This is a genomic window from Streptomyces sp. NPDC003034 (genome assembly GCF_053591375.1).
Genome location: NZ_JBSFTS010000002.1, coordinates 114,303 through 169,621 on the forward strand (window position 1 = coordinate 114,303; position 55,319 = coordinate 169,621).

General features: G+C 73.0%; 51 protein-coding genes, 3 tRNA genes, 3 pseudogenes and 1 riboswitch (2 of these 58 cut by a window edge). Of the genes and pseudogenes, 39 read left to right on the forward strand and 18 right to left on the reverse strand.

The features are described 5' to 3' along the window. A protein-coding gene (locus ACWDX7_RS02910) for a GroES family chaperonin (RefSeq protein WP_451488556.1) crosses the window boundary here: on the forward strand, positions 1–47 show its 3' portion. The gene continues 298 nt to the left of window position 1, outside the view; the window shows 47 of its 345 coding nt (coding positions 299–345); the start codon falls outside the window, past its left edge; the stop codon is at positions 45–47. Positions 48–109: 62 nt separating this feature from the next. Then, a riboswitch (guanidine-III (ykkC-III) riboswitch) is annotated at positions 110–183 on the forward strand. Between the two features lie 30 nt (positions 184–213). Then, positions 214–534 (forward strand): DMT family transporter, encoded by a 321-nt coding sequence (locus ACWDX7_RS02915; RefSeq protein ID WP_451488555.1) that lies wholly within the window; start codon positions 214–216, stop codon positions 532–534. Here ACWDX7_RS02915 and ACWDX7_RS02920 read toward each other — a convergent pair. After that, on the reverse strand, positions 479–3,019 hold the full coding sequence (locus ACWDX7_RS02920; protein ID WP_451488554.1) for a transglycosylase domain-containing protein: 2,541 nt from the start codon (positions 3,017–3,019) through the stop codon (positions 479–481). The two genes, ACWDX7_RS02915 and ACWDX7_RS02920, sit on opposite strands and share 56 nt — an antisense overlap. Before the next feature lie 220 nt (positions 3,020–3,239). Here ACWDX7_RS02920 and ACWDX7_RS02925 point away from each other — a divergent pair, with 220 nt between their 5' ends. The 5 genes from ACWDX7_RS02925 to ACWDX7_RS02945 all read left to right on the forward strand — a co-directional run bounded on the left by ACWDX7_RS02925 (position 3,240) and on the right by ACWDX7_RS02945 (position 8,554). Continuing rightward, positions 3,240–4,043, forward strand: coding sequence for an ABC transporter permease (locus ACWDX7_RS02925; protein ID WP_451488553.1), 804 nt, complete (start codon positions 3,240–3,242; stop codon positions 4,041–4,043). Further along, positions 4,036–4,950, forward strand: a complete 915-nt coding sequence (locus tag ACWDX7_RS02930) for an ABC transporter permease (RefSeq protein WP_451488552.1) — start codon at positions 4,036–4,038, stop codon at positions 4,948–4,950. The genes ACWDX7_RS02925 and ACWDX7_RS02930 overlap by 8 nt, the downstream gene beginning before the upstream one ends. A 3-nt stretch (positions 4,951–4,953) precedes the next feature. Continuing rightward, complete coding sequence (locus ACWDX7_RS02935; RefSeq protein WP_451488551.1) at positions 4,954–5,922, forward strand: ABC transporter ATP-binding protein; 969 nt, start codon at positions 4,954–4,956, stop codon at positions 5,920–5,922. Positions 5,923–6,076: 154 nt separating this feature from the next. Next, complete coding sequence (locus ACWDX7_RS02940; RefSeq protein ID WP_451488550.1) at positions 6,077–6,727, forward strand: DUF1707 SHOCT-like domain-containing protein; 651 nt, start codon at positions 6,077–6,079, stop codon at positions 6,725–6,727. A 612-nt stretch (positions 6,728–7,339) separates the two neighbouring features. Further along, entirely contained in the window at positions 7,340–8,554 is a 1,215-nt protein-coding gene (locus ACWDX7_RS02945) for a DUF445 domain-containing protein (protein ID WP_451488653.1), read from the forward strand. A gap of 41 nt (positions 8,555–8,595) precedes the next feature. On the opposite strand, the gene ACWDX7_RS02950 is transcribed toward ACWDX7_RS02945, so the two are convergent. Beyond that, positions 8,596–8,895: a hypothetical protein gene (locus ACWDX7_RS02950; RefSeq protein WP_451488549.1), complete on the reverse strand. Its 300-nt coding sequence runs from the start codon at positions 8,893–8,895 to the stop codon at positions 8,596–8,598. A gap of 45 nt (positions 8,896–8,940) precedes the next feature. After that, positions 8,941–9,117 carry a hypothetical protein gene (locus tag ACWDX7_RS02955; RefSeq protein ID WP_451488548.1) on the reverse strand — a complete coding sequence of 59 codons (177 nt, stop codon included), beginning with the start codon at positions 9,115–9,117 and terminating at the stop codon, positions 8,941–8,943. A gap of 165 nt (positions 9,118–9,282) precedes the next feature. Here ACWDX7_RS02955 and ACWDX7_RS02960 point away from each other — a divergent pair, with 165 nt between their 5' ends. The 3 genes from ACWDX7_RS02960 to ACWDX7_RS02970 all read left to right on the forward strand — a co-directional run bounded on the left by ACWDX7_RS02960 (position 9,283) and on the right by ACWDX7_RS02970 (position 12,105). Continuing rightward, a complete protein-coding gene (locus ACWDX7_RS02960) occupies positions 9,283–9,819 on the forward strand; it encodes a GNAT family N-acetyltransferase (protein WP_451488547.1) in 537 nt (178 codons plus the stop codon). 130 nt (positions 9,820–9,949) lie between these two features. Then, positions 9,950–11,071, forward strand: coding sequence for a hypothetical protein (locus ACWDX7_RS02965; RefSeq protein WP_451488546.1), 1,122 nt, complete (start codon positions 9,950–9,952; stop codon positions 11,069–11,071). Positions 11,072–11,121: 50 nt separating this feature from the next. Continuing rightward, the gene (locus ACWDX7_RS02970; RefSeq protein WP_451488545.1) at positions 11,122–12,105 is read left to right on the forward strand and encodes a YDG/SRA domain-containing protein; all 984 of its coding nucleotides are present in this window, start codon (positions 11,122–11,124) and stop codon (positions 12,103–12,105) included. A gap of 36 nt (positions 12,106–12,141) precedes the next feature. On the opposite strand, the gene ACWDX7_RS02975 is transcribed toward ACWDX7_RS02970, so the two are convergent. Further along, a complete protein-coding gene (locus ACWDX7_RS02975; protein WP_451488544.1) occupies positions 12,142–13,149 on the reverse strand; it encodes an SEC-C metal-binding domain-containing protein in 1,008 nt (335 codons plus the stop codon). Positions 13,150–13,205: 56 nt separating this feature from the next. Between ACWDX7_RS02975 and ACWDX7_RS02980 the strand changes: the two genes are divergently transcribed. From ACWDX7_RS02980 to ACWDX7_RS02995, 4 genes are all read left to right on the forward strand, one after another. Beyond that, positions 13,206–14,045 (forward strand): class E sortase, encoded by an 840-nt coding sequence (locus tag ACWDX7_RS02980; RefSeq protein WP_451488543.1) that lies wholly within the window; start codon positions 13,206–13,208, stop codon positions 14,043–14,045. 253 nt (positions 14,046–14,298) lie between these two features. Further along, the gene (locus ACWDX7_RS02985; protein ID WP_451488652.1) at positions 14,299–14,577 is read left to right on the forward strand and encodes a DUF6412 domain-containing protein; all 279 of its coding nucleotides are present in this window, start codon (positions 14,299–14,301) and stop codon (positions 14,575–14,577) included. Positions 14,578–14,747: 170 nt separating this feature from the next. Further along, positions 14,748–15,488, forward strand: a complete 741-nt coding sequence (locus ACWDX7_RS02990) for a hypothetical protein (RefSeq protein ID WP_451488542.1) — start codon at positions 14,748–14,750, stop codon at positions 15,486–15,488. A gap of 122 nt (positions 15,489–15,610) precedes the next feature. Continuing rightward, positions 15,611–16,468, forward strand: a complete 858-nt coding sequence (locus ACWDX7_RS02995) for a fumarylacetoacetate hydrolase family protein (RefSeq protein WP_451488541.1) — start codon at positions 15,611–15,613, stop codon at positions 16,466–16,468. Between the two features lie 128 nt (positions 16,469–16,596). Here ACWDX7_RS02995 and ACWDX7_RS03000 read toward each other — a convergent pair whose 3' ends face one another. Further along, positions 16,597–17,784, reverse strand: coding sequence for a Gfo/Idh/MocA family protein (locus ACWDX7_RS03000; protein WP_451488540.1), 1,188 nt, complete (start codon positions 17,782–17,784; stop codon positions 16,597–16,599). A gap of 56 nt (positions 17,785–17,840) precedes the next feature. Here ACWDX7_RS03000 and ACWDX7_RS03005 point away from each other — a divergent pair, with 56 nt between their 5' ends. From ACWDX7_RS03005 to ACWDX7_RS03045, 9 genes and pseudogenes are all read left to right on the forward strand, one after another. Further along, the gene (locus ACWDX7_RS03005) at positions 17,841–19,367 is read left to right on the forward strand and encodes an ROK family protein (protein ID WP_451488539.1); all 1,527 of its coding nucleotides are present in this window, start codon (positions 17,841–17,843) and stop codon (positions 19,365–19,367) included. A gap of 377 nt (positions 19,368–19,744) precedes the next feature. Continuing rightward, a pseudogene (locus ACWDX7_RS03010) lies at positions 19,745–20,016 on the forward strand (helix-turn-helix domain-containing protein); the annotation flags it as partial. A gap of 448 nt (positions 20,017–20,464) precedes the next feature. Next, complete coding sequence (locus tag ACWDX7_RS03015; protein ID WP_451488538.1) at positions 20,465–21,229, forward strand: hypothetical protein; 765 nt, start codon at positions 20,465–20,467, stop codon at positions 21,227–21,229. A gap of 143 nt (positions 21,230–21,372) precedes the next feature. After that, positions 21,373–21,983 (forward strand): annotated as a pseudogene (locus ACWDX7_RS03020) (FAD-dependent oxidoreductase); the annotation flags it as partial. A 3-nt stretch (positions 21,984–21,986) separates the two neighbouring features. Further along, positions 21,987–22,115 (forward strand): annotated as a pseudogene (locus tag ACWDX7_RS03025) (2-aminoethylphosphonate ABC transporter substrate-binding protein); the annotation flags it as partial. 190 nt (positions 22,116–22,305) lie between these two features. Then, positions 22,306–23,862, forward strand: a complete 1,557-nt coding sequence (locus ACWDX7_RS03030) for an alkaline phosphatase family protein (RefSeq protein WP_451488537.1) — start codon at positions 22,306–22,308, stop codon at positions 23,860–23,862. Between the two features lie 117 nt (positions 23,863–23,979). Beyond that, positions 23,980–24,759: an HAD-IIA family hydrolase gene (locus ACWDX7_RS03035; protein ID WP_451488536.1), complete on the forward strand. Its 780-nt coding sequence runs from the start codon at positions 23,980–23,982 to the stop codon at positions 24,757–24,759. A gap of 229 nt (positions 24,760–24,988) precedes the next feature. Continuing rightward, entirely contained in the window at positions 24,989–25,672 is a 684-nt protein-coding gene (locus ACWDX7_RS03040) for a hypothetical protein (protein WP_451488535.1), read from the forward strand. Continuing rightward, positions 25,669–26,331: a class F sortase gene (locus ACWDX7_RS03045; protein ID WP_451488534.1), complete on the forward strand. Its 663-nt coding sequence runs from the start codon at positions 25,669–25,671 to the stop codon at positions 26,329–26,331. The genes ACWDX7_RS03040 and ACWDX7_RS03045 overlap by 4 nt, the downstream gene beginning before the upstream one ends. Before the next feature lie 65 nt (positions 26,332–26,396). Here ACWDX7_RS03045 and ACWDX7_RS03050 read toward each other — a convergent pair. After that, a tRNA-Lys gene (locus ACWDX7_RS03050) sits at positions 26,397–26,470 on the reverse strand. Positions 26,471–26,691: 221 nt separating this feature from the next. On the opposite strand from ACWDX7_RS03050, the gene ACWDX7_RS03055 reads away from it, so the two are divergent. The 4 genes from ACWDX7_RS03055 (at position 26,692) to ACWDX7_RS03070 (ending at position 30,962) form a co-directional block, all read left to right on the forward strand. Further along, complete coding sequence (locus ACWDX7_RS03055) at positions 26,692–28,020, forward strand: peptidoglycan-binding protein (RefSeq protein ID WP_451488651.1); 1,329 nt, start codon at positions 26,692–26,694, stop codon at positions 28,018–28,020. A gap of 11 nt (positions 28,021–28,031) precedes the next feature. Next, positions 28,032–29,951, forward strand: a complete 1,920-nt coding sequence (locus tag ACWDX7_RS03060) for an SPFH domain-containing protein (protein ID WP_451488533.1) — start codon at positions 28,032–28,034, stop codon at positions 29,949–29,951. Positions 29,952–30,155: 204 nt separating this feature from the next. Continuing rightward, on the forward strand, positions 30,156–30,749 hold the full coding sequence (locus tag ACWDX7_RS03065; protein WP_451488532.1) for a lytic polysaccharide monooxygenase auxiliary activity family 9 protein: 594 nt from the start codon (positions 30,156–30,158) through the stop codon (positions 30,747–30,749). A gap of 139 nt (positions 30,750–30,888) precedes the next feature. Continuing rightward, positions 30,889–30,962 (forward strand) — tRNA-Lys (locus ACWDX7_RS03070). An 86-nt stretch (positions 30,963–31,048) separates the two neighbouring features. On the opposite strand, the gene ACWDX7_RS03075 is transcribed toward ACWDX7_RS03070, so the two are convergent. After that, a complete protein-coding gene (locus tag ACWDX7_RS03075; protein ID WP_451488531.1) occupies positions 31,049–31,807 on the reverse strand; it encodes an IclR family transcriptional regulator in 759 nt (252 codons plus the stop codon). Positions 31,808–32,057: 250 nt separating this feature from the next. On the opposite strand from ACWDX7_RS03075, the gene ACWDX7_RS03080 reads away from it, so the two are divergent. Continuing rightward, positions 32,058–33,170 carry an LLM class flavin-dependent oxidoreductase gene (locus tag ACWDX7_RS03080; RefSeq protein ID WP_451488530.1) on the forward strand — a complete coding sequence of 371 codons (1,113 nt, stop codon included), beginning with the start codon at positions 32,058–32,060 and terminating at the stop codon, positions 33,168–33,170. Positions 33,171–33,435: 265 nt separating this feature from the next. After that, positions 33,436–35,130 (forward strand): glycosyl hydrolase family 18 protein, encoded by a 1,695-nt coding sequence (locus tag ACWDX7_RS03085; protein WP_451488529.1) that lies wholly within the window; start codon positions 33,436–33,438, stop codon positions 35,128–35,130. Positions 35,131–35,171: 41 nt separating this feature from the next. On the opposite strand, the gene ACWDX7_RS03090 is transcribed toward ACWDX7_RS03085, so the two are convergent. Then, a complete protein-coding gene (locus ACWDX7_RS03090) occupies positions 35,172–37,052 on the reverse strand; it encodes a putative bifunctional diguanylate cyclase/phosphodiesterase (protein ID WP_451488528.1) in 1,881 nt (626 codons plus the stop codon). Positions 37,053–37,409: 357 nt separating this feature from the next. Between ACWDX7_RS03090 and ACWDX7_RS03095 the strand changes: the two genes are divergently transcribed. Further along, a complete protein-coding gene (locus tag ACWDX7_RS03095) occupies positions 37,410–38,645 on the forward strand; it encodes a M6 family metalloprotease domain-containing protein (RefSeq protein WP_451488527.1) in 1,236 nt (411 codons plus the stop codon). Between the two features lie 65 nt (positions 38,646–38,710). On the opposite strand, the gene ACWDX7_RS03100 is transcribed toward ACWDX7_RS03095, so the two are convergent. From ACWDX7_RS03100 to ACWDX7_RS03125, 6 genes are all read right to left on the reverse strand, one after another. Next, positions 38,711–38,784: transfer RNA gene (locus tag ACWDX7_RS03100), tRNA-Lys, on the reverse strand. Beyond that, complete coding sequence (locus ACWDX7_RS03105) at positions 38,775–39,386, reverse strand: bifunctional DNA primase/polymerase (protein WP_451488526.1); 612 nt, start codon at positions 39,384–39,386, stop codon at positions 38,775–38,777. Before ACWDX7_RS03105 ends, ACWDX7_RS03100 begins: the two co-directional genes overlap by 10 nt. A gap of 208 nt (positions 39,387–39,594) precedes the next feature. Next, the gene (locus tag ACWDX7_RS03110) at positions 39,595–39,942 is read right to left on the reverse strand and encodes a hypothetical protein (RefSeq protein ID WP_451488525.1); all 348 of its coding nucleotides are present in this window, start codon (positions 39,940–39,942) and stop codon (positions 39,595–39,597) included. Between the two features lie 424 nt (positions 39,943–40,366). Beyond that, positions 40,367–41,707: an AAA domain-containing protein gene (locus tag ACWDX7_RS03115; RefSeq protein WP_451488524.1), complete on the reverse strand. Its 1,341-nt coding sequence runs from the start codon at positions 41,705–41,707 to the stop codon at positions 40,367–40,369. Further along, entirely contained in the window at positions 41,704–43,284 is a 1,581-nt protein-coding gene (locus ACWDX7_RS03120) for a hypothetical protein (RefSeq protein ID WP_451488523.1), read from the reverse strand. The genes ACWDX7_RS03115 and ACWDX7_RS03120 overlap by 4 nt, the downstream gene beginning before the upstream one ends. Beyond that, positions 43,272–44,501, reverse strand: coding sequence for a hypothetical protein (locus ACWDX7_RS03125; RefSeq protein ID WP_451488522.1), 1,230 nt, complete (start codon positions 44,499–44,501; stop codon positions 43,272–43,274). The genes ACWDX7_RS03120 and ACWDX7_RS03125 overlap by 13 nt, the downstream gene beginning before the upstream one ends. A gap of 170 nt (positions 44,502–44,671) precedes the next feature. Between ACWDX7_RS03125 and ACWDX7_RS03130 the strand changes: the two genes are divergently transcribed. Further along, a complete protein-coding gene (locus ACWDX7_RS03130; RefSeq protein WP_451488521.1) occupies positions 44,672–45,268 on the forward strand; it encodes a histidine phosphatase family protein in 597 nt (198 codons plus the stop codon). A 99-nt stretch (positions 45,269–45,367) separates the two neighbouring features. Further along, on the forward strand, positions 45,368–45,709 hold the full coding sequence (locus ACWDX7_RS03135) for a VOC family protein (RefSeq protein ID WP_451488520.1): 342 nt from the start codon (positions 45,368–45,370) through the stop codon (positions 45,707–45,709). 39 nt (positions 45,710–45,748) lie between these two features. On the opposite strand, the gene ACWDX7_RS03140 is transcribed toward ACWDX7_RS03135, so the two are convergent. Beyond that, complete coding sequence (locus ACWDX7_RS03140) at positions 45,749–47,068, reverse strand: tetratricopeptide repeat protein (RefSeq protein ID WP_451488519.1); 1,320 nt, start codon at positions 47,066–47,068, stop codon at positions 45,749–45,751. Positions 47,069–47,348: 280 nt separating this feature from the next. Between ACWDX7_RS03140 and ACWDX7_RS03145 the strand changes: the two genes are divergently transcribed. Together ACWDX7_RS03145 and ACWDX7_RS03150 are read left to right on the forward strand one after the other, a co-directional pair. Then, positions 47,349–47,786, forward strand: coding sequence for a hypothetical protein (locus ACWDX7_RS03145; protein WP_451488518.1), 438 nt, complete (start codon positions 47,349–47,351; stop codon positions 47,784–47,786). A gap of 17 nt (positions 47,787–47,803) precedes the next feature. After that, complete coding sequence (locus ACWDX7_RS03150; protein WP_451488517.1) at positions 47,804–48,706, forward strand: spermidine synthase; 903 nt, start codon at positions 47,804–47,806, stop codon at positions 48,704–48,706. 211 nt (positions 48,707–48,917) lie between these two features. On the opposite strand, the gene ACWDX7_RS03155 is transcribed toward ACWDX7_RS03150, so the two are convergent. Then, positions 48,918–49,484, reverse strand: coding sequence for a hypothetical protein (locus ACWDX7_RS03155; RefSeq protein ID WP_451488516.1), 567 nt, complete (start codon positions 49,482–49,484; stop codon positions 48,918–48,920). A gap of 78 nt (positions 49,485–49,562) precedes the next feature. On the opposite strand from ACWDX7_RS03155, the gene ACWDX7_RS03160 reads away from it, so the two are divergent. From ACWDX7_RS03160 to ACWDX7_RS03175, 4 genes are all read left to right on the forward strand, one after another. Further along, the gene (locus ACWDX7_RS03160; protein WP_451488515.1) at positions 49,563–50,249 is read left to right on the forward strand and encodes a response regulator transcription factor; all 687 of its coding nucleotides are present in this window, start codon (positions 49,563–49,565) and stop codon (positions 50,247–50,249) included. After that, entirely contained in the window at positions 50,246–51,652 is a 1,407-nt protein-coding gene (locus ACWDX7_RS03165) for a sensor histidine kinase (protein ID WP_451488514.1), read from the forward strand. The genes ACWDX7_RS03160 and ACWDX7_RS03165 overlap by 4 nt, the downstream gene beginning before the upstream one ends. A gap of 180 nt (positions 51,653–51,832) precedes the next feature. Then, positions 51,833–51,997 (forward strand): DUF5993 family protein, encoded by a 165-nt coding sequence (locus tag ACWDX7_RS03170; RefSeq protein ID WP_451488513.1) that lies wholly within the window; start codon positions 51,833–51,835, stop codon positions 51,995–51,997. A gap of 12 nt (positions 51,998–52,009) precedes the next feature. Beyond that, a complete protein-coding gene (locus tag ACWDX7_RS03175; RefSeq protein ID WP_451488512.1) occupies positions 52,010–52,651 on the forward strand; it encodes a disulfide bond formation protein B in 642 nt (213 codons plus the stop codon). 561 nt (positions 52,652–53,212) lie between these two features. Here ACWDX7_RS03175 and ACWDX7_RS03180 read toward each other — a convergent pair. Further along, the gene (locus tag ACWDX7_RS03180; protein WP_451488511.1) at positions 53,213–53,971 is read right to left on the reverse strand and encodes an MFS transporter; all 759 of its coding nucleotides are present in this window, start codon (positions 53,969–53,971) and stop codon (positions 53,213–53,215) included. A 581-nt stretch (positions 53,972–54,552) separates the two neighbouring features. Continuing rightward, positions 54,553–55,053, reverse strand: coding sequence for a MarR family winged helix-turn-helix transcriptional regulator (locus ACWDX7_RS03185; protein WP_451488510.1), 501 nt, complete (start codon positions 55,051–55,053; stop codon positions 54,553–54,555). 118 nt (positions 55,054–55,171) lie between these two features. On the opposite strand from ACWDX7_RS03185, the gene ACWDX7_RS03190 reads away from it, so the two are divergent. Further along, positions 55,172–55,319, forward strand: the 5' portion of a protein-coding gene (locus tag ACWDX7_RS03190; protein ID WP_451488509.1) for an SDR family oxidoreductase. It continues 413 nt past the right edge of the window; only the first 148 of its 561 coding nucleotides appear in the window; its start codon is at positions 55,172–55,174; its stop codon lies off the right edge, out of view.

Sequence of the window (55,319 nt, forward strand, 5' to 3'; positions counted from 1 at the left end):
CGGAGCGGCTGGAGGGGTCGAAGGACTCCACGGGGCTCTACCTCTGAGGGCGGGGTCTGTGCCCGCGCGGTGGTGAGGAGGGCTGGTGGCCGAGGTCACCAGCCCTCCTCGCTGCCCTTTGCTACGGTGGACGGGTACCCCGACGAGACGCGCCGTACCGGGTTGAGGACAAGACGACGCACCCCTTATCGCTCTCGTCCGGAGGTGCCTGTCATGGCTTGGGTTCTGCTGCTTGTCGCCGGTCTGCTCGAAGTGGGCTGGTCGATCGGCATGAAATTCACCGAGGGCTTCACGCGGCTCTGGCCCAGCGTGTTCACGGGCGCCGGGATCGTCGCGAGCATGGTGCTGCTGTCCTACGCCGCGAAGTCGCTGCCGATCGGTACGGCGTACGGGGTGTGGGTGGGCATCGGCGCGGCCGGGGCGGCGGTGCTGGGTATGGCGGTGCTGGGTGAGCCCGTGACCGCCGCCCGGATCTTCTTCATCTGTCTGCTGCTGGTCGCCGTGGTGGGGTTGAAGGTGACCTCCGGTCACTGAGCGCCGCTGACGTCCCGGGCCGGCGGTTGGCGGCCGGTGGCCGGCTATTCGAGGAACGCGGACGGCGGGCGCTGGCCTTCGCAACGCCGCCGTCCGTGCCCTGGGTGCCCTGAGTCCCTTGGTTGCCCGCCGTGGTGCCGCCCTCGTCGCCCTGGGTGGCGCCGCCCTGGGTCTGCCCGCCGTTCGTCTGCCCTCCTTGGGTCTGCCCGCCCTGCGTCTGGCCGCCGTTCGTCTGCCCGCCCTGCGTCTGGCCCTCCGTCGGAGGGTTCGGCGGGCTCGGCGGGTTGGGCCGCGTCGGCGGGTTCGGCCGTCCCGGGTTCGTCGGCGGGCGGTCGCCTCCGGGTGGCTCCTGTTCGGGGTCGGACGGTACGGGCGGCGGGTTCGGGGGCGGGGCCGCGCCGGGCTGGAGTTCCAGTTCGAAGTCGACGGGGTCGGTGCCCTCCAGGGCCGTCTTCGTGTAGGCGGCCCAGATGCGGGCCGGGTAGCCGCCCCCGCCGATGCGGGTTTCGCCGAGGGCGTTGTACAGCGACTGGAGGCGGCCGGTGTCCGGGTCCTGGCCCATCATCGCGACCACCGTGACCAGGGTGGGGGTGTATGCGGCGAACCAGGCCGAGCGGTCGAGTTCGCCGGTGCCGGTCTTGCCGGCCGCCGGGTGGCCGGCGGCGAGGGCCGCCGTACCGGTGCCGTTGTCGACGACGCTGACCAGCATGGAGGTGGTGGTGTCGGCGGCTTCGCGGCTGACGGCCTGGGTCGGGCCCCGCTCGGGCAGGCCGATGGTGTCGCCGTCCTTGGTGATCTCCTCGATGAAGGTGTACGGGGTGTGGCGGCCGTGGTCCGCGAGGGTCGCGTACGCCTGCGTCATGTCGAGGACGCTGGCCTGCAGGGTGCCCAGGGCCATGGCGGGCCCGGCGTCGAAATTCGGAGTGTTCTCCGGGATGCCGAGGGCGACGGCGGTCCGCTTGACCTCGTCGGTGCCGACGTCGACGGCCATCTGTGCGAAGACGGCGTTGACGGAGAGGTCGGTGGCGGTGTTGACGGTGATGTTCCCGTACGACATCTGCCCCTGGTTCTCGGGGGCGTAGGGGACCCGGGTGCCGATGACGCGGCGTCTGTTGTCGCCGTTGTAGAGCGTGTACGGGGTGATCCGGCGGCCGTCCTGGGTGCGTGCGCCGTTCTCGACGGCGGCCGCGAAGACGAACGGCTTGAAGGTGGAGGCGACCTGGTAGTCGTGGCGGGTGGCGTTGTTGACGTACTGCTGGGTGTAGTCGATGCCGCCGTACAGGGCGACGACCTTGCCGGTGGCGGGGTCGAGGGAGGCCCCGCCGGCCCGTACGAACCGGTCGGCCGGGCGCTTCGCGGGGTTCAGCTTGGAGACCATCTGTGCCTGGACGGCCTCCACGAGGGCGTTCTGGCGGCGCCTGTCGATGGTGGTGGTGATGCGGTAGCCGCCCTCGGCGAGGGTTTTGTCGTCGAGGATCCCGCGTTCGGTGATGTAGTCCTTGACCGCCTCCACGAGGTAGCCGCGCTGCCCGGACAGTCCGGCGGCCGGGCGGACCTGGCCGGGCTCGGGGAACCGGGTGGCGGCGCGTTCGGCGGCCGGCATCCAGCGCTTCTTGACCATGCCGTCGAGGACGTAGTTCCAGCGGGCGAGGGCGCGGGGCCGGGCGCGGGGGTGGGAGACGACGTCGAAGGCGCTGGGGGAGTTGAGGAGGGTGGCGAGGTAGGCGCCTTCGGCGGTGGTGAGCGTGCCGACGTCCTTGCCGTAGTAGGCCTGGGAGGCGGCCTGGACGCCGTAGGCGTTGCGGCCGAAGTAGCTGGTGTTGAGGTACCCCTCCAGGATGTAGTCCTTCGACTTCTCCCGACCGAGTTTGATCGCGATGAAGAATTCCTTGACCTTGCGTTTGATCGTCTGTTCCTGGCCCAGGTAGTAGTTCTTGACGTACTGCTGGGTGATGGTGGAACCGGACTGGGTGCCCTTGCCCGTCGCGGTGTTCCAGGCGGCGCGGACCATCGCCTTGGGGTCCACCGCCCGTTCGGAGTAGAAGTCGCGGTCCTCGGCCGCCAGTACGGCTTCCTGGACGGTGCGCGGGATCTGCGAGAGCGGGACGTTCACGCGGTTGACCTCGCCGTCGCGGGCGAGGGGGGAACCGTCGGAGTAGAGGTAGAGGTTGGACTGGGCGGTGGCGGCGGCGTTGGCCGGCGGGATGTCGACCAGCAGGTAGCCGGCGACGAGGGCGCCGCCGAGCAGCAGGGCGAGGAAGAGGACGCCGCCCAGGACCATGCGCCAGGTGGGGAGGAGGCGGCGCCAGCCGGTCCGCGCGCGGCCGGCCCTCTTCCCCGGCTTCCCGGCCCTGTCCACCTTCCCGCTCCTGCCGGCTTTCCCGGGCCTGCCGCCGGGCCCTACCGGCCCCTGCTGCGGCGGCGGTTCGCGCGGGGTGTCCGGGTCGCGAGGGATCCAGCCGGGTGGTGGTGACTGGTCGCTCATCTCCGGGACTCCTCGGCGCCGTGCGGAATATCCACTTCTGTACCCCATGGTGTCTACCGGAGAGCCGGTGATTCCACTCCGGACGGGCGTAAATCGGTCGCGTGGATCGCCCCTCCGCACTAAGCTCGCGCGCTTTGGCCGACGTAGGGACGACGTGGGAACGACATCGGGACGACGTGGGAAACGGAGGGATACGGTGCGTCAGGGAGCGGGTGGGACGGTGCGTCTCTACCTGGAGGTCGCGGCCGGCGGATTCCGGCGGTACGCCACCTACGGGACGGCGACGGCGGCCGGGGTGTTCACCAACACCGTGTTCGGTTTCATCGTCGCGTACACGTACATAGCCCTGTGGGACGAGCGGCCCGGGCTCGGCGGCTACGACCAGGCGCAGGCGCTGACCTTCGTATGGGTGAGCCAGTCGGTGCTCGCCGCCAACGCGCTCATCGGCGGCGGTTTCCAGGAGGAGATCCAGGAGCGGATCCGTACGGGCGACATCGCCGTCGACCTGTACCGGCCGGCCGACCTCCAGATGTGGTGGCTGGCGGCGGACATGGGCCGCGCCGGCTTCCAGCTGCTGGGGCGCGGGCTGGTTCCGATGGCGGCGGGGGCGCTGGCCTTCCAGCTCGCGCTGCCCACACAGGCGCTGCGCTGGCTGCTGTTCCTGGTCTCGCTGACGCTCGGGCTGGTGGTGGGTTTCGCGGTGCGCTACCTGCTCGGGCTGGCGGCCTTCTGGCTGATGGACGGGGCCGGGATCAACCTGATGGCCACCGTCGTCGGCATCTTCTTCTCCGGGATGCTGCTGCCGCTGACGGTGTTCCCGGGCGCCTTCGGGGAGTTCGTCCGGGTCCTGCCGTGGGCGGCGATGCTCCAGGTGCCGGTGGACGTGCTGCTGGGCAGGCATCCGGGGGCCGGGGGCGTGGCCGGGGCGCTGGGGTTCCAGGCCGCGTGGGCGGCCGTACTGCTGGGAGCGGGGCGGCTGCTGCAGTCGGCCGCGACGCGCAAGGTGGTGGTCCAGGGTGGCTGAGCTGGTGCTGGAACGGGACCCGGTGGCCTTGGACGTACCGCGGCGCAACCGCGCCGTGGAGGGGCTGCGGGGCTACGGGCTGATCGTGGCGATGTGGATCCGGTCGACGATGACGTACCGGACGTCGTTCTTCCTGTCCACCTTCGGGAACGCGGCGATCACGCTCCTCGACTTCGTCGCGATCTTCATCATGTTCTCGCACGTGGACGTCCTCGGCGGTTTCACGCTGCCCGAGATCGCGCTGCTGTACGGGTCCTGCTCGGCCTCCCTCGGCCTGGCGGACATGCTGCTGGGGAACACGGACCGGATCGGCGCCCGGATCCGCGACGGGTCGCTCGACACCATGCTGGTGCGGCCGGTCCCGCTGCTCGCGCAGGTCGCGGCGGACCGCTTCGCCCTGCGCCGGCTCGGGCGGGTCGCGCAGGGGCTGGCGGTGCTCGGCTGGGCGATGTGGGAGCTGGGTCCGGGGGGCGCGGGGGCGGCGGGCGCTCCGGGTGCTCCGGGTGCTCTGGTGGTGGACTGGACGGTCGGGAAGCTGCTGCTGGTGCCCGTGATGGTGGCGGCCGGCGCGGCGATCTTCGCGGCGGTGATGGTGGCCGGCGCCGCGTTCCAGTTCCTCGCGGGGGACGCGGCGGAGGTGCAGAACTCCTTCACGTACGGAGGCTGCACAATGCTCCAGTACCCGCCGACCGTGTTCGCGAAGGACCTGCTGCGCGGAGTGACCTTCATCGTCCCGCTGGGCTTCGTCAACTGGCTGCCAGCCCTGCACATCCTGGGGCGGCCCGACCCGCTGGGGCTGCCGGGGTGGGTGGCGTACATCAGCCCGCTGGTGGCCTTCGCGCTGTTCCTGCCCGCGTCGCTGGTGTGGCGCGCGGGAGTCCGTTCGTACCGAAGCACGGGGAGCTGAAGGATGGCAGAAGCACTGATCACCCTGGACGGGGTCGAGAAGGTCTTCGACGTACGGCGCCGAGTGAGCCTGATGCGCCGCGAGAAGCGCCAGGTCAGGGCCGTGGACGGGATCAGTTTCGAGGTCGCGCGGGGCGAGGTGGTCGGCTACATCGGGCCCAACGGCGCGGGGAAGTCCACGACGATCAAGATGCTGACGGGCATCCTGACGCCGAGCGGCGGCCGCTTGCGCGTAGCGGGCATCGACCCGGCACGGGAGCGGCTGCGGCTGGCCCACCGGATCGGGGTGGTGTTCGGGCAGCGCACGACGCTGTGGTGGGACCTGCCGCTGAAGGACTCGTACGGGCTGATGCGGCGGATGTACCGGATCCCGGCGGCGCGGTTCAAGGAGAACCTGGAGCGCTGCGTGGACCGGCTGGACCTGGCGGAGCTGCTCGACGTACCGGTGCGGCAGCTGTCGCTGGGGCAGCGGATGCGCGGGGACATCGCGGCGGCGCTGCTGCACGATCCGGACGTGCTGTACCTGGACGAGCCGACGATCGGGCTGGACGTGGTGAGCAAGGCGAAGGTACGGGGCTTCCTGCGGCAGCTGAACGAGGAGCTCGGTACGACGGTGCTGCTGACGACGCACGATCTCCAGGACATCGAGCAGCTGTGCGAGCGGGTGATGGTGATCGACCACGGGCGGCTGATGTATGACGGGGCGCTGGCCGGGCTGCACTCGGCGGGGTCGGTGGGGCAGAGCGAGCGGACGCTGGTGGTCGACCTGGAGCGGGAGCTCGCGCCGATCAGTGTGGCGGGGGCGCGGGTGGTGAAGGTGGACGGGCCGCGGCAGTGGCTGGCGTTCCCGGCGGGGGCTTCGGCGGCGCCGCTGGTGGCGGCGGTGGCGGCGGAGTATCCGCTGGTGGACCTGTCGGTGCGGGAGCCGGACATCGAGGACGTGATCGCGCGGATGTATGCGGGGCGGGGGTGAGGGATGTCGATGAGTGAGCGCCCGGCCCGGGCCGGGCGCTCCGGGCCGGGGCTTCCGGGCCGGGCGCGCCCTGGGTTGTGTCAGGGATAAATCCGGGGAGCGCGTCAGGGCCAAGCCGTATTACTCCCGCGCCGCTCTGCATAGGCTGGTGTTCATGACTGACGAGCGGCCGGAGAAGCCGTTGCCGGAGTTGAGGGCGTCGGATGCCGACCGGGAACGGGTGGTGGAGCGTCTGCGGGACGCCGTCGCCGAGGGTCGGCTCGACATGGACGAGTTCCAGGAGCGGCTGGAGGCGGCGTACAAGTCCCGTACGTACGCGGAGCTGGAACCGCTCACGAGGGACCTGCCGGCGGCCTCCGCTCCCATGCCGGCGGCTGCCGGGCCGGGTGCGGGGTCGGCGTGGCCGGCGCGGATCGGCGGCGCGGCGCCCTCGAAGACGGCTGTCGCCGTCATGTCGGGGTTCCAGCGCAAGGGGCGGTGGACGGTACCGGCCCGTTTCGACGCGGTGGCGTTCTGGGGCGGCGGGGAGCTCGACCTGCGCGATGCGGACTTCGCCCAGCGGGAGGTCGTGATCAACTGCGTCGCGATCATGGGCGGCATCGAGATCACGGTGCCGCCGGGGGTGGAGGTCGACGTACGGGGCTTCGGCTTCATGGGCGCCTTCGACCAGCGCGACAGCACGGGGCCGCGCCAGCCGGGCGCGCCGCGGGTGGTCGTGACGGGCTTCGCCTTCTGGGGAGGCGTCGAAGTCAAGGTCAAGCCCCCGCACCTCCCGGACGCCGGCCCCCGGCGCAAGGAGCTGTAGCGCCCGGGGTGCCCGGCCGGGCCACCGGTTCTCCGGGTTGACCGACGGCTGCTCCCGATGGGGCGCGGGGCGCGGGGCCCTGGGGCGCGGGGCCCGGGACTCAGGGTCTGCGGCCTGGGGTCTCGGGGGCCCTTGCTCTGCGCGCGAGCGAAGCCGAGCCGGGGCCCGGGGTGTCCCGGGCGGAGGGCCGGGGCCCCGGCCGTCCCGGCGGAGGGCCGGGCCCCGGTCGTCCCGGCGGAGGGACGGGCCCCGGCGTCCCGGCGCAGGCGGAGGCCCGGGCGCGGGTTGTACGGCGCGGGCTCGGGGTAGGCGGGCGGAGCCCGCGCCTCACCGACCCCGGGCAGGCCGGACCGCACCCCCTCGCGGGAGCGAAATGGCGTGGCGGGAACTCTTCACACCGCCCGGGAGTCGGATGCTATGCAGACAAAACCGGCGCCAGGGGGAAGGCAGGAGCACGTGGACAACCGCATCGCAGCCGGAGGAGCCGCCCCGCCGGCGCCCCCACCGCCGTCACCGGCACGCTCTTCGCCGCCCGCACCCCCGGTGCCGCCCGCCCGGGGCGCCTTCGTGTTCAGCGTCGCCGACGAGGAGCGCCGGCGCGGCGTACGCCGTATGAAGACGACCGCGACGAGCCTGCTGGTGCTGGTCGCGCTGGTCTACGTACTGGCCGAGTACGCGCAGCACGCCTGGGGCGCCGGCGCCTGGGCCGGGTACGTGGCGGCCGCCGCCGAGGCCGGGATGGTGGGCGCGCTCGCGGACTGGTTCGCCGTCACCGCGCTCTTCCGGCGGCCGCTCGGTCTGCCCATCCCGCACACCGCGATCATCCCGACCAAGAAGGACCAGCTCGGCGTCTCCCTCGGGGAGTTCGTCGGTGAGAACTTCCTCTCCTCCGACGTGGTCAAGGCCCGGCTGCACGCGCTCGGCATCGGCGGCCGGCTCGGGTCCTGGCTGGCCGAGCCGGCGCACGCCGACCGGGTCACGGCGGAGCTGGCCGCCGCGCTGCGCGGAGCCCTGACCGTACTGCGTGATTCCGATGTGCAGGCCGTCGTAGGGGAGGCCATCACCCGGCGCGCCGAGACGGCCGAGATCGCGCCGGCCATGGGCAAGACGCTGGAGAAGGTCGTCGCGGACGGCGGGCATCACCGGGCCGTCGACCTCCTGTGCACGCGGGCGCACCACTGGCTGGTCACGCACGGGGACTCGGTGATGGACGCGGTCCAGGGCGGGGCGCCCGGCTGGACCCCGCGGTTCGTGGACCGCAAGATTGGCGACCGCGTGTACAAGGAGCTGCTCCGCTTCGTCACGGAGATGCGGGACATGCCGGAGCACCCGGCGCGCGGGGCGGTGGACCGATTCCTGACGGACTTCGCGGCCGACCTCCAGTCGGATACGGACACCCGCGCGCGCGTGGAGCGGCTCAAGTCCGAGATCCTGGCGCGTGACGAGGTCCAGGACGTGATCGCCTCCGCCTGGGCCGCCATCCGCTCGATGATCATCTCGGCGGCGGAGGACGAGCAGAGCGAACTGCGCCTGCGCGTCCGTGCCTCGCTCCTCGCGCTGGGCGCGCGGCTGGCCACCGACGGCCGCTTGCAGCGGAAGGTGGAGGGCTGGACCGAGGGCGCGGTGGTGTATGTGGTCACCACCTACCGGACGGAGATCACCTCGCTGATCACCGAGACCGTGGCGGGCTGGGACGCCGAGCACACCTCCCGGAAGATCGAGGCCCACATCGGCCGCGACCTGCAGTTCATCCGGATCAACGGCACGGTGGTGGGCGCCCTGGCCGGCCTGCTGATCTACACGGTGTCCCGGGGCTTCGGCGCGTAGCCGCCCCTGGGCTGTTCGGGCCCCTTCGGGCTTCCGCCCGGTCAGCCGCGGTCGGCGACAGCCCAGGAGACGGCGGCAACGACCGCGGCGGACCCGAATACGGCCGGCCAGGCTCCGACTCTCTTGGCCAGCGGGTGCGCGCCGGCGAACCCGGCGAGGTACAGCGTCCCGAGCCCGGCCGCCGCGGGGGTGCCGCACCGGCGGTGCCATTGCCGCCCGGCCGCGAGACCCGCGGCGCCGAGTACGACCCCGCCCAGCGGCCGCTTCCCGGTCCACCGGGCGAGGGCGTACCCGCCGATCAGACCGGTCGCCGCGAGGGCGGAACTGGGTACGCGTGCCATGTCGAACTCCCTGGATCGTCTGGGCCGATGAGCCGTGCCACGAGGCTAACGCGACCGCCCGGCCACCCGGTGGGCACCCACGGCCCCGAGGACGAGCACGGCGCCGCCGATCACGGCATCGGGCACGGCGTCCTGCACGGCGCGGGGCAGGAGCGCCACCACGCCCAGGACCAGAAGAAAGGCGACCGCGCAGGTGCCCGCGGCCCGAAGGAGTCTGTCCACGCCTGCTCAACGCGGGCGCGGGGCTTCCCGACACGCGGGGCGGGGAGGGGATTTGTCGCATACTCGCCGGAACCGTGCGATGGGTGTGCCGGGAACGCGGAGCCCATAAATTCGCTCTCAACCCAAAAGGGAGAATCCACACCCAGCATCAGGAGCCAGGACATCGTGATCTGTTACGGACAGGCCGTCCTCGACCTTGCGGACGAACTGGTCGACGCCTACGCCGACGTCTTCTCCGGTCCGCCATGGAACGAGGGTGAAGAAACCATTCGCCAGTTCGCGAGCCGTCTGCAGGCCGACGCCCGGCGCCGCGGATTCCGTACCGCCTTCGCCCAGTCGGCAACCGGCATCGACGGTTTCGCCACGGGCTGGGTCACGCCGGCCACCTTCCCCAGGAACCGTGCGTACGCCCAGGTCGCGGCGCAGCTCGGTCCCGGCCGGGTGAAGGAGCTCCTGACCGGCGCCCTGGAGATAGACGAGCTGGCCGTACGCTCGTACGCGCGCGGCCGCGGCACCGCCCGGGACCTGCTCACCGAGATCACCGCAGACGCCCCCGACCGGCGCGCCTGGCTGCTGACCTCCCGCCATGCCACCGGGACGGTGGCCACGTACCGCCGCCTGGGCTGGCACGAGGTCACCGCCCGGCCCGGCACCGAGACGGGCGTGATCGTCTTCCTGTCCCCGGACCACCCGAACCGCTAGGACCGGGTTTGCCCGTACCGTCCCTGCTGGCCTGCTGCTGGCCTGCGGGGACGCGCGCGCTGCGCCGTCCGGCAGCTGCGGTGTGACTCGCCCGGGGGTAGGCCGCCCCGAGGACGGGCATACCCGCAGCATGATCACGACCAAGCAGACGACATCGGCAACGGCAGCGACAACGGGAACGGAGGCAGGAGCACGAGCAGGAGCAGAAGCAGGAACGGAAGCGGCAACGGCAGCGTCAGGGGCATCGACCGCGACCCCAACCCCAACCCCGACCCCGGCCGCGAAGGTCGCTCGCAGGCAACTCAACCTCGCCACGCGCCACCAGCTCACCACGGCCGGCGTCCCCGGCGGCACGATCACCTCCCGCAGCCGGCCCGGCGGCCCCTGGCAGCGGTTACTGCCCCGTGTCTACCTCCTGCAAACCGGACCTCCCGACCCTCGGCAACTGGCACTCTCCGCCGTCCTGTACGCCGCCGAGCCCACCGCCGACCCCCTGTCCGGCGCGACGGCAGCCCTCACCGGCGCCGCCGCTCTCGCCCTCCTCGGCATCCGTGACGCCGCCCCGACACCAACCGACGTCCTGATCCGCGCTCCGTGCAGGCTCGCCGGCACCGCCGCGGTCCGTCCGCTCCCGACTTCGCGCTGGCCGCGGACCATCACCGTCTGCGGCGTCCCGAGCACCCGCCCCGTCCGGGCGGCCGCGGACTTCGCCTCCCGCGCGGGGCACCCGGACCGGATCCGCTCGGTCCTCGCCTCCGTCGTCCAGGCCGGCTGGTGCCATCCGCAGGACCTGCACGCCGAACTCGGTGCCTCCCGCCTCCTCAGCCGTCCCGCGGTTCGCGCCGCCGCCGGGGAACTGGTCGCGGGAGTCCGCTCGATCGCCGAAGCACGGGCCCGCGACACCCTGGCGGCGACGGACCTGCCGGCCCCCCTGTGGAACGTCCGCCTCTACACCCCGGCCGGCACCTTCTTGGCCAGCCCCGACGCCTACTGGCCCGACGAGGGCGTCGCCCTGGAAGTCGACTCGGCGGAGTACCACTACACCCGCGACGCCTGGCACGCCACCCTCCGCCGCCGGCTGCGCCTGGAGGCCCACGGCATCCTGGTGGTCAGCGCCACCCCGTCGATGATCCGCGACACCCCCACCGAGGTCATCTCAGCCCTCCGCACCCTCCTCACCCTGACCAACTCCCGCCCCACCCCACCCACGGCCCTGGCCCGCGGCCACCAACAGCTCCTGCTTCCGCTGTAGTTGGTGCCAAAAAATGACCAACCCTGATCGGAAATAGCTATGCTGATGAGATGACGGCTGAGCGAGTTGTTGGGCATATTGACGGAGTCGAGATTGGTTCTGTGCTTCCAGGGCGCAGGGAAGTCTTCGATGCGCGGCTCCATGGCAATCTGCAGCGGGGAATATCCAGGCTCAGGGATTCCGATGGTGCCTTCGTGTCCGATGCGATCGTCCTCAACGGCGGATATCTCGATGATGACGATTCATGGCACCAGATTCTTTACACGGGTGCTTCCCCCGGCGTAGATCGGGATCCGCAGACGAAGCGCCTTAAGGCGAATCAGCGCTGGGACTATGATGACAATGCTGCACTGAAGCTCAGCTATGATCGCGGGCATCCCGTTCGGATTCTCCGTGGGTACAAGGGGGATGATCGTTATTCGCCTAGTGAGGGCTATCGATACGACGGCCTCTACCGCATCACTGAGGCGCGGACAGCCATTTCCGGCACGCCGGGCCCCGCGGGTCAGCCCATCGAGATATGCCAGTTCATTCTTGAACGTTGTCCGCAGCCGGAGCAGGAACTCACCACCGTCGAAAGTGCCGCGGTAGAAATATTCGGCTTCAGTGACGAGGAGAAGTTCCCGCAGACGCGGACGGCGCAGGTCCAGCGCATGATCCGCGATACGGCGGCTGCTCGCCGCATAAAGGATCTGTACGGCGGGCAGTGCCAGACCTGCGGAATCCAACTGGTCGGTGCCAACTCCAGGCCTTACAGCCAGGGTGCCCACCTCAAGCCGCTGGCTGAGCCTCACAAAGGGCCGGATGTTGAGCGCAACATTTTGTGCCTCTGCCCCAACTGTCATGTCCGATTGGATATAGGGGCCATCTCCATCGCGGAGGACTGGAGCGTGATCGAGAGAGTTCCTCACGCCGCGTCGCGCACGACCTTGCCCCGGCTCTTGATGAAGAAGAGCCACGGCCTGCACCAGGACTACGCCAAGTATCAGCGTGACTGGTGGGACGATTTTCGGCGAAACCGCACGGGAGATTAGGACCCATCTGACTTCCGCCGCCCCCTCCCCCTCTTACTAGGGAGCCTGGGTGGCCCCGTGGCATTCCGCGTAGGGCTTGCCTGAGGTGCACCAGCAGGGGGAGGTGGGGGAAGGGGGCCAGGGGGTGGCTTTGCCGCGGGCCGCCAGGGTGGTCGCGTATTCCGCCAGGAGGCTGGGGGAGGCCGGGGAGGTCTTTTCGGATGCGGCGAAGGCCTCGTAGGAGGGGACGCTCGCCGTGACGATGCCGAGGTTCGTGGTGCCCGAGGCGGCCAGGGCGCGGAGGGAGGCCTCGACGCGGGACAGGTGGGTCTCGTGGGAGGGGTACTCCGGGCTGAGGGTGGGGTAGCTGGTGAGGAGCTCGGCCAGTTCGCGCTCGGGCCAGTGGAGGATGGCCACCGGGAAGGGGCGCGAGAGAGCGGCTCGGCGGTCGCCCAGTTCGGCGCGGAGGCGGGCGATCTCGGCGCGCAGCTCGTTCGGATCGTCCGAGCCCAGGGCCCAGATGCGCTTCGGGTCGTGGAGCTCGTCGAGGGGGATCGGGCCGATGTGGCGGGTGTCGGCGACCATGTCCCAGTCGTCGTGCGGGCGCCCGAGGAGGCGCCGGACGCGGTGGCGGCCGGTGAGGAGCGCGGTCGTGGCCGGGGTGAGGGGGGCGTCCTCCGCGATGAGGAGGTGCGCGGCCTCGCTGAAGCAGTCGTGCGCGGCTTCCAACTCGTCGTGCGTTTCCAGCGTTTCCGCGATGACCTCCCAGGGCGCCGGGTCCTTGGGGGCCGCGGCGCGGATGCCCGAGATGAGGGCGCGCGCCTCGGGCTCGTGGCCGTACTCCCAGAGGTTGGCCGCCTGGAGCGCCTTGATCAGCTGGGGGTTCGCCGGGGAGCCGGCGAGGAGTTGGTCGTACAGCGCGCTGGCGCGGTCCCGGGCGTCGCCCAGTTCCAGGTGGGCCGCAGCCTGGAGGAGCAAGGGCTCCTGGTCCTCGGGGTAACGGGTCGCCGTGCGGATGAGGCGCTCGGCTTCGGCGATGTGCTCGGCAGGCGTGTCAGGGCGCATGGATCACACCGTACTGCCGCTGGTCAGTTGACGGGGGAGGTCTTAAGGTGCGGCCCGTGCGAGATCACATACCGGTGGTGGTGCAGGGGAACGGCCGGCGGGTACGGCGCGCCGGTCTCGCGGGAGTGCTGTGGGTCTGCGCCGAGGTGATCACCACGGTGGGTGTGGTGGTGGCGTTGCTGGTGGTGCACCAAGTGTGGTGGACCAACCGGCAGGCCGTGGCCGCCGCGCAGGAGGAGGTCCGGGCTCTGGAGGGCGAGTGGGGTTCTGCCCCCGCCGTCGTGCCGTCCGGTGAAGCCGCCTCCGGTACATCGCCCGGCCCTTCAGCCGGCCCTTCCCCGGGCCCTCCTTCCGAGGCTCCTTCCGGTGACGGTGACGGTGCCGGGGGGAGTTCCTCTCCGGCATCCCCGCCAGCCCCGTCCCGGTCTCCGGCCTCCGCCGCCAAGCCGCCGGCGCGGGAGCAGGCGTACGCCGTGCTGCGGATCCCGCGTCTCGGGCTCGCGGTGCCCGTCGCGCAGGGGATCGACAAGCGGACGGTACTGGACAAGGGCTACGCCGGGCAGTACCCCGGGACCGCGCAGCCCGGCGCGCAGGGGAACTTCGCGCTCGCCGGGCACCGGAACACGCACGGGGAGCCGTTCCGGTACATCAACCGGCTACGGGCCGGGGACGAGTTGCTGGTCGACGTACGGGGGCGCAGGTACACCTACGTGGTCGGGGAGGTGCTCGGCGAGACGAGCGAGCGCGATACCGGGGTGATCGCGCCCGTGCCGCGAAGCGTCGTGAAGCCGCAGTACGGGTACAGCGAGCCCGGCGCGTACATCACGCTCACCACCTGCACCCCCGAGTACAGCTCCAAGTACCGGCTGGTGGTGTGGGGGACGCTCAAGTCGTAGGTCTGACATCTGACTTTGGCCAAGGGAACCAGTCCGGTTGTCGGTGGGGCGGGCTAGGATCGATCGCGAGTACCTGATTTCGTACGGGAGTTCGTGCGCGGGAGGAGAGGGGGCGGTCTGCATGGCTCGGCAACGACGTGGCGGTGGTTCGCCGTTCTCGGTTGTCCCCTCGCGGCTGTCCTCGCGGCCGCTCTTCCCACCGTCCGCGCCCTTCCCGCCGTTCGCACGGGCCGCGAAGGCGCTGGCCGTGCTGATGCCCTTGGCGTTCGTGCTGCTCGGTTCCGTCCTGGGACTGTTCCTCGGGGAGAGCGGGCTGGCGGCCGTGGTGGTGGCCCTCGCGGCTACCGTCGCCGTGGGCGCGGAGGCTTTCGCGGCCGCCGCACGTCTCGTACGGCCGGTGCCGCCTCACCGAATACGCACCGCGATCCGTGATCGCGAGCAGCGCACGGCATTCCTGCCGCAGCGCGACCCCGATGCCTCGGGCCGTTCCAGGCCGAGGGCGCCCGGCCGTCTCGTCCCGACGGCCGCGTAGGGGCGCGCAGTACGCAGCCTTCCGCACAGGCTTTCGGGCATCGCCCTGGACGGCGATACGCCCGGGACCGCCTGCGCTGCTGCTGACCGATCACTTTTGTCGCCCCTCGCGGCTCGTCACGCCGAAATGCCTCTCTTTCGACGTTCGAAGAGACCCCCCGGAGGGCCCGCGTGTCCGTTTTCATCCAGCTTGTTGTGGAGTTGAGCCGGCTCCTGGAGCCAGTACTGGCCCAGTCCGCGACCGCTGCCGCGATCGTGCTGTTCACCTTGCTCGTACGGGTCGCCCTGTACCCGCTGAGCCGTGCGGGCTTCCGCGGGGCGACCCCGCTGGCGCAAGGTCTGCCGCTGCTGTTGCAGCTGCCGGTGTTCTTCGTGTTGTACCAGGCGTTCTCCTCGGCCGAGGTCGGCGGGAAAGCCAATGAGCTGCTGGGGCAGCGGCTGTTCGCCGCACCGCTCGGGGCCGGGTGGAGCGGCGCCCTGGCGGAGGGCGGCCTGTTCGGGGCGCAGGGGCTGGTGTTCCTCGGGCTGTTCGGCGCGATCGGCGGCGTGGCCGCCTGGAGCGCGGTGCGGGGGCGGCGGGCGGCCGCGGCCCCGGCTTTGACCTCGGCTGGCCCGGGCGCGGGCGCGCGTGCGGGTGCGGGTTCCGGCGCGCGTGCGCGGACCGGTGTCGGCGCCGGCGTCGGCGCGGGCGTCGTGGTGAGTGCGGAGCAGCAGGAGGTCATGCGCAAGCTCGGCCGCGTACTGCCGCTGCTGTCCTTCGGCACGCTGATCACGGCTGCCCTCGTACCGCTGGCGGCCGGACTGTATCTCCTCACCACCACCGCGTGGTCGGTGGCGGAGCGCGCCTGGCTCGAACACCGCAAGGGGCGCGCGGAGCGGAAGAGCGACGGAGGGGTGCGTTCCAGTCCGTGAACAGGGTCTTGCGGATTGGGATGACTTCTTGGAGGATCGGCCAATCCTCCGATGGCCGCAACCCATCGTCCGGCCCGGGGCATGCCCATGGGCCGACCACCCTCGACCACGGGAGAATGCCCATGAAGCTGCTGCGTGTCGGACCGGTCGGGTCGGAGCGCCCCGCGCTGCTCGACCGGGACGGGACCCTGCGGGACCTGTCCGGCCTGATCACGGATGTGGACGGCGGACTGCTCGCCGACGACTCCGTACTGTCCCGGGTACGGGACGCGGCGGAATCCGGCGAGCTCCCGGCCCTGGACGCGGAAGGGCTGCGCATCGGCGCGCCGGTCGGTCGGATAGGCAAGATCGTGGGCATCGGGCTGAACTACTTCGCCCACGCGGCCGAGGTCGGCGCCGAGCCCCCGGCCGAGCCGATCCTGTTCCTCAAGGCCGCGGACACCGTGGTCGGCCCCGACGACACGGTGCTGATCCCGCGCGGCAGCGTGAAGACCGACTGGGAGGCCGAGCTCGGCGTCGTCATCGGCAGCACCGCCCGCTACCTGGGCTCCGCCGCGGAGGGCCTCGCCCACGTCGGCGGGTACCTGCTGGTCAACGACGTCTCGGAGCGCGAGTTCCAGATCGAGCGCGGCGGCACCTGGGACAAGGGCAAGAACTGCGAGACCTTCACCCCGCTCGGTCCCTGGCTGCTCACCGCCGACGAGCTCCCGGACCCGCAGGTCCTGGACGTGAAGCTGTGGGTCAACGGCGAGCTCAAGCAGGACGGCAACACCTCGGACCAGATCTTCCCGGTCGGGGAGGTCGTGCGGTACCTGAGCCAGTTCATGACCCTGTACCCGGGCGACGTCATCGTCACCGGTACGCCGGCGGGCGTGGCCATGGGCCAGCCGGAGCCGAAGCCGTACCTGCGGGCCGGTGACGTCGTGGAGCTGGAGATCGCGGGCCTGGGCCGTCAGCGCCAGGAGTTCAAGGGCGCGTAGCCGCGCAGAGCCGCATGTAGGTGGTGTGGCTCGTGTGGTCCGTGTGGTTCGCGCAGGGTGTGCCGCACGCGGCGAGGGTGCGGGCGGGGCCGGTGTGCCGGTCCCGCCCCCACCCGTCCGCGTGCTTCCTACGGCGTGTCCGACGCAGCGGCGGGAATCTTCACGATCACCCCGTCGCGGGACGAGATGCGGGCGGCCTCCAGTACGTCGAGGCAGTGCGCGGCCTCGTACGCCGTGACCGGAGCCGGCCCGCCCTCGCGCAGGGCGGCCGCCACCGCCGCGTAGTACGCGGGATAGTCGCCGGGCGTGGTCGGCACCGGGGTACCGCCGCCCGTCAGCGGGGACTCGCCCGAGCCCAGCCGTCCCCACAGGTGCTCCGGTTCCTCGCCCCACGGTGCGCCCGTACCCGGCCGCAGGCCCTCCCGCAGGGCGCCTTCCTGCGGGTCGAGGCCGTACTTCACGTAGCCGGCCCGGGAACCGAGGACCCGTAGCCGCGGGCCGAGCTGGGCGGCGGTCGCGCTGACGTAGAGGTGCGAGCGGACCCCGTTCGCGTGGGTGAGCGCGAGGAAGGTGTCGTCGTCGGCTTCGGCTCCCGGGCGGCGTACGTCGGTCTCGGCGTAGACGCGTACCACCGGTCCGAACAGCACCAGCGCCTGGTCGACGACGTGGCTGCCGAGGTCGTACAGCAGGCCGCCGATCTCCTCCGGGGCGCCGGACTCGCGCCAGCCGCCCTTGAGCTGCGGGCGCCAGCGTTCGAAGCGGGACTCGAAGCGCTGCACCTCGCCGAGCTCGCCGTCGGCGAGCAGGCGGCGCAGCGTGAGGAAATCGTTGTCCCAGCGGCGGTTGTGGAAGACGGACAAGAACGTCCCGGTCCGCTCCGAGAGTGCGGCGAGTTCGCGGGCCTCGGCGGCGGTGGCGGCGAGCGGCTTGTCCACGACCACGGGGATGCCGGCGGTCAGGGCGGCCGTGGCGAGCGGGACGTGGGTCTTGTTGGGAGAGGCGATCACGACGAGGTCGAGGGCGGGGGCGGTGGCGGAGGCCTCCGCGCGGTCCCACAGCGCGTCCGCGGACGCGGCGATGCGGATGTCGGGGAACTCGGCACGCGCCTGAGCCTGCCGGCCGGGATCGGAGGTGACGACCGTGTCGAGGAGGAGTCCGTCGGTGGCGGCCACGAGGGGGGCGTGGAAGACGGAGCCGGCGAGTCCGTAGCCGATGAGACCGACGCGGAGCGGGGCAGAGCCGCGGGCGGTCGGGGACGTGGTCGTGGACGTGGTCGTGGACGTGCTCGGGTTCGTCGCGGGGGCGGTGGCGTTCATGCGAGCCACTTTGGCAACAGTGTTGCCGAAGTGCAAGGAAGGTGGACAATGGGCTGGTGAACAGGGGAGCGGTGGGCAGGGGTGCGGTGAACGCGGGAGGAGCGGGCAGCGGCGGCGGCGAGGGCGGTCGGCGCGGTGGTCGCGGCGGGGTGAACCTGCCGGCGCTACGCGGACACAACGAGGCCCTGCTGCTGGATCTGCTGCGCGGCGCCGGGCCGGCGGGCCTGGGCCGCGCGGAACTCGCTGCCCGTACGGGGCTCACCCCGCAGGCCGTCAGCAAGATCACCGCCCGGCTCGCCGCCGAGGGGCTCGTCGCGGAGGCCGGTCGCGCGCCGTCCACTGGCGGCAAACCACGCACCCTGCTCCGGCTGGTGCCGGAGGCCCGGCAGGCGGTCGGCGTGCACCTGGACCGCGACGAGCTGCGGGCGGTACGGGTGGACCTGGCGGGGCGTGTCGTCGCCGAGAGCGCCGGTCCGCTGGACTTCGGGGCCGGACCGGATGTGGTCGTGGAGGCGGTCGTATGGGCGGTCGCCCGGGTCTGCGACGGGGAGGGACTCGCGCCGCTCCTGGGTGTCGGGGTGGCCGCGCCGGGTCCGCTGGACCACCGCGCGGGCGTGATGGGCCGGGTGACCGGATTTCCGCACTGGGAGGGCTTCCGGTTGCGGGAGGTGCTGGAGGAGCGGTTGGGGCTGCCGGTGCTGCTGGACAAGGACACCAATGCGGCAGCGGCCGGGGCCGGCCCGGGCGCGGGAACCGGAACCGCACGGCGGCCTGGCGGGAGCGGCTCGGGGCTCGGGCGGAGCGATGGGGGCGAGGCCGGGGCTGGGGTTAGGGCTGGGGTCGGTGTTGGCGGTGTCGGCCCGAGCCGTGGTTCCGGGTCCGGGTCCGGGGTCGGTTCGGGCTCCGGGTCCGGTTCGGCCTCTGGGTCCGGTTCGGGTTCCGGGTCCGGTTCGGGCTCCGGGTCCGGTCCGGGCTCCGGTTCTGGTCCGGGCTCCGGTCCTGGTCCCGACTCTGGTTCCGGTGTCGGCCCGAGCCTTGATGCCGGTTCCGGTGGCAGCCTCGGCTGCGCAGCCGACGGGGATCCCGAATCGGATCAGCAATCCGCCCCCTTCGGGGACGGCCCCGACCAGGACTTCCACTCCGGTACCTCGGTGTACCTGCACGTCGGCACGGGCCTCGGGGCCGGTTTGCGGCTGGACGGTGCGGTCTACCGGGGTGCCCGCTCGGCGGCGGGGGAGTTCGGCCATCAGGTGCTCCAGTTGGACGGCCCGCCCTGCCGCTGCGGGGCGCGGGGCTGTGCGGAGGTGCTCTGCCTGGCGGCGGTGGCCCGTGGTGATCTGCCCGGGGCGGCGCGGATCCTGGGGGAGGCTGCGGCCAACCTGGTGGCGCTGCTGGACGTGAACCGGATCCTTCTGGGCGGCCGCGTCGTGGCGGCTGCCCCTGAGGTCTTCGTGGCCGGAGTGCGGGCCGTGCTCGCGGCCCGAGCGCTGACCCCGAACCCGCCCACGGTCGCCCTCGCCGCCACCGGAGTCGCGGAGGGCGCGGCGGAACTGGCCCTGGCCCCCTTCTTCGGCCGCACCTGAAGGCGCGGCCCGTCCCGGTGACCGGCTCCGACCCCGAGCGGTGGCTCGCGGGGTCGGGCTCAAGCGGCGCCTGACGCGCCCGTCCGCTCCGTGCGCCTCGGGCCGGCCGGGATCGCGGCCCCGGGTGAGCGCTGGTTGCGGGGGCCACGTACGAACCGGCCGCCAGCCGCACCGAGCCGCACCGAGCCGCACCGAGCCGCACCGAGCCGCACCGAGCCGCATGGAGCCGCACCGAGCCGCACGGAGCCGCACCGCGAGGCTCCGATGGAGCGGGCTGCATGATCTGCCTTCCACGGGCACCCGGTGAACCGAGCCCCTCGCTAGGTGTATTGATTTGTATTGATCACGAGCACTTTGACACTCGGCAGGTCTTGAACATGGCGACGACCTCCGGTGTCGTGCTGAGCTGTCTAGGAACTCCCCGCACAGAGGTCGAGCGGGTTGCTTCGCGCCGTCCGGTCGCCCACGTGGCCGCCGAGATGGGCATATCGCGGGCGACGGCCCACCAGTGGATACGGCGGTGGCGGACCGAAGGAGAGTCGGGCCGCACGACCGCTCCAGTCGGTCGCGCACGACACCGCACGGGACCCCGGCCGACATCGAGGCGCGAGTCTGTGACCTGCGCCGGGCCGACAGACTCGGGCCCGCCCACAGGGTCGAGGCGGGCAGGGCAGGCCCCGGGCCCGCAAGGCGTTGAGGGTCGGCCCCTGCCGCGCCGCCGCTCGCCACGGGGGCGCCCGGCCGGGAAACCCCGGACCTGGCTGGCCTGCTGCCGCCTCCTGCCGCCGGGCAGTTGGACGGCGTGCACCGGCACGTCAGCAGCGGGCTGAAGCCCGCACCCGCAGGCGCCGGACAGGGGTGCCGGGGGGCCCTCGGGCGGGACGGCGGCTCCCCGGCGGGTGTGGGTGCCGGTGCGGCGCCGAGGCCGTCAGCTCCCGCACGCCCTTGACGCGGTCTGCCGATCGGGCGTAAACCAGAGCGACTCGGGCGGGGCGCGCGACAGGCGGTCCCGCGTGCGTGGCAGGGTGCGCTCAGGACCGGGGTGATTGTCGCCTGGTCCGACCATCGTCCCGTCCGGCGAGCAGCGAAGGTCTTCCATGCGACTGCGCAAAGCCCTTGCCCTCTCCGCCACCCTCACCGCCGTACTCTCCACCGCCCTGGCCGGCGGCACCGCACCCACCGCCACGGCGGACGCCGGGACCGGCGGCGGAGCCCGGCCCGCCCCCGCGCTGCCGTCCCGCGCGCAGGCCACCTGCGGTGACGGCAAGAGCACCGCCTTCCCCATCGGGGCGCGGATCCGCGGCGGACCGGCCGTGTACCGCACCGGTGGCGAGCCGCAGACCTGGTACCTGGACCTGACGAACACCACTGACTCCGAGTGCAAGGCCATCCACCCCGTCGTCGTCTTCACCGACAAGGCCCGCACCCTGCGCCCCGCCCACCTCCGGATGGAGTTCGAGGCGCCGGGCGGCCCCTTCCCCGTCAGCCTGGAGCGATCCGACCGCGACGAGATCATCGCCGTCTTCGACGGCGGCGACGCCTTCCCCGGCTTCACCGTCGGCGCCGGCGGCTCGCGGACCGTGCGGGTCGCCCTCGCCTTCGCCCCCGACGCCCCCGTCGGCGAGGTCGTCGCCGACGCCGCCCTCGTCCAGCGCCGGGGGGACGACGGGGACTGGGTCGGCGAGGCCGGCGGCTACCGGTTCTCCGTCGAGGGTCCGCAGGATGCCCTCGAAGCGGCGTCCCTGGCGCGCACGGGTCACCGCGACTGGGCCTACGCCACCGGCGCCGGTGCGGTCGCCGCCCTGGCCGCCGGCGGCGGACTCCTGCTGACGGCCCGTCGGCTGCGCCTGCCCGCGCGCTGATCCCGGCCCGCACCCCAACCCGCCCGAGCCGCCCCGCGTACCACCGCCCGCTCGCCTCCGCACACCCCCGCGCGAAGCCCCGTACGCACCCCCTCACGCGCCCGCTACGCGCCCCCGTACGAGCAGCTCCGCGCAGCGGCCGCCTCCGGGAGGCCCTGGAGGACTCGGGCCGCTGCAGCTTCCTCCCCGGCCGCGAGGTACGCGAGGTCGTCGCCGCCGCCGCGGTCCGCGACGACCTCGGTGACGTCCGCCACGGCGACGCGGTCGTACTCGCCACCGGCGCCTGGCTGTCCGGGCTGGTCCGCGAGCTGGCCCCTGGCCTGCCCGTGCGCCGCGTCCGGCTCCAGATGATGCAGACCGCCCCGCTCGGCGAGGAGTTGACCACCTCGATCGCGGACGCCGACAGCTTCCGCTAATACCCCGCCTACCGGTCCCCGGCCCTGGACGAGCTGAACGCCGCTCAGGCCCAGGAGCCGATCGCGGCCGAGCACAAGATGCAACTGCTGATGGTCCAGCGCCGGGACGGCGGACTGACCATCGGCGACACCCACGCCTACGAGCACCCCTTCCCCTTCGACACCCTCGAAGACCCCTAGGACCACCTCACGGAGGTGGCCGAGGCCTTCCTCGGCCGCCCCCTGCCCAGATCCGGCGCCGCTGGGCGGGCGTGTACGCGCAGTGCACCGACACCACCCGCGTCGTCCACCGCGAGCAGGTGGCCGACGGCGTGTGGCTGGTGACCGGACCCGGCGGGCCGACCGACGCCAACGCCGTCGAACTCACCAGTCTCATGACCGGTGTCGAGATCTTCGAGCCGGACTGGGCGGACATCGACAAGAACCTCACCGGCTACGTCGACGCTTGGAAGTCGGCGACCGGAAGCTGACTGGTTACGTCCTGGCCACCCATGACCAGGAGGGTGACGCTTGCGTAACCGGTCTGGACCGGCGATATCCACTTCCGGCCCGGTCCGGACGGGTCCCGTCCAGCCGGTCCGGACCGCCCCGGCGCCACCCCCGCACGCCACGTCATGCCCCACCCGCCGCGCCTTCCCCACGAGACTCCCGGAGGAGTACGTGCCCACTGCTGTCCTGCCCGGACGCGCCCTCGCCGTGGCCGCCACCGCCACCGCGCTGCTCGCCACCGCGTTGCTCTCCACCGCCGCCCTCGGCGTCACCACGGCCACCGCGCAAGAGGCGTCGCCCTCGGCCAACACCGACAAGGTCCTGGTCATCGGCCTCGACGGCGCGGTGCTCGACCGCGTCAAGGCCGCCAACGCGCCGCACCTGAACGGCTTGATGGCGCAGAGCCTCACCGCCCGCAGCACGCTGTACGCGAACCCGATGGGCGCCACATCCTCGGGCCCCGGCTGGTCCACCGTCGCCACCGGCGTGTGGCCGGACAAGCACGGTGTGAAGGACAACTCCTTCACCGGCAAGAACTACGCGGCCCACCCCGACTTCCTCACCCGCATCGAGAACGCCAGGCCGGAGCTGAGCACGTACGCGGCCGCCGACTGGGAGCCCATCACCTCCACCGACCAGAACGGCCCGATCTTCTCGGCCAAGGTCGACAAGCGCCTCTCCCTCAAGGGCGACCGCGACGGCTACCGCAACGAGGACCCGAAGATCGCCGCCGCGGCCGCCGCGGAACTGCGCGACCACCACCCGGACGCCGCCTTCGTCTACCTCGGCGAGATCGACGCGGCCGGCCACTCCTACGGCGCCGCCAGCCAGCAGTACCTCGAAGCCGTCGCCCGCGTCGACGCGCTCGTCGGCCGGCTGCTCACCGCCGTCCAGAACCGCCCGACATACGCCCAGGAGAACTGGAAGATCCTCGTCACCACCGACCACGGCCACACCGGCAGCGGTGGCCACGGCGGCTCGACCCTCGCGGAGCGCAGCACCTTCGTCATCGCCAAGGGCGCCGGCATCCCGGCCGGTTCGGTACGCGACGACGTGCGGCTCGTCGACGTCGCCGCGATCGCCCTCGCCCAGGTCGGCGTCAGCGCCCCCGGCATCGACGGCACCGCGCTGCACACCCCGGACGGCGACGCCTTCGACAGTCTGCGCCCGAACCTGCGGGCCCGGGTGGACGAGACCGGCATCCCGGCGGGCATGAAGGGATTCACGCACACCCCGCCGGCGGGCTGGTCCGTGGACAACTCCCGGATGGGCACGGGCGGTGTCACCGAGTGGGCCGGCTGGGCCTTCGCCACCGACGAGTTCTGGAGCCAGTCGCAGCGCGACCAGTGGCGCGAGCTCAATGTCCGCTCCCGTGACGTGTTCGCCGTCGCCGACTCCGACGAGTGGGACGACAAGAGCCACACCGGCGCCTTCGATTCCACCTTGATCACCCCCAAGTGGCCGGTCGCGGGCGGTACCACGGGCACCACGGCGAAGCTGAGCTACCAGACGCACTACCGCCATGAGGCCGGGCAGAGCGCGCAGGTCCTGGTCTCCTACAACGGCGGCGCGGCGTCGGTGGTCAGGTCCTACACCGCCGACGCGGTCGCGAAGACCGAGTCGGTCACGCTTCAGGTCCCGGCGGGCGCCACCGACGTCCAGGTCCGCTTCCGCTACAGCGGGGACAACAACTGGTACTGGACCGTCGACAACGTCCAGCTGGGCTGATGTGTCCGGGCCGTGGACGCCGAACGCGTCCGCGGCCCCGGCCCCGATAGGGTGGTCGAGACCATATATGCAGAGGTCAGCAGAGGTCAGAAGCCACCGAGAGCGGAGAACAGTCCCGTGGGAGAGCGCAAGCCGATCGAATCCTGGCTCACCGACATGGACGGAGTCCTCATCCACGAGGGCACCCCGATCCCCGGCGCCGATGCCTTCATCAAGCGGCTGCGCGAATCCGGCAAGCCCTTCCTGGTGCTGACCAACAACTCGATCTACACCCCGCGCGACCTCCAGGCCCGCCTGGCCCGGATGGGCCTGGACGTCCCCGTGGAGAACATCTGGACCTCCGCGCTGGCCACCGCGAAGTTCCTCGACGACCAGCGCCCGGGCGGTACGGCCTATGTCATCGGGGAGGCCGGTCTGACCACCGCCCTGCACGACATCGGTTACATCCTGACCGACCACGAGCCCGACTACGTGGTCCTGGGCGAGACCCGGACGTACAGCTTCGAGGCGATGACGAAGGCGGTCCGCCTGATCAACGGGGGCGCCCGCTTCATCTGCACCAACCCCGACGAGACCGGCCCCTCCGCCGAGGGCCCGCTCCCGGCCACGGGCGCGGTGGCCGCGCTCATCACCAAGGCGACCGGCAAGAAGCCGTACTTCGCCGGCAAGCCGAACCCGCTGATGATGCGGACCGGCCTCAACGCCATCGGCGCGCACTCCGAGAGCAGCGCGATGATCGGCGACCGGATGGACACGGACGTGCTGGCCGGGCTGGAGGCGGGGATGCAGACCTTCCTCGTGCTGACCGGGCTGACCTCGGAGGCGGACACCGAGAGGTTCCCGTACCGCCCGACCAGGACGGTGGACTCGATCGCGGACCTGATCGACCTAGTCTGATCCGTACGGCCGACACCTGCGGCTGAACAGGGCGGGTCCGTACGGCTGACCGGTACGGCGGTCCGTACGGCAGGTCGTACGGCTGGTCGTACGGCTGGTCCGTACGGCTGATCCTTGCCCGGCGTCGGTGGGCCGGCCGGTACGCCGGTCGGCGGGCCTGACCCGTACGGCGTCGCTCCGGGTGCGGAGCGGCGCGCCGCGCCTGAGTCTCCTTCTGAGGAGGTTCACCATGCGCAGTGTTCGGATCGCTCTAGGTGCCACCGGGGTGGCCGTCACCCTGACGGCCCTCTCTGCCGTGGCCGCGCCCACCGCCCTCGCGGGCGAGGAGAACCGCGGCACGGTCTGGGCCACCCCGTCGAAGGTCCGGCCGGGAGCGCAGATCGAACTGCGCGTCCGCGGCTGCCACGGCACCAACGGCTCCGCCAAGTCCTCCGCGTTCGTCGCCGATGCCGATCTCTCCGGCCGGGACGGCCACGGCAAACCGCTCTACGGCGAGGCGATGGTCAGCTCGCACGCACGGCCGGGCTGGCACCACATCCGGGTCACCTGCGACGGCAGGGAGGGGAAGGCGACCGGCTCCATCGAGGTCGTCCGCCACGGTCCGGACCACCACCGCCCGGACCACGACCGTCCCGATCACCACCGTCCCGACCATGACCGTCCGGACCACCACCGTCCGGACCATGACCGCCCGGACCACCACCCCTCGCCGGTCTGGCCCGTCCACGCGGGCGGCGGCGGCATGTCCGCCGAGCTCGCGGAGAACTCCCGCCTGGCCGCGGCGAACAAGGACCAGGAGCGTGGCGGCCCCACCCTGCCGCACACGCTGATCGGCGCCGTCCTCGCCGCCGCGGCCACGCTGGCCGTCGCGGGCCGGGCGCTGGCCCTGCGCCGCCGCCGCAGCGGCCAATGAACGGGGGCAAGGCCTCGCGCGGTGGCCGGCTGCTCACCTTCGCCGCCTGGTCCGTGCTGGTGCTCGGCCTGTGGCTGTGGGGCCGCCAGCTCACCGGCCTCCCCGGCCCCCTCGTCGGCCAGGCCGGCGGGTCGGCCGCCCCGGGGCTGCCGGCCGCGCACGCCCCGCTCGCCGGAGCCCTGCCCCAGCGGGTCGACATACCGTCCATAGGCGTCCAGGCCCCGGTGATCCCCCGGGGCCTGGACGCCCAGGGCGCGATCGAGGCGCCCCCGTACGACCGTCCCGGCACGGTGGGCTGGTGGGGCGGCGGAGCCCAGCCGGGCACGGCCGGGACGGCGCTGATGGTGGGGCACGTGGACACCCGCTCCAAGCCGGCGGTGTTCTACGGCCTCAGCTCGGCGCGGCGCGGCGACAAGATACGGGTGGTGCGGGCGGACGGCTCGGTCGCCGAATTCACGATCGAGGACATACGGGTCTACGAGCGCGCGGGCTTCGACCCGCACAAGGCGTACGGCCAGCGGATCAGGGGCCGGGCGGAGCTGCGGCTCCTGACCTGCGGGGGCACCTACGACAAGGCGGCCAAGGAGTACACGGCGAACGTGGTCGTCTCCGCGTACCTGACGGGCGCGGGGATCCGGCAGGGCGGCACGGCCGCGTAGCACCGCCGGACGGAGGAACGAAGAAGCCCCTCGCAGCTTTCGCTGCGAGGGGCTTCCTCCGTCTGTGCGCCGCCAGGGACTCGAACCCCGGACCCGCTGATTAAGAGTCAGCTGCTCTAACCAACTGAGCTAGCGGCGCCTGCTGACAGGGAAAACTCTACCCCACCCGTACGGGTGCTCCGGACCAGCCACGCCCGCATTGTCCGATTAACCCATGTTTAGGGTGTTCATCGTGCACGATATGTCTGGCCGTGCCACATCTGATGCCCCGCCAGATGTGGTGGTGGCCGACCAGTGGACGAGCAGGGGAGTGGACGGAACCGCATGACGATGCAGCCTCCGACGCATGAGCCGACGCCGATGCCGACGCCCGCCTTCGAGGAGTACGAGCCCGCGGGCGACTGCGCGTGCCGCGGCTGCGCCCAGCGCCGGCGTACCCTCGCCCGCGGGCGGGCCATACCGCTGCGCGACGGGGGTCACCCCGCCGTGCGGGGTGCCCGCCGGGCGCTGGTGCTCGCCACCGCCGCGGGAGTGGTCCTCGGCGGCAGCGGCGCGGCGGCGGTGGAGATGACCGCCCCGGCCCCCGGGCCCCTGATCCTGGACGACCCGGACACCCCGCAGGGCGGCCGGGCCCCGCTGCACGGTCCCACGGCCAAGCCCGGCGCTCCCGGCGCACCCGGCGCCGTGAAGCGGATCCACCGGGCGACGATCATCAACCGGGCGAAGCGCTGGCTGGACGCGAAGGTCCCGTACAGCATGTCGAAGTACTGGACCGACGGCTACCGGCAGGACTGCTCGGGCTACGTCTCCATGGCCTGGAACCTCGGCACGAACGAGTGGACCGGCAGCCTGGACAAATTCGCCACGCGCATCACCAAGGACCAACTGCTGCCGGGCGACATGCTGCTCTTCCACAACCCGGCGAACCCCAGCAAGGGATCGCACGTCACCCTCTTCGGCGGCTGGGTCGACGAGCGGCGGACGCACTACATCGCCTACGAGCAGACGCCACCCAGGACGCGGAGGCAGGCGACGCCCTACGGCTACTGGAACAACGCCACGAAGTACCTCCCGTACCGGTTCAACGGGATCACGGGCGGGATGGTTCCGGAGGCACCCGCTGCCGAACAGCCGGCGCCGGGCCCCGAGCCGGTGGCCTCGACGGTGTTCCCGGGCGCCGGGAAGTTCGGCCCCGGGCGTGGCAACGAGTACGTCGCACAGCTGGCCGGGATGCTGATCGACCGCGGCGGCTCCCGCTTCTACCCGCAGGGGGCCGGCAGGCAGTGGACCGACTCCGACCGGCTCGCCACCCAGGCCTTCCAGCGCGCACAGGGGTGGACGGGAGCGGATGCGGACGGGATGCCCGGCGCGCACACCTGGCGCCTGCTGGTCCGGCACCAGGGCAAGGACATCCCGCCGACGACGGGCGGCGCGCCGGGGGTCGGAGCCGTCCGCGCCTATCCGGGGGCCGCCGTCTTCCGGCCGGGCACGTCCCACGAGGCGGTCACCGCCCTTGGCCGCCGACTGGTGAAGAAGGGCTTCGGCAAGTACTACACATCCGGTCCGGGCCCCCGCTGGGGCGAGGCCGACCGCCGCAACGTCGAGGCCTTCCAGCGCGCCCAGGGCTGGCGCGGCGCCTCGGCCAACGGCTACCCGGGCCCGGAAACCTGGCGCCGGCTGTTCGCATGACGGAGGTAACGATGTACCCCACGCGCACGACCTCGACGACGGGCACCCTGAGGGTGCTCCCGGCGGCCCCCGCCCAGGCCCCGCTCCGGCCCACGGCTCCGGCGGCGCCGGTTGCGGTGGCTCCGGTCGCGGCGGCTCCGGTGGCCGCGACGGCCCCGGCCGCGCAGGCTCCGGTTTCTGCCGCGCCGGCCCGGGCGGCCGCGACCACCCGGGCCGACGCGGTGCCCACCCGGGCGCCGGAGCCCGCGCCGCCGGAGTTCCCCGCTCCGGCCCCCGTGGCGGAGGCCGCGTGGAGCGAGGTGCCGGCCGCCCGGGCCCGGGCCGGAGCCGAACCGGTGCACGCGCCCGCCGGCGGCGATGCGTACGTACCGGCCCCGGCGGTGGCGCAGGACCTGGAGCTGGACCTCCCGCAGCCGGCCCAGGAAGAGCCGGCCCACGCGGGCGTGGCCACCCTGAGGCTGCGGAGCGCCGGGGGCGAAGCGGCTGCCGATGCCCGGCCGGTGGCCGCCGCCATCCCGCACCCGCAGGATCCGGCGCCGTATCCGCCCGCCCCGCCGTTCCCGCCCGGCCCGCCCACGCCCGTCGCGGTGATTCCGCCGGCTCCGCCCGCCCCGCCCACCCCACCGGCTCCGCCCGGACCGCCGCCCGAGCCGGTGTCCGAGACCGCGCCCGGCAGCTCCGGGGTGCCCGGCCCCGGCGTCGCCGAGATCGTCGCACTGGCGGTGGCGCGCGGGATGGAGCGGGAGGAACAGGACGGTACGCAGGACCTCCCGCCAGTCGCCCCCCGCCCCGCCCCGCGGACCACCCCGCACCTCGGCGTCCCCGTCGGGCCCCGCTCCGGCCCGCCGCGCGCCGCCCCGCACCCCGGCCCCCGCGTCGGCCGGGGCCGCGGGACCGCCGTCACCGAGGTGCCGGCGCACCTGCCGTTCGGCGGCGCGCAGAAGCCCCCCGCCCCAGCCGCCCCGGCCGAGCCCGCCGCCCCGGCGCCCAGAGCCGCCGCCCCCGCCCGCCCCGTACCCGGCCGCCGGGTCCCGCGCGGCGACGACCGCCTCCGGGAGCACCGCGGCCCGGTGCTGCCCGGCTGGATCGGCGTGGTGGTCGGCGGGATCGCCCTCACCGGTTGCGCCGCGGTGCTCTGGCGGGCCGGTGCCTTCCCCGCCGTCCTGGTGGCCGCCTTCGGCGCGGCCCCCCGCGCCTACCAGGGCCTGCGGGCGACACACTGGCCCCCGCTCGCCTTCCTCGGCATCGTCACCCTCCTCGCCCTCGGCGGGCTGGGGCGCGCCAAGACCGGCCACGCCTGGGTGCTCACCCTCTTCGGCCGCTACCGGGGAACGGTCCGGCGTACCGGCCTCACCTGGGTCAGCCCGCTCCTCCTGCGCCGCCGGGTCGACGTACGCCTGCGGCACTGGCGCAGCGATCCCATGCCGGCGGTGGACTCGGGCGGTCTCGCCCTCCAGGTCGTCGTCCAGGTGGTCTGGCAGGTGAAGGACACGGCCAGGGCCACCCTCGCCGTCGCGGACCACGTGGAGTACCTCGCCGAACAGGTCGAATCGGCCATGGCCCGCGTTCTGTCCCAGCTCCCCGCCGACGCCTTCCACGAGGACGCCCCCACCCTGCGCGACGCCGAGGCCGTCGGCGACGCGCTGACGCGGATGCTGGCGGCGGAGACCGAGGCCGTGGGGATCGAGGTGTTCTCGGCGCAGCCGACCCGGATCGAGTACGCCCCCGAGGTGGCCGAGGCGATGCGCCGCCGCCGGGTCGCGGCCATCGACGCCAAGCACCGGGACGCCGTGCTGTCCTCGGTCGTGGACGCGGTCGACGACACCGTCCACCGCCTGACGTCGCGCGGGCTCGTGGAGCTCGACGACTACGAGCGCAAGGCCCTGGTGAAGGACCTCACCGTGGCCTTCTACACGGGACGTTCCGAGTAGCCGCGCCGGGAGCGTACGCAGGACGGGTGGCCGGAAACGACCGGACCACCCGTTCTCCCTTTGGTATGGACAGGGCCAACTCCCGTCCATACTCTGGAACTTGGTCTAGACCTACATCCCCACGGTCTGGGTCTCATCCCCACGCGTGCGCACGCGCTCATCGAACTCCCCCCACGTTCAAGGAGCATCATGCGTCGCTTCCGCATGCCCGGACGAGCCGGCGCCGCCGCGCTCGGTCTCGGTGTCGTCGCCGGTATCACCCTCCTCGGCGCCCCCGCCGCGAGCGGTCACGGCTACACCGACACCCCCATCAGCCGCCAGAAGCTCTGCGCCAACAAGACCGTCCCCAACTGCGGCCAGATCCAGTGGGAACCGCAGAGCGTCGAGGGCCTCAAGGGCTTCCCGGCCGCCGGCCCCGCCGACGGCAGGATATGCGCCGGTGGAAACGCCCAGTTCGCGGAGCTCGACAACCCGCGCGGCGGCGCCTGGCCCGCCACCAAGGTGACCAGCGGCCAGAGCTACGGCTTCCGGTGGCAGTTCACCGCCAACCACTCCACCACCGACTTCAGGTACTACGTCACCCGCGACGGCTGGGACCCCAGCAAGCCGCTGACCCGGGCCTCGCTCGAATCCCAGCCCTTCCTCACGGTCGCCTACAACGGCGCCCGCCCCGCCATGACCACCGTCCACCAAGGCGCCCTGCCCGGCGGCAAGGCCGGCCGGCATCTGATCCTGGCGGTCTGGACGGTCAACGACACGGCGAACGCCTTCTACGCCTGCTCCGACGTCCAATTCTGACCGGCACCGGCGGAGCTGCGGCGGTACCCGGCGAGCGGGAGGTCTCGCCGGGTACCGCCGTGCCCTCCCGTACCTGCCGTACCTGCCGGTAATGGTTTTGAGCACTCCTGCGGAGCAGGTAGTATTTTCTTGTCAGCAGGCGCCGCTAGCTCAGTTGGTTAGAGCAGCTGACTCTTAATCAGCGGGTCCGGGGTTCGAGTCCCTGGCGGCGCACCTGTCCTTCGGGCGGTTTCCGGTTCACCGGAAACCGCCCGAAGTGTTTCCGGGCCCGACGGGCTCACGTCAGGCGGCCCTGGACCTCACAGCGTGAGCGACAGCAGCAACGGCGCGGCCTTGCGGTTCAGCGTGTCCGCCGCGGCCCGCAGCCGGTGCGCGTGCTCGACCGGCAGCGACAGGGCCAGGCAGCCCACCGAGGCTCCGGCGGTGATCGGGACCGCCGCGCAGACCGTGCCCACGGCGTACTCCTGGAGGTCCAGCACGGGCACCGTGGCGGGCTGGCTGTCCAGCCGGGAGAAGAGGATCCGCTCGTTGACGATGGTCTTCGAGGTGAGCCGGGCGATCTTGTGCCGGGACAGGTGGTCGCGCCGCCCGTTCTGGTCGAGCTGGGTCAGCAGGCACTTGCCGACCGCGCTGGCGTGCGCGGCGGAGCGGAAGTCCACCCACTCGTGCACCTTCGGGGTGCGCGGGCTGTCCGCGAACTGCGTGATCCTGACCTCACCGTCCACGTACCGGCTGATGTAGACCGCCGCGCCGACCGAGTCCCGGAGGCGGTCCAGGGTCTCCTGGAGCTTGTCCGTCAGAGCCTGCTGGCGGTTGATGCCGGAGCCGAGCAGGACGAGGGAGTCCCCTATGGCGTAGGCGCCGTCGGACACCTGCAGTACATATCCCTCCCGGCGCAGCATGAGCAGCATCGGGCTGAGATGGACTGCGGGCAGGCCGGTCTCACGCGCGATCTGTACGTCGGTCACACCGCCGGTGTGCCGTGCGATCGTTTCGAGTACGCGTAGTGCGTACTGCACCGAGTGGAACGGCGCGGTCGGCTCGGGCTTCAGCGCCACGGTTTCCCCCTAGCAGGTTGTTACCGCTTGCCCTACCACGATAGCCATCAAGAGGCCCATGTGGAGCGTCTGTTGAGGAGATTGATGGCTCAATCAAGCCCCTCTGCCTGGATCTATCCACCTGGCATATGCCATGGTCATGCCCACTGCCCAAGTGTGCCGGGGAATGCCCCGCCGCCGCCCATGGTTCGAATTCTTCGTACGGTTCCCTGCGGAGCCGTACCCATGGTGGAGCGAGACGGGAGCGACGATGAGTGACAGCGGGGACGCACATCGACAGGAGGGCCGCGACGCGATCCGCGGCACGGCGCGGGGCCGGGCGCCCGTACCGCTCTCCGTCCTCGACCTCGCCACCGTCGGCGCCGGCAGCACCGCCTACGACGCCTTGCGTACCAGCGTGGCCATCGCCCGGCTCGCCGAGTCCCGGGGCTACCACCGCCACTGGGTCGCCGAGCACCACTCCATGCCCGGGGTCGCCAGCTCCTCCCCGGCCGTGATCCTGGCGCACCTCGCCGCGCACACCTCCCGCATCCGGCTCGGCTCCGGCGGGGTCATGCTGCCCAATCACGCCCCGCTCGCCATCGCCGAGCAGTTCGGCACGCTGGAAGCACTCGCCCCGGGGCGGATCGACCTCGGGCTGGGCCGGGCGCCCGGCACCGACGGCCGCACGGCCGCCGCGCTGCGCGGGCCCGGGCGGCTGGACGAGGCCGCGGACGAGTTCCCCAGGCGGCTCGCCGAGCTCACCCGCTTCCTCGACGACGACTTTCCCGACGGGCACCCCTACGCCCGCGTCCACGCCGTACCCGGGCCGGTGCAGGGCCCCGCCGGGCGGCCGCCGCTGTGGCTGCTCGGGTCCTCCGGCTTCAGCGCCCGCCTCGCCGGCGAACTGGGCCTGCCCTTCGCCTACGCCCACCACTTCTCGGCGGCCGGCACCCTGCCCGCGCTCGACCTCTACCGGCAGGCCTTCCGGCCGTCGGCGGTCCTGGACGCCCCGTACGCCGTCATCGGGGTCTCCGCCCTGGCCGCCGACACCGAGGAGCGGGCCCGCGCCCAGGCGCTCACCGGCGCCCTGGCGATGCTGCGGCTGCGCGGCGGGCGGCCGGGGCTGGTGCCGACGCCCGAGGAGGCGGCGGCGTACCCGTTCTCCGCCGCGGAACGGGAGTTCGTGGACGGCTGGCTCGCGAACATCGTCCACGGCACGCCCGACGAGGTGCGCTCCGGACTGGACGACCTCGTCCGGCGGACGGGGGCCGACGAGCTGATGCTGACCGCCAGCGCGCACAGCGGCGAGGCCCGGTCGCGCTCGTACGAGCTCATCGCAGATGCGTACGCGATGCCGGTGCGCGAGCCCGTAGCTGATTGACCGTAGGCGAAGGGAGTTCGGCTGGTCTGTTGCCGAAACCTTGCGCAGGGGTTGCCTGAGGCTTCCTGAAGGGACCCTTAAACCGCTCGTCACCCGGGGTGGCGGGCGGTTTCTGATGTGCTCTCACCTCTCTGACGAGGGGATTTGGCGCGCGAGTGGTCTAGTCCTTCTTTGGTCCAAACCATTGACTCGGGCCTGCGGTGATCGCTATCACTTCTCCCACCCGCACTTGTCGCTCCTCCCTCCCACCCCCCGGAGGCAGTTCATGCACATCCGTAAACCCCTCATCGCGGCCGCCGCCACGGCCGCGCTGGCAGCCGGAGCGCTGGCCTCCTTCGCGGGGCTCGGCACCGCCCGGGCCGCCGACGCCCGGGCCGCCGACGCCCCGGCCACCGCCGCGGCCGGCGGTATCCGCATCGCCTATTACGACCAGTGGAGCGTGTACGGGAACGCCTTCTACCCCAAGCACCTGGACACCCGCGGCATAGCGGGCAAGCTGGACGTCATCAACTATTCCTTCGGCAACATCCACCCCACCCAGCTCACCTGTTTCGAGGCCAACAAGGCGGCGGGCGACGACAACAACCCCAACGCCGGTGACGGCGCGGGTGACGCGTACGCCGACTACCAGAAGTCCTTCAGCGCGGCGGACAGCGTCAGCGGGGTCGCCGACAAGTGGGACCAGCCGATCGTCGGCGTCTTCAACCAGTTCAAGCAGCTGAAGGCCAAGTATCCGCACCTGAAGATCAATATCTCGCTCGGCGGCTGGACGTACTCGAAGTACTTCAGCGACGCGGCGAAGACCGACGCCTCCCGCAAGAAGTTCGTGTCCTCCTGCATCGGCCAGTACATCAAGGGCGATCTGCCGGTCGAGGGCGGCTTCGGCGGCCAGGGCGCCGCCGCCGGGATCTTCGACGGCATCGACATCGACTGGGAGTACCCCGGCTCCTCCGGCGGCCACCTGGGCAACCACTACGCCCCCGAGGACAAGCAGAACTTCACGCTGCTGCTCAAGGAGTTCCGCGAGCAGCTCGACGCCCACGGCCGGGCCAACGGCGGCAAGAAGTACCTGCTGACCTCGGCGCTGCCGGCCGGCCAGGACAAGATCAAGCACATCGAGACGGACAAGATCGGCGCGTACCTCGACTACGCGAACATCATGACCTACGACATGCACGGCGCCTGGGACGGCGACGGGCCGACGTACCACCAGTCCCCGCTGTACCCGTCCGCGGCCGACCCGACCGACCCGATCGAGCCCGGCACCGAGAAGTACAGCATCGACAACGCCATCGACTCCTGGGTCGACGGCAACCCGGCCTACGGGATCGCCGGCGGGTTCCCGGCGGGCAAGCTGACGCTGGGCTACGAGTTCTACTACCGCGGCTGGAAGGGCATCCCGGCCGGTACCGCGGGCGGCCTCGCCCAGCCCGCGACCGGCGCCTCCGCCGCCCGGCCCCTCAGCCAGCAGCCCGGCATCGCCCACTACAAGGAGCTGGGCGGGACCGTAGACAGCCCGGCGCACACCTTCTGGGACGACCGGGCCAAGGCCTCGTACTTCTACAAGGACGGCGAGTTCTTCACCGGCCTCAACCAGAAGTCCGTCCAGGCCCGGGTCGACTACGGCAAGCAGCGCGGCCTGGCCGGCGCGATGATGTACTCCCTGCTCGGCCTGGACGAGAAGGCCACGCTGCTCAACCAGATCTCGGACGCCCTCGGCGGGACCACGACGCCCCCGACCACGACCCCTCCGACCACGACCCCTCCGACGACGAACCCGCCCACCACTCCTCCCGCGGGCTGCGGTTCAACGCCGGCGTACGTCGCGGGCGCCGTCTACACGGGCGGCAGCGAGGTCTCCCACGCCGGCCGCAAGTGGAAGGCCCAGTGGTGGACGCAGAACGAGACGCCGGGCACCACCGGTGAATGGGGTGTCTGGAAGGACCTCGGCGCCTGCTGATCCCCCCACCCCGCGCCGAGTGACGGACCGCCCCGCACCCCTCACACGAGGGGATGCGGGGCGGACCCGTGGCGCAGGCCGGCGGCGGCCTGGCGGCTGATCATCCCGGCGATCACCTCCGGGGCCACGGCGCGGGAGTACAGCCACCCCTGGCCCGTGTCGCAGCCCACCCGGCGCAGGCGGGCCGCCTGGCCGGCGGTTTCCACGCATTCCGCCGTCACGGTCAGGCCCAGCCGGTGCGCGAGCTGCACCAGGGCCTCGACGATCGTCTCGTCGGCCGGATTGGGGTGCGTGCCCTCCTCGTAACGGAAGCCCCGCACGAAGGAGCCGTCGAGCTTCAGCACCGAGACGGGCAGCCGGCTGAGGTAGGCGAGGTTCGAGTAGCCGGTGCCGAAGTCGTCAATGGCGATCCGCACGCCCATGTCGCTCAGCGCCTGGAGGGCCTGGAGCGGCCGGCCCGCCGAGCCCATCACCGCCGATTCCGTCAGCTCCAGCTGCAGCAGCTGCGGGGCCAGCCCCGTCTCGGCCAGGATTTCCGCGACATCGCGCACGAGGTCCGAGTCCCACACCTGGCGCACCGCGACGTTCACCGACACGAAGACCGGGGAGTCGCTGGGCTGCTCGACCTGCCAGCGCCGCGCCTGCCGGCAGGCGGTCCGCAGGACCCACTGTCCCAACTGGACGATGGAGCCGTCCTCTTCCGCGATCCCGATGAACCGATTCGGCGTCAGCGTGCCGAACTGCGGGTGGTTCCAGCGCACCAGGGCCTCCACCCCGCGCACCGTCCCGCTCTCCAGCTCCACCAGCGGCTGGTACTCCAGCGCGAATTCCCCCCGCTCCACGGCGGGCCGCAGCGTGGAGGAGAGCGCCTGCCGGGTCATGCGGTGCGCGTTGCGCTCCGGGTCGAAGAGGGTCCAGCGGGCCTTGCCGTCCGCCTTCGCCCAGTACAGGGTGGTGTCGGCGGCCTGCATCAGCCCGGTCGCCGAGGTCCCGGCCGCCGCCCGTTCCACCACCCCGATGGAGGCGGAGACCGAAAGCCGCTGCCCGGCCAGGTCGAAGGGCTCCTGTACGCAGGCCAGCACGCTCCGCGCCAGGTCCGCGAGCTGCTCCGTCCCGGTGGAGTCCTCGACCAGCAGTGCGAACTCGTCGCCGCCCAGGCGCGCCACCAGATGCCCGCCGGTCCGCCCGTAGCCGCTCTGGTCGGCGCACTGGGTGAGCCGGGCCGCGACGGCGGCCAGCAGCCGGTCGCCGACCCGGTGGCCCAGGGTGTCGTTGACCGCCTTGAAGCCGTCCAGGTCCAGGTAGCACAGCCCGATCCGGCCGGTGCCGCCGTGCTCGTACGAGGATGCCTCCAGGGCGGCCGAGAGCCGCTCGAAGAACAGCGCGCGGTTGGGCAGCCGGGTGACCGGGTCGTGCATCTGGAGGTGCCGCAGCCGCGCCTGGAGGTCCCGCCGGTCGCTGATGTCCGCGACCGACAGCAGCACGTCGCGGGTGCCCGGTACGGGGCCCAGGGTGACCTCGGTCCACAGGGAGTGCCCGTCGGGGTGTTTGAGGCGGCGGGTGCAGCGCAGCCGGGCCTGCCGCCCGCGCAGCACCTCCTGGTACGCGCCCCACGTACGGGCTTCCGCCGCCAGGTCCACCAGGTCGGCGGCGCACTGCCGGGCGAGCGCCTGCGGCTCGGTGCCCAGCAGCCCGGCGAGGGCCTGGTTGGCGGTGACGACATAGCCTTCGCGGTCGACGACGGCCATGGCGAGGTGGGCCGCGTTGAAGGCGGCCCGGTAGTCGTTCTGTTCGGCCCCGGTGCGGGGAAGCGCCGGGCCGACCGATGCCGACGGGGCTGCCGACAGTGCTGGGTGACGTTCCGTAATGGCCGATCGGATGCTGTCGGCCGCCGAACCGGTTCCCTCTGAGGTTCCGCTCACCGTTGGCTCCCGCAGTGCTCGTGAGTGTCCGTGCAGGAAAGTGTGTCGATCATAGAGGCTGCCGGGAGGCCCCATCCAGCGGCGTCGCCGGGCGGGCGGCGGTAGTTCAGCGGGATGACGGCGAGATGACGGATCGTCGGCCGGGTGGCGGGCGATCGTTTCTGCGCGGCTTTGAGCATCAGGAAGCGCCCACTGACCTCACCTGATCGGTCGTGACGTTCTGTAGGGAGGTGCGTGAAGTCCGGGGGTCACCGGCTTGCCGCGCCGCTCACTCGTGTGGGGCAGCGGAACAGGGCATTAGTAAGACAATCGCCTCAAGGTGGTCGAAAGGGCAGAAATCCACCACCGGAGGTCGATGTGCCGCGACAGGAGACACCCGGGGGAGTGGACCGCTCCCCCCTGCTCAGCACGGCGGCGGCGCTGACCTCCCTGACGGCGCTCGCCGCCATGTCGCTCGTCGCGGGGCCGGCGGTGGCCGACTCGGGGGCCGGACCCTGCGCGCTGTCCCGCACGACGGCGCACCACTCCCTCGGCCTGGACACCTGGAACCGGGCCTACCCCAGACCCGAGCGCACCCTCGACGCGGTCATGGTCTTCCTCTCCTTCCCCGACCACCGGCCCACCCTCACCCCGCAGGAGCTGACCGGCGACTACTTCCCCGCCACCAGCGACTTCTTCGAGCGGGCCTCGTACGGGCGCTTCCACCTGGTCCCGCACCCGCAGAAGCGGTGGATCCGGATGCCCAAGCCGTCCACCGCGTACGGCATACAGCGCGACTGGGCCCCCGGGCACCGGGCGGCCTACCTGCGGGACGCGGTCACCACCGCCGACGCGGCGGTCGACTTCCGCAAGTACGACATCGTGTACTTCGTCGCCGACCCGGACGCGCCCGGCGTGGACTCCGACGCCACGAAGGTGGTGAACTTCGACCGCCCGATCATGGCGGACGGCGCCCCGCTGCGGCGGATCGTCACCGTCTTCGAGCAGCACCCGCCGGACCGCAACGTCCTGGCCCACGAGACCGGCCACGTCTTCGACCTGCCCGACCTCTACCACCGGCCGACGGACGGCAAGGGCGACTGGGACACCTACGTCGGGGACTGGGACGTCATGGGCAGCCAGTTCGGCATGGCCCCGGACCTCTTCGCCTGGCACAAGTGGAAGCTGGGCTGGCTCGACGCGTCGCAGGTGGACTGCGTGCAGTCCGGCTCCTCGCTGCACACCCTGCAGCCGCTGGCCAAGACCCCGCCGCGGGGCGGCACCGGCGGGACCCGCCTCGCGGTGGTCCGTACGGGCACCGGGAGCGCGATCGCCATCGAGGCGCGGGGCTCGGCCGGCAACGACGGGGACACCTGTACGGAAGGGGTGCTGGTCTACCGGGTCCGCAACGAGGCCGTGTCGGGCGGCGGACCGATCGAGGTACTGGACGGCCATCCGGGGTCGGAGGCCTGCTGGGACCGCTCGGTGTACCCGCCGCTGGCGGACGCGCCGCTGGAGGTCGGCGAAACGTACACGGTGCCGGGGGAGCGGATCACGATCGAGGTGGCGGACCGGACCCGGTCGGGCGCCTACACGGTCAAGGTCACGACGTAGGGGCCCGGGACCGCGCGGGGAACGCGAAGAAGGCCCCCACTCGCGTGGGGGCCTTCCTCCGTCTGTGCGCCGCCAGGGACTCGAACCCCGGACCCGCTGATTAAGAGTCAGCTGCTCTAACCAACTGAGCTAGCGGCGCTTGCTGACGTCGTAGACATTAGCACCCGGATCGGCGGAAGGAAAAATCGATACCCGCAGGTCCGTGGTGGGGCCGCAGGCACGGGCCGCGCGTACGAAGGCCCACAGCAGGGCGTCCGGCCCGGGGAGCCACGGCGTCCGGGCGTCCGGGGCCACGAGCCAGCGGGACGGTCCGGGCGCGGAGGCCAGCGGCGGCACGGTGACGGCGTCGCCGCGCCCGTGGCACAGGGGCGCCGGGGCGATGCGGGAGCCTCCCCACTCCTCCCACGCCAGCAGGGCGGGAAGGCGGTGGGCGGTGCCGGGCGAGGCGAAGAGGAGGAGCCGGCCGCGGTGGACGGCGACCGGGCCGGAGCCGGGACCCTCGGCCCAGAGCAGGTCCAGGACGCGGCGCCCGAGGACGAGCGGGACGTTGACGACGTCGAAGGCGGTCCCGCAGGGCAGTACGGCCGTCGCGGTGGGGCGGGCCTCCCACAGCGCGAGGGTCGTCCGGGGGTGGGCGGAAGCGGAGGCGAGCCAGGCGGCGCCCTGCGGGGTGACGTGGGTGGCGGGGGCGGTGCGTGCGTCGAGGGTGGGGCAGGCGGGAGCCGTCGTCAGCGTCGTCATGCCTTCAGGTCTACCGCTCGTAATGTTCCGTTCTCGGTGAGTTACCGGAATCCGGGACAGGGCGGGTCCTGCTGCGGTATGTTGCGCCCCGCATATGCCAGCCGGGTGAGCTCGGCGCTGCGCCCTGCCGCTCTTCCCTCCTCTTCCCGTCCCGGCCCGCGCCCCGCGCCGGCCGTGGCCGCCGGGCGGCGGCGGTCACCGCCGAGGGCTACGGGCCTTCGGGGCCCGCGTCGCGTTGCAGGGTTTCGCCGAACTCGATCATCTTGCGGGCATAGTCCTCGGTCCAGTCCGCCTGGTCGGCGATCACCGCCGGCGTGAGGCGGTCGAAGCGGCGCGGATCCGCCAGCTGGGCCGCCGCCAGCGCCTGGAACTCCACCGCCCGCTCCTGCGCCGCCCGGAAGGCGAGGGTCAGCTCGGTGGCGCGGGCCAGCAGCTCACCGGGGTCGTCGATGGACTCCAGATCGAAGAAGTGCTCCGGGTCCGTGGCCGCCTCCGAGGGCTCGAAGAGCAGCGGCGCGGGCCGCAGCCTCCGCTCGGTCCGCTCGGGCTCTGCCATGCGTGTCCTCCTGCTGCGCGTGCGAAATCCTTCCGGGCCACCGTCCATTGTCCAACGCCGCGCAAGGGCACACAGGGCCGGACTGGAACATCCCTACGAGCCGTGGTGCGCACGAGGAGACCGGGAAGCCGAGGGGCGCGGGAGTCGAGCAGGTGCTCGGCCGCCGACCCGGTCACCCTCGCCGTCACCCCCGGACCCGGCCTTTGCGCCCCCGCCGCCGACGCCCCCGCCGCCGACGCCCGCGGCGCGGACGTCACGGCCGCCAGGCGACGCGGTGTTCCGCCAGGTGGGCCAAGGACCGAGTGGTTGGCCTCCCAGCCGTCCGGGCGGTTTCGATGGGCCGCCTCCGGCGGGGGCCGGACTCCGTCCGGCGGATTGTGCGGCGCCGTGCTGATCGCCTGCCGAGCAGGCAAGGGAATGGCGGTCAGGGACGCCAGACCACCCGGTGGTTGGACCAGAAGTCCCACGTGGACATCATCGCCTCCCAGCCGTCCGGGAACTTCACCGTCACGCCCAGCTGGACCGGTTCCGTCGAGGGATGGTCGTCCAGCAGCTCCGCTATGCCCGCCCGGGCCACCACCACGCACGCGTGCCGGTGCCGGGAGGCCAGGACGCACAGCCGGCCCGTCTCCAGGTGGAAGGCCGTGGCGTCCGGGCGCCCCGACAGCGGATGGAGCACCACCGTCAGGTCGTACTCGCGGCCCTGGAGCCGGTTCGCGGTGTCCACCGTCACCCCGCCGACCCCCAGCAGCGTCAGGGCCGCGCGCACCGCTGCCGCCTGGTCGCGGTGGGCGGTGCCGACGGCGATGCGGTCGGCGGTGAGCGGCGCCGGGGTCTCGGAGTGCTCGTCCGAGGTCACCGCCCCCCGGTCCAGAGCGCGGCGGACCACCAGGGCCACCGCCCGGACCGCCTCCGGGTCGGTGCGCGGGGTGTGGCGCGCGGGCAGTTCCAGCAGCCCCCAGCCCGACTCGGCCGCCTCGTCCAGCACCCGGTCGGGGCCCGATCCGTCCGAGGCAACCCCGTACGACAGCCGCCGCTCGCCCGGGCCCGTACCGCTGCGGAACGGCGTGTACGGGTAGAAGGCGCGGGAGACCAGCGGCGCGGCCGTCGCCGGGAGCCGCCAGGAGACGGGCAGCCGGTGCTGCGGCAGCTGCGGGTTGTGGGCCAGCAGGGTGGTCACCGCCGACGCGGAGGGGTCGTACGTCAGGCCCGCCCACTGCTCCGCGCCGACCACGCTGAAGGGGTCCAGCTGGCCCGGGTCGCCCACGAACAGGGCCCGCTCGAACAGGCCGGCCACCGCCAGCAGCGCGTCCGAGCGCATCTGGTACGCCTCGTCCACGATGGCGTGCTCCCACGGCTCGGCGTCCTTGACGTAGGCCCACTTCGCGGCCGTGGAGATGGTGATCGGCAGGTCCGCGAGCTCCCCGGGCTTGGCGGAGAGGGTGACCGAGGGCAGCTCGCGCAGCGCGGGATCGAAGGCCTCGCCGTCGCTGCTGTGCAGGCGGCCGACCTTCAGCTCCGGGTCCTTGTCGGCGAGCCGCAGCACCAGGTCGTCCACCTGCGCGTTGGTCTGCGCGACCACCATCAGGCGGCGCCCGGCCGCGGCCAGCTCGCGGGCCGCCCGGACGACGAGCGTGGACTTGCCCGCTCCGGGCGGGGAGTCCACGACGACACCGCGCTCGCCGCCGTGGAGGGTGTCGTGCAGGATGGCGGCGGTCGCCCGTGCGGCCGCCGCGCCCGGATCGAAGGAGGCGGTCGCGGTCACAGGATGTCCTCGTCGGTCACGGTGTCGGGGCGGGTCCCGGCGGCCGAGCCCGGCGGGCCGCCGTGCGTCCACGGGGTCTGCTCCGGGTCCGGGAGCTTCGGGCCGCCGCGGGCGTCGTGCTCGAAGAGCGTCCAGCAGACGCGCTCGCCCTTCTCGGGCACCGAGCCGGGCTCCGGTTCCCGGCCGCGGCCCATCTTGTCCAGCAGCCGCAGCACGAGCCGCCCGTCGTCTTCGTACCGGACGAACCGGGCGGACTGCGGGCGCCCGTCCAGCGAGCGGAAGACCTTCGCGCCGCTGCCGTCCGCGAGCTGCGGACGGTCCTCGGTGGCCACCGTCACCAGCGGGCGCGGACTCGGCCGTTTCGACTCGGTCCATTCCATCACCACCTCGGTGACCTCGCCCGCGAAGGCCTCGCCCGCCAGACGCCGGCCGGCCATCACGAGCGGGTCGTCCAGCGCCTCCTGGGCGTCGAGCCGCACCTGCTCGGTCTCGCGCGTGGCGAGCTTCTGGGCCGCCGTCACCGCGTCGTCGCGGCGGGGCTGCGGAGGCTCGCCCGCCCGTACGCGGTCCCGGTGGCCGGTGTACGACCAGCGGTCGCGGGTCCAGCGCTCCTCGGCGTACTCGCCCGGGGGCAGCGCGCGCAGCAGGTCGAGCGCCTCCCAGGTCTGGCGCCAGGCGCCCCGCATCTGGGGTACGACGGCGTCGCGGACGGCCTGCTCGGCCTCCCGCAGGGCGCGGTCGCCGGCCTCGGGGCGGGCTGACGCGGCCGACCGGGCGGCGTCGTAGCGGGCGATCGCGGGCGCCAGCGCCTTGTTGTCGAAGGCCGGGTCGGTGGCCGGGCCGGCCGGCGGGCACAGCAGGAGGCCGTCCTGGTCGCGGCCCAGCTCCGCCCGGCGGGCCGCCTGCGCGCCCGAGGCGCCGGCGGGCGGATCGATCCAGGCCAGCAGGGCGCCCAGGTGCTGGTCCTCCAGATTGCTCTGGCCGGTGGCCCAGTGCCGGGACAGCAGATCCGTCGCCGACACCAGCATCGAGGACCCGGGCACCCGGGAGCGCTCGGCGAGGTGCGTGAACCAGCGCCCCAGCATCGGCACCCGCGCGGGCGCCGGATGCGGATGGTCCGGATCCTCCTCCGCGGTGCGCCGGAACCGCATCGACCGCCCCAGCAGCCGCACGTACTCGATGCCCGCCCGGCTCGGCACGATCAGCTGCGGCGCGTCCCGGCACAGCTCCGTCTCGACCTTGACCTTCTTGCCCGTCTCGGGATCGGTCTCGCTGCGCTCGGCCGGCTCCACGGCGTCCGCGTACGAGTCGATGTAGCCGAGCACCTCGGCCGCCAGCTCCGCCAGGAACTGCCAGCGCAGGTCCCGGTCGCGGGGCTGCGGTACGACGAAGACCCGCGGCTCGTGCCGGTCGGTGCCGACCATGGCGCCCAGCGGAGCACCGGCCTCACCGGCCGTGGTGAGCGGTACGAAGACCATCGGGCGGGGGCTGAGGTGGCGATGGCGTACGGTCGCGAGCGGCTGGGCGCGGCCCGCGCGGACGGCCTCCAGCCGGGCCAGCGTGCTCAGCAGGGGCATGCGGGGGTCTCCGGACGCTGGTACGGCAGGCGGGCGGCGGCGAGCTCCAGCGCCTCCGCGCGCAAGCGGGCCGCGTGGTGCAGGGCCTCGGCGGTGGGATCGCCGGCGGGACCCGAGCCGGCGGCCGCCGCGAGGGCTCCCCCGACGGTGGTCAGCGCGCCCAGCTCACCCCGTACCGAACGGCCCAGCGCGGTCACCTCGCCGGCGGCGCGGGCCCGGTCCCGGCAGTGGAAGGCCAGCTCGCAGGCGGCCAGGCATTCGGGGGCGTAGGCGGCGTCCAGCGCGGACACCGCTTCGGTCAGCTCCTCGGCGGGGCGGGCCGGGTCAAAGCCGAGCCCCTCGGGGAGCGCCGCGGCCAGCTCCTCGACCCCGGTCAGCCGCTCCAGCTGCCGCACGGTCACGGCGCGCTCGCGGCGGATGTCGACGGGGGAGGCGGTGGGCAGGTTGGAGAAGTCCTTGGGGCACACCAGCAGCACGCGGTGCCCGACCCGGGCGCCGTCCAGCTTCTCGGCGGTCTTCTCCAGGGCCAGCACGTAGACGGCGGCCTGCCGGGCGGCGGAGCCCACCTTCGCGGCGTCGGCGCCGCCGTCGATCATCGGGAACGACTTGATCTCCACGACGGTCCAGCGGCCGTCGGGATGCACGACGACGGCGTCCGGCTCCAGGTACGCGGGTGAGCCGGCCACCTCCAGCGCCAGCATCGGGTGGTCCAGCAGCGTCCAGGCGCCGACGGCGCGCCCGGCGGCGGTGGCTTCGCGCAGGGCCAGCGCGGTGCGGGCGGCGCGGCCCTCGGGCCCGGCGGCGGCGAGGTCGGGGACGCGGGCGCCGGGCCCGGGCGGCTCGGCTCCGGCGCCGAGGTGTTCGTGGACCAGCCGCAGCAGCTCCGCCCCGCCGTCGCCCTTGACCTTGGCCTCGAAGGAGTTGCCGCGGACGATGGCGAACTGGGACTGCCCGAAGGGGGCGGGCGAGCCGAGGGCCGAGGCGAGCGCGGACTTGTCCACCCCGGCGCCGTCGAGCAGGGCGCGTCGGTCGCAGCCGGGGTTGGCGGCGAGCGCGGCGAGCGCCCGGGCGTCGAGCGGCCGGGGCGGTACGGCGGGACCGCGCAGATCCGCGAGCCGCTGGCGCAGCGTCGTCGTCCGCGGGGTCGGCAGCGGAGTCGGCAGCGGAGTCGGCGGCGCGGTCCCCCGGGGAGGGCCGCTGGGCGGGTAGGAGCTCACCGCGGCAGTCTCCCATCCGCCACTGACAATCGTGGACGGACCGCGGAAACCGGCTCCTCGCTGCCCTGGAGGGACGCGGGAGCTTTCCGGGCGTTCATGTGATGGATGATGGTCGGACGACGGAATCACCGTAAAGCGCGCGGGATTCTCATGGACCGGGAGAGATTCACATGGCCCCCCGCATCCTGCTGGCCCGCCACGGCCAGACGGCGTGGTCCCAGCTCGGCAAGCACACCGGACGCACGGACGTGCCCCTGCTGGAGGAGGGCAAGCGCGGCGCGAAGCTGCTCGGCGACCGGCTGGCCCGCGACCCGTGGAAGGGCCTGCGGGGCACGGAGGTCCGCACCAGCCCGCTGGTCCGCGCGAGCGAGAGCTGCGACCTGGCCGGCTTCGGCGCCCGGGCGGAGCCGTGGGACGCGCTGATGGAATGGGACTACGGCGACTACGAGGGCATGACCCCGGCCGAGATCCAGGCGGTCCGCCCCGGCTGGCTCATCTGGCGCGACGGCGTCCCGGGCGGCGAGTCCGTGGCCGATGTCGCGGCGCGCGCCGACGAGGTGGTCGGCTGGGCCCGCTCGGCCGAGCGCGACGTCCTCGTCTTCGCCCACGGGCACATCCTGCGCACCCTGGCGGCCCGCTGGCTCGGCTTCGAGGCCTCCTTCGGCGCCCGCATCCGTCTGGAGCCGACCTCCCTCTCGGTCCTCGGGTGGGCCTACGGTGCGCCCGCGCTGGAGCGCTGGAACGACACGGGACACCTGGACGCGTAGGCCCGGCCCTGACCGGCACGCACCGGCAAGCACCGGCCCTCGCCAATTCCTCTAGTGCGGGGGCGAGTCGAGTGCCGAGCCGGTTGGGAGGATGAGGGCATGACGATTACTTCCGTGGTGCTGCGGCGACGTGTGGCCGAACTGGGCCCGGCGCTGGACTTCTACGTACGGCTCACCGGTCAGCCGGCCACCAGGTTCGAGTTCGCCGGGCTCGACCTCGCGAGCGTCGGGCCGTTCTTACTGTTCAGCGGCCCCGACGGGATCGCCGAACGGTTCGCCGGGGTGGCCGCCACGCTCACCGTCGCGGACGTGGAGGCGGCGGTGGCGCACTGCGAGGCCGCCGGCGGCGAGGTGATCGCCGCCCCCACCGCCACGCCCAACGGGCACCGGGCCGTCGTCCGGCACCCGGACGGCGGGGTCTACGAGTACGTCGGCGGCTGACGGCTGACGGCGGGCGGCGGGTTGGGCGCCGTCTCCGGGTCAGCCGGCGGCGTGCCGGGTCAGGAAGGCGCCCACGCGCGGCGAGCGCTGGTGCGGGACCAGGGTGCGGGCGGTCTGCGCGAGCATGGAGCGCACCCGGGTGGACTGCACCTCGTCGAGCAGGTCCAGCACCCGGCCACCGGCCCACGCGGCCTCGTCGGGGGCCCCCGCGTGAGCGAGGTTGCCGGCGAGCTCGGCGGTGTAGAGGGCGACATTCCGGGCGAAGTGCGGTCCCTGGAGGTCCGCGGCGCGGCGCGCGTGCCGGGCCGCGCGGGCATGCTCCCCGAGCACCGCCCAGCACCGCGCCTCCAGAAACTCCAGCTCGGCCTCGCCGAAGAAGGACATCCACTCCGGGTCCGCGCCCGCCTCGCCGCGGGAGAACTCCCGGTGCGCCCGGGTCAGCGCCTCCTCGCAGGCCCTGCGGTCCGCGAGCCCCGCCCAGCCGCCCGCCTCCCGGAGCGCGAGCAGCGACAGCAGCCGCGGGGAACCGAGGGAGCGGGCGGCGCGGATGCCCGCCTGGGCCGCCCGTACCGACTCCCGCGAACGACCGCAGTCCCGGGCGAGGAAGGCCATGTTGCTGAAGGCGTGCGCCTCCAGGCTCGCGTCTCCCGACACCCGGGCCGTCGCCAGGGCCTCCGCGTAGTGCGAGCGGGCGTCCTCGAAGCGCCCGGAGTCGTGGGCCAGCCAGCCGACGGACACGGCCAGTTCACCGGCGCCCGCGTGCAGCCGGTCCTCGGTGGACTGGCGGGTGGCGCCCGCGTCCAGCAGCGCGTAGGCGGTGCGCAGGGGTTCGGCGGCCTTGCGGTACAGGGCGTCGGCCCCGTGCCGGTCGTCCAGCAGCCGGATCTGGCGTACGGCGTCCTCGACGGCGGCGGCTTCGGACTCACCGGCGCGGGAGGGGATGCGGCGGGTGTCACCCAGCAGGGTGAGTGTGAGGGTGAGCGTCGCGGCCGCCACGGTCGCGGAGCCGCCCGCCATGAACGCGCGACGCAGCACGTCGCTCTCCTTGGGACGGGGAGGGTGGGGGAGGGTGGAGAACGGGGCCCGCCGCGCCGCACGGCCGCGGACGGCCTCGCGCGCGGAGAAACCGAGGTCGGCCAGGGTGCGGCCGGGGAACATGTGGAGGAAGACCCGCTCGTAGGCGTAGTTGGGGCAGCGGATCTCGCCGGACTCGACCCGGCCGACGTAACGCGCGTCGCAGGAAACCGTTTCGCCGATCTCCTTCGCCGCCCGGCGCACCAGGGCCGCGAACTCGGCCGGGGAGTGCTGACCGCGCAGCCGCCGGAACGAGGAGTTGGGTGAGTGGGGGGACGCCGCCATGGACGTGGCCTCTCTGGCAAGGAACGCACCGCCGGTGCTGTGACATGTGAAGCTGAGCCCGGCGCGCATGAACGTACCGCCAGCGACAGGGCGTTCATACGGTGTTTGGCTACAAAACGGATATCTCACCCGCGATCCGCCATGAACTGCCATCCTTTGCAGCGTCTTGCCGCCGCACCTGTTGACGTTCCCGTGCGTTGAACCCATGCGGAGTGGGAGGCGACTGACCGCTCCCGGCTCGTACGCGGATCGAGGAGGGGTTCCCTTGGTGGAGGCCGGCATGGAGAGCACTGGAATCGGCACCGCACCCCCCTCGCCGCCCGCACCCGGGGCGCTCCCCGCACCCGGCCCGACCCCGATCGACGCGCCGGACCTGGTCACCGTGCCGACCCGGCAGGGCCTGGAGGCAGTGGACATCATCCGCCGCGCCGCCAGCCAGGCCGGCGGCGTGGGCCCCGTTCTGCACGACGGGTCCGGCGACACCCTCGGTTTCCTCGTCCCGCCCGGCACGGCCGACGCCTGGGACCTGCCGGGCAGCGCCTGTACGCAGACCAACGGGCGCGGAATGCGCTTCGGCGAGGCCGCCGCCCCCACCCCGGGCGGTACGGGCTGGCTGCTCCCGCCGGACGCGGTGGAGCCCGTCACCGACCCGGAGGTGTTGCGCGCGGCGCTCGGTGAGGCGGCCCGGCTGATCGAGGCGGCCGACAACTGCCGCTGACCGGTCACAATGGGACCGTGGCAGGCAAGGACAGAGTCAGGGACCGGGACACGGGCAGGGGCAGGGGCGGGCAGCGCGGACGCGGCGGCGCCGAAGCGGTCGTCGGGCAGGTGAGCGGCGGCCGGGCGGAGCTCGCGCCCGACCGCGAGCGCTCGGCGGCCTGGACGCTGCTCGTCGACGGGGCCCCGCAGTCACATGTGGACCTCGACGATCCGGGATACCTGGACTTCGCCTACCAGCGGCGGATCGGACACTTGATCGACCTCGTCGCGCCCGCCCGGCAGCCCCTCAACGTGGTGCACCTGGGCGGCGGCGCCTTCACCCTCGCCCGCTACACGGCCGCCTCCCGCCCCCGCTCCACCCAGCAGATCGTGGAGATCGACGCCGCTCTGGTCGCCTTCGTACGCGAACACCTGCCGCTGGATCCCCAGGCGCGGGTCCGGGTCCGGGCGGTGGACGCGCGGGCGGGCCTGGCGAAGGTGCCGGACGGCTGGGCGGACCTGGTGATCGCGGACGTGTTCAGCGGCGCGCGCACCCCGGCGCACCTGACGAGCACCGAGTTCCTGGACGACGTACGCCGCGCCCTCGCGCCCACCGGGTGGTACGTCGCCAACCTCGCCGACGGGCCGCCGCTCACCCACCTGCGCGGGCAGATCGCGACGGCCGCGTCCCGGTTCGCGGAGCTGGCCTTGGCGGCCGATCCCGTGGTGTGGCGGGGGAAACGTTTCGGCAACGCGGTCCTGGTGGCCGCGGACCGGGAACTGCCCGTCGCGGAGTTCACCCGGCGCGTGGCGAGCGACCCGCATCCCGGCCGGGTCGAGCACGGCCGCGCCCTGGCGGCGTTCACGGGCGGCGCGGCCCCGGTGGCCGACGCCTCCGCGGTGGCCTCACCGCTGCCGCCGCCCTCGGTCTTCCACTAGGCCTGTCCGGGCGATCTCCGCGGGCCCGTGCTGCCCGGCACGGCGCCTCTCCCCCAGCTACCGCTGGGAGGGGCCCCCGGGTTGTCGGAGCGCGCGAGTACGGCCACGTACGAGCTGCGCCCCTTCGCCTTGCGATGCACCGCACCAGACAACGCGGCCCGATCCACGAAGATCGCCTGGACAGGACTCAGGTGGAGGGGAAGGGACACGCTCACGGGTCGACGATCTCCACCCTCGGCGGGTGGTCGTGCCAGGTGCAGAAGACCGACACCTCGCGGTCGTCACGGGTGAAGGTGACCCGGATCCACGTGTCCAGCTTCCACACCTGCATCCGCCAGCCGGCCGCCGGCGTCGCGGACACCAGCTCGGCCGAGGACTCCCCGAGGTCGAAGACGACCCGGCCGCCCGAGACGGGGTAGGCCTTCACCCGGCCCGCGTCCTCGCCGCCCGCCTGCGCCGAGGGGCGCGCGCCGGGCGCGGCCTTCCCGGAGGCCTTGGGCGGGGACGGAGCGGCGGGGGACGGTGTGACGGACGCCGGAGCCGAGGCCGCCGCGGGTGCGACGGGCGAGGGCGACGGCGAGGGCGAACCGGGCTCCGTGGGCTCCCCGGTGCGGTCCCCGTGCGTCGAGGAGGACAGCGGCTGCGTGGTGAGCGGAACCGCGAGCGGCGGATCGTAGGCGGTGCCCGACATGACGGTGTGCACGCCCCACCACGACAGCGTCACCGCGGCCCCGGTCGCCAGCGTCCAAGCCATGGCGTGTATCAGTCCTCGTCGCATCAGGGGCCATACTGCACCACCCGCCGCCGATGCGGCCCGACGCCTCCCGGGTCCCCCGAATGGGCTACGGTGCGGGCCATGGCAAGTGTGCTCGTGGTCGAGGACGACCAGTTCGTACGTTCCGCCCTCATCCGGCACCTGACCGAGGCCTCGCACATCGTGCGCAGCGTCGGCACGGCCCTGGAGGCCCTGCGCGAAGTCGCCCACCACCGCTTCGACGTGGTCATCCTCGACCTGGGCCTGCCGGACCTGGACGGTTCCGAGGCGCTCAAGATGCTGCGCGGCATCACCGACGTACCCGTGATCATCGCGACCGCGCGCGACGACGAGGCGGAGATCGTCCGGCTGCTCAACGACGGAGCCGACGACTACCTGACCAAGCCCTTCTCCGTGGAGCACCTCTCCGCCCGGATGGCCGCCGTCCTGCGCCGCTCCCAGGCGGCCGCCGCCGAACCGCCCTCGCGCGTCCTGCGCGTCGGCGGGCTGGCGATCGACCCGCTGCGCCGCCAGGCCGAGCTCGACGGGACGGTACTGGACCTCACCCGGCGCGAGTTCGACCTGCTGGCCTTCCTCGCCGGACGGCCCGGGGTGGTCGTGGCCCGGCGCGAACTGCTCGCCGAGGTCTGGCAGCAGGCGTACGGCGACGACCAGACCATCGACGTGCACCTGTCCTGGCTGCGCCGCAAGCTCGGCGAGACGGCGGCCAGCCCGCGCTACCTGCACACGCTGCGGGGTGTGGGAGTCAAGCTGGAGCCGCCGCTGTGAGGTGGGCGCTCGTCAAGGTGTGCCTCGCGGTCACGGCCATGGTGGTCGTGGCCTTCGCCGTACCGCTCGGGCTCGTCGTCCAGGAGATGGCCAGCGACCGGGCCTTCTCCAACGCCGAGCGGCAGGCCGCCACCATCGGGCCGACGCTGTCCATCACCACCGACCCGGTGCAGCTGCGCCGGGCGGTGGAGTCCACGCAGATGGGCGCGGCCCGGCGGATGGCCGTCCACCTGCCCGCCATCGGCGACAGCCCGCACGTGGACATCGGGGACGGCTGGGCGGGCGAACACGCCGTGGCGCAGACCCGGCGGATCGGGCGGGCCACGACGGCCTCGGTGGCGGGCGGGGGTTCCGCCCTGCTCCAGCCGACCGCACTCGGGTCGGGCGATATCGCGGTGGTGGAGATCTTCGTACCGGAGAGCGAGGTCAGCAATGGCGTCGCGACGGCCTGGCTGGTCCTCGCGGGCGTCGGGCTGGCGCTCATCGTGGGCTCCGTGGCGGTCGCCGACCGGCTCGGCGCCCGGCTGGTCCGCCCGGCCGAGCGGCTCGCGGACGCGGCGCACCAGCTGGGCGAAGGCCGGCTGGGGGCGCGGGTGCCGGCGGACGGGCCGAAGGAACTGCGCTCGGCGGCCGTCGCCTTCAACGCGATGGCCGACCAGGTGGTGGAACTCCTCGCCAATGAACGCGAACTGGCCGCCGACCTCTCGCACCGGCTGCGGACGCCGCTGACGGTGCTGCGGCTCAACGCGGCCTCCCTCGGGGACGGGCCGGCGGCCGAGCAGACCCGGGAGGCGGTCGAGCAACTGGAGCGCGAGGTCGACACGATCATCCGTACGGCCCGTGAGCAGCGCCCGGCCACCGGCCTGGTCGGCGCGGGCGCGGGCGCGGGCTGCGACGCCTCGGAGGTGATCCGCGACCGGATGGCCTTCTGGTCGGCGCTGGCGGAGGACGAGGGCCGCGAGGTGCGGCTCGCGGGGGTGGACCGTACGGTACGGATCCCCGTGGCGCGGCCCGAGCTCGCGGCCGCCCTCGACGCCCTGCTCGGCAACGTCTTCCGGCACACCCCCGAGGGCACGCCCTTCGCGGTGGACGTCCACGACGCGTCGGACGCGGTCATCGTGCTCGTCTCGGACGCGGGGCCGGGCATCGCGGACCCGGATGCCGCCCTGCGGCGCGGCAACGACGGCGGCCGCGACGGCTCGACGGGCCTCGGCCTCGACATCGTGCGGCGGGTCGCGGAATCGACGGGCGGTGACGTGCGGCTGGGCCGCTCGGTGCTCGGCGGGACCGAGGTCCGGGTGTGGATCGCGCTGGACGGGCGGACGCGCGGCGAGGCGGGAGGAGTGCGGGGCCGCAGGGGGCGGCGCAAGCGGCGCGGCGACCGGGGTGAGGGGCGGGGATGAGGGGCGGGGATGAGGGCGCCCGGGCGGGAGGGGCGGGGATGAGGGCGCCCGGGCGTGAGGGGTCGGGCGTGGTGGGCCCGAAGTGAGGGGTCGGGCGAGGCGTCGCCGGGGCGCGGCAACCGACGTACGCGGGGGCGCGCCTAGCAGCCGGTATGTCCCCGCGTCGATACGGTCCGCGGCATGGACACCCTCATCTTCGGCGGGCTCCTCGCCACGCTGATCGCCATGTACCGGGAGTCGTCCCGGACGGTCGTGCTCGGGGCGTGGTGGGTCATGCTGATCGCCGTGATCCTGCTGATGGCCCACCACATCACCAGCGGCCTCGCCCTGAACCTGAGCTACTGACCGGTGGCCGCGATGCAGAGCCTCCTCCCGGAGGCCCCGGAAAGGGGCGCTCTGCCGGGGCGGACCCAGTACTGGTTCGCGTGCTTCTTCACCGTCGGCTGGACGGGTGTCGTCTGCGGTGGCCTCTTCTACCAGTTCGGGCTGTGGGAGTACCCGTGCCCGCTCTGCGTCGTGCAGCGGATGTTCATGCTGCTGGCGGCGATGGGCGCGGCGTACATCATCCGCACGGCGCTGACGTACGGGGTGGTGAGCGGCCGCGACTACATGACGGGCTGGGGCCTGTCCCTCGTGGGGGTCGTCGCGGGCTCCTTCGCGTCCTGGCGGCAGACGATGCTGCACATCCTGCCGGGTGACAAGGGGTACGGGAGCGAGGTGTTCGGCCTCCACCTGTACGTATGGGCCTGGATCCTCTTCCAGGCCTCGGTGGTCGGCATCGGCATCGTCCTGGCCTTCGCCCACTCGACGGCCGGCCGCGCCGTGCCGGCGGACGGGCCGGGGCCGTACCGGACGGTGGGGACGGCGGCGCTGTGGTTCCTGGGCCTGGTCCTCGCCGTCAACGTCGTGGCGGTCTTCCTGGAGGAGGGCTTCCACTGGTTCCTGCCCGACGACCCGACCCGGTACCAGTTCTTCTACGACGTCGGGATCCTGGACTAGGGAGAGTCCTTCCGATCACGAGCGCCGGACCGGGCTGCGGCGGCCGTCCGGCCCCAGCCGTGCTGAACCGACCGGCGGCATCGGTCCGGTTCGTCTCCCGCGCTGGTGAACAGTGCGGTCAACATGGGCACGCCGTGAGCACAATATCGCCACCGCTCTCGCCGGTGTCGGCGGCTCCTTCGATGACGTGGCGAAGCTGACCTCCTGGTGGAAGTCGAAGCCACCGCGGTCATCGCATAGCCGTATCGCTGCAAGCGGGGAGACCGTGGGGCTGCTGTCCATGTCCACCTCGGCACCGTCACCGTCACCGCCGCCGCGCTCCTCGGCGACCGGCGGGCGGTGTGCCCGTCGTGGTGCCGGCGGCCGGGGCCGGGCCCGGGCCCGGGGCGGGGGCTGGGGTGCGGTCAGGGTCAGGGGCGCCGAAGCGCACCCGGCCCACCGCGACCAGTGCCAGCAGCGCGGAGGCTGCGGCGGCCGCACACGATACGGCGAAGGCCGCCCGGTACCCGTACACCGCGGCCAGGGGCCCGGCGGCCGCCGCTGCCGCCGCCTGACCGAGGATCAGCCCGCTGCCACCACGGTCATGGCCTCTCCCATCCGCTGCGCTGGGCCGGTGCGCTCCACCAGTCCGAAGAGCGCGATCAGGTGCGGCGCCACGGCCAGCCCGATCCCGGCCAGCGCGAACGTGGCGCCGAGCAGCCCCGACACCGCCAGCAGCGGCAGCGTCAGCAGCGCCTGGGCCGTGATGGTCCAGCGCAGCCGCACGGCCAGGTCGGCGGAGCCGGGCCGGGCCACCGTCACGAAGCCGGCGATCGAGCTGGTCACGGCCATGGCGGCCCACACCAGCCCGGCCGCGCCCGCCCGGTCGAGTGACTCGGCGAGTGCGTTGACCCCGGTATTGGCACCGCTCCACGCGGCTCCCTGGAGCACGGCCATCGCGAACAGCAGGACCAGGCCCGGCGACCACAGGCGTACGCCGGAGGGCGACCCTCGGCCCGTGGTCGTGGTCGTGGTCGTGGACGCGGAAGCGGTCGGGCCGGGCGCGGTCGGGCCGGGCGCGGTCGGGTGCAGCGCGAAGAGCGTGCCGCATACGAGGATCAGCCCGGCCGCGAGCACGAGCGCCGACGCCGGATGCACGGTCACGGCCAGGATCCCGGCCAGCGCGGGGCCGACCATGAACCCGACCTCGTCCAGGGTGGTTTCGAAGGACAGGGCGGAGCCGAGCAACCTCTTGTCTTCGCCGGCGAGCCGTGACCACCGTGCCCGGGCCAGTGGCCCGATCTGCGGGACGGTGAGCCCGGCGGCGACGGCGAGCACCATCCGTACGGCCAGCGGCAGGCCGCCCAGGACGGCCGCGACGAGGGCGGCCGAGGACGGCGGCGTTCGCGGCGCAGGCGACGAGCAGTACGGGGCGGTGGCCGCGGCGGTCGGCGTAACGGCCGATGACGGGGCCGCCGAGGGCCTGGCCGAGCCACAGGGCGGCGGCGACCGCGCCGGCGTCGCCGATGCCGTCGCGTTCGTTGATGAGCAGGAGCGTTCCGATGGGGACAGCGCGGCGGGCAGTCGCGCGAGGAACGCGTAGAGGGGCAGAGCGGTACCGCCGAGGGCGAAGACGCCCCGGAAGCCGGCGGCTGTGGATGCGGACGCGCTGGCGGACGCGTCGTCCGGCGCGCTGGCGGGGGACTTGCTTGTGGGCGGGCTCCCGTTCTTATTCGGGGGGGAATCGGGACGGGAGACGGCGGGGAATCGGGCGGGGGAACGGGCGTGGACCGGGTCACGGACAACCTCCATCCGCACGCCGCCCCTCCCGTTTCTCCGGCGCGCGTCATGGCCCGTTGTGCTCGACCGTAGCGCCCCAAAGCGGCCCGGGGAAGCCGCTGTTCACTGACCGGACGGGCCGGTCAGCCGGTGTCGCCCGAGGTCAGCCGCTCGGCCTGGGCCCGGCCGACCTCGGCGGCGCGGTGCAGGTAGTCGGCGATGACGGCGAGTTCGGTGTCGGAGTAGCCCTCCAGTACGGCGCCGAAGGCCCGGCCGGGCGCGTCCCAGGCCGCGCCGACGCGCTCGCGTGCCTCGGGGGCGAGGGAGACGAGGGAGCGGCGGCGGTCGTTCGGGTCCGTGTGCCGCTCCACGATGCCGGCCTTGACCAGGCGGTCCACGAGCCGGGTGGCGGAGCCGGAGGTCAGGCCGGTGAGCCGGGCGATGTCACCGGTGCTGACCGGGCCGGGCTCCAGATCGAGGAGGGCGATGCACTGCATGTCGGTGGGGTGCAGGCCGACGTGGTCGGCCAGTGCCTGGTTGAAGAGCGAGTAGTCGGCGTAGTGCCGCTGGCTCTCCGTGACGATGCGCGCGAGCAGCTCGGCGCGGCTCCACTCATCACCCGTACGGGGGGAATTGGTTGACATCGGCTACTCCATGCTCCAGATTTACCTGTGTGGCGCAGAAGATGCACAGCGAAGAATCTGCGCCACGTATCTACTCTATCGGAACCAGGAACCAGGAACCAGGAAACAGGAACGTGCCATGTCCACCCTCATCACCGGCGCTCGCGGCGCCGTCGCCCGCGGTCTGTCCGCCCTCCTCACCGCCCGGGGTATTCCCCACCGGCTCGGCTCCCGTGATCCGGACACCGACGGAGCCGTCCGGTGTGACCTCACCGATCCGGCGAACT

Coding starts and splice junctions, on each gene's coding strand:
- ACWDX7_RS03145 (WP_451488518.1), top strand. CDS start 47,349: ATGGAGAGCACTGGAATCGGCACCGCACCCCCCTCGCCGCCCGCACCC.
- ACWDX7_RS02975 (WP_451488544.1), bottom strand. CDS start 13,149: ATGCGCCCTGACACGCCTGCCGAGCACATCGCCGAAGCCGAGCGCCTC.
- ACWDX7_RS02915 (WP_451488555.1), top strand. CDS start 214: ATGGCTTGGGTTCTGCTGCTTGTCGCCGGTCTGCTCGAAGTGGGCTGG.
- ACWDX7_RS03045 (WP_451488534.1), top strand. CDS start 25,669: ATGAACGGGGGCAAGGCCTCGCGCGGTGGCCGGCTGCTCACCTTCGCC.
- ACWDX7_RS03000 (WP_451488540.1), bottom strand. CDS start 17,784: ATGAACGCCACCGCCCCCGCGACGAACCCGAGCACGTCCACGACCACG.
- ACWDX7_RS02935 (WP_451488551.1), top strand. CDS start 4,954: ATGGCAGAAGCACTGATCACCCTGGACGGGGTCGAGAAGGTCTTCGAC.
- ACWDX7_RS03015 (WP_451488538.1), top strand. CDS start 20,465: ATGCGACTGCGCAAAGCCCTTGCCCTCTCCGCCACCCTCACCGCCGTA.
- ACWDX7_RS03160 (WP_451488515.1), top strand. CDS start 49,563: ATGGCAAGTGTGCTCGTGGTCGAGGACGACCAGTTCGTACGTTCCGCC.
- ACWDX7_RS03175 (WP_451488512.1), top strand. CDS start 52,010: ATGCAGAGCCTCCTCCCGGAGGCCCCGGAAAGGGGCGCTCTGCCGGGG.
- ACWDX7_RS02950 (WP_451488549.1), bottom strand. CDS start 8,895: ATGGCACGCGTACCCAGTTCCGCCCTCGCGGCGACCGGTCTGATCGGC.
- ACWDX7_RS03040 (WP_451488535.1), top strand. CDS start 24,989: ATGCGCAGTGTTCGGATCGCTCTAGGTGCCACCGGGGTGGCCGTCACC.
- ACWDX7_RS03065 (WP_451488532.1), top strand. CDS start 30,156: ATGCCCGGACGAGCCGGCGCCGCCGCGCTCGGTCTCGGTGTCGTCGCC.
- ACWDX7_RS02940 (WP_451488550.1), top strand. CDS start 6,077: ATGACTGACGAGCGGCCGGAGAAGCCGTTGCCGGAGTTGAGGGCGTCG.
- ACWDX7_RS03185 (WP_451488510.1), bottom strand. CDS start 55,053: ATGTCAACCAATTCCCCCCGTACGGGTGATGAGTGGAGCCGCGCCGAG.
- ACWDX7_RS03080 (WP_451488530.1), top strand. CDS start 32,058: ATGAGTGACAGCGGGGACGCACATCGACAGGAGGGCCGCGACGCGATC.
- ACWDX7_RS03170 (WP_451488513.1), top strand. CDS start 51,833: ATGGACACCCTCATCTTCGGCGGGCTCCTCGCCACGCTGATCGCCATG.
- ACWDX7_RS03135 (WP_451488520.1), top strand. CDS start 45,368: ATGACGATTACTTCCGTGGTGCTGCGGCGACGTGTGGCCGAACTGGGC.
- ACWDX7_RS03085 (WP_451488529.1), top strand. CDS start 33,436: ATGCACATCCGTAAACCCCTCATCGCGGCCGCCGCCACGGCCGCGCTG.
- ACWDX7_RS03120 (WP_451488523.1), bottom strand. CDS start 43,284: ATGCCCCTGCTGAGCACGCTGGCCCGGCTGGAGGCCGTCCGCGCGGGC.
- ACWDX7_RS03180 (WP_451488511.1), bottom strand. CDS start 53,971: ATGGTGCTCGCCGTCGCCGCCGGGCTCACCGTCCCGCAGATCGGGCCA.
- ACWDX7_RS03060 (WP_451488533.1), top strand. CDS start 28,032: ATGTACCCCACGCGCACGACCTCGACGACGGGCACCCTGAGGGTGCTC.
- ACWDX7_RS03110 (WP_451488525.1), bottom strand. CDS start 39,942: ATGGCAGAGCCCGAGCGGACCGAGCGGAGGCTGCGGCCCGCGCCGCTG.
- ACWDX7_RS02995 (WP_451488541.1), top strand. CDS start 15,611: ATGAAGCTGCTGCGTGTCGGACCGGTCGGGTCGGAGCGCCCCGCGCTG.
- ACWDX7_RS03105 (WP_451488526.1), bottom strand. CDS start 39,386: ATGACGACGCTGACGACGGCTCCCGCCTGCCCCACCCTCGACGCACGC.
- ACWDX7_RS03140 (WP_451488519.1), bottom strand. CDS start 47,068: ATGGCGGCGTCCCCCCACTCACCCAACTCCTCGTTCCGGCGGCTGCGC.
- ACWDX7_RS02970 (WP_451488545.1), top strand. CDS start 11,122: ATGACGGCTGAGCGAGTTGTTGGGCATATTGACGGAGTCGAGATTGGT.
- ACWDX7_RS02920 (WP_451488554.1), bottom strand. CDS start 3,019: ATGAGCGACCAGTCACCACCACCCGGCTGGATCCCTCGCGACCCGGAC.
- ACWDX7_RS03055 (WP_451488651.1), top strand. CDS start 26,692: ATGCCGACGCCCGCCTTCGAGGAGTACGAGCCCGCGGGCGACTGCGCG.
- ACWDX7_RS02985 (WP_451488652.1), top strand. CDS start 14,299: ATGCCCTTGGCGTTCGTGCTGCTCGGTTCCGTCCTGGGACTGTTCCTC.
- ACWDX7_RS03155 (WP_451488516.1), bottom strand. CDS start 49,484: ATGCGACGAGGACTGATACACGCCATGGCTTGGACGCTGGCGACCGGG.
- ACWDX7_RS02945 (WP_451488653.1), top strand. CDS start 7,340: ATGAAGACGACCGCGACGAGCCTGCTGGTGCTGGTCGCGCTGGTCTAC.
- ACWDX7_RS03130 (WP_451488521.1), top strand. CDS start 44,672: ATGGCCCCCCGCATCCTGCTGGCCCGCCACGGCCAGACGGCGTGGTCC.
- ACWDX7_RS02965 (WP_451488546.1), top strand. CDS start 9,950: ATGATCACGACCAAGCAGACGACATCGGCAACGGCAGCGACAACGGGA.